Genomic DNA, 55,484 nt, shown 5'->3' with positions numbered 1-55,484 from the left:
ACCGCCGACCCCGTCGTCCGCGCCCGGCTCGGCCGGAACAGCGCCTCCCGCTCCCCGCCCTCCGCCGCGACCAGCCGGTCCCACCGCCCCCGCAACGTCCGCACGTCGGGCGCGACCACCCACCCCCGCCCGAACCGCGGCGGCCCCACCGACCACGGCATCAACTCGTCGAGCAGGGGGGTGTCGTCCGGTGGAAGGGCCTGCTGCCGGGGAGCCTCTGTCACGCCCCGCATGCTAATCCGTCACGCCCCGCACCCTTATGTGCGCCGTCCGTGCGGGACGGGCGCCGCCGCCTGCGAGGTCAGCTCCTCGAACAGGCGACGGTACGCCTCGGGGTCCCGCTCGAAGTCCGCCCCGGCCGCGAGGGCGGCCCGTTCCGCGTCCTGCCCGCGGAGCAGGTCCACGGAAGCCTGCGCGAACCGCTCCTGGAGGCCGTCCCGTTCGGCGTCGGCCAACAGTCGCCGCAGCTCCGCGACGGCCACCTCGGCCGCGTCCCGGGCGGAGGGCCCGGCCTGGAGCCTGTTCCGGAGTCCGGCCGCGGGAGCGGCTTCCTCCAGCAGCACCGTCAGCCGGGCCGACAGCTCCAGAGCGGCCTCCGCCGCCGGGTGCGCCTGCGGTCCGGCCTCCCGCAGCACCCACAGGGCTCGGACCAGTTCGGGGTCGGGTGCCGGGCCGAGCGCCCTCTGCTGTCCGGCTTCCCGTGCCGCCTCCATGGCGCGCCCGTAGTCCTCGGCCGCCCATCCGGCGGCCTCGGCCAACGCGGCCGCGCGGCGCACGAGTTGTCTCTCCACGCCGAGGACCCGGGGGAGGGCGCGGAGATTCCCGCCGATCAGCCCCACCACGACGGCCAGGATCCCCAGGGCCAGGACGACCCCGCCGGGATCGGAGTCGTTCTTGAACTTCAGGTCCGCCTGGGGGTCCTCGAGGTTCCCCTGGTCCGGTCCCTCGGTGTACATGAAGCCGGACTCCTGCCCGTAGCCACGGCTGTCACCGTAGTTCGGGGCCTTGAGCCAGCTGCTGCGGGTGGGGTCGCAGTGATACGCCCCCTCCCTCGTCCTCTTCGCGTACGGATCGCTCCACCGCACCCGACAGGTGCCGTCGGACTTCTCCTCGACCACCGCCAGGTCGATCTGGCGCGTCGCGACCAGCTCCGGCTCCGGCTGGACGGTGGAGATGCCCATGCCGCACGCGAAGAGCACGAAACCGAACGTCAGGACCCAGCGGAAGAAAGGCTTGTGTCTCATGTGATCCCCCCGGAGCCACTCTCCTCCGGAGCGGGCCTTGGGGGAAGGCGGATCCCGGGCAGCGTGCGGGCACCGACCCTGCCGGGCCCCGGCAGGTTCCGACGCCCGCCCGGCGTCAGTGCGCCTCGACCGTCACCGTGAAGGAGAAGCGGTCGCCGCGGTAGCGGATGCGGGCGACGTCGACGACGCGGCCGTCCTCGGCGTAGGTGACGCCGGTGTAGTGCAGGATCGGGGAGAGCAGCGGGACGCGGAGGAGTTCGGCGGTCTCCGGGTCGGCGAGGCGGGCCTCGACCGTGTCGGTGATCCGGCTGATCCGGACGCCGACGACGTCCCGCAGCACCTTCGTCATCGGCCACCGCTCCAGGTCCGCCGGGTCGATCGCGGCGGCGAACTCGGGCCGCACCGCGTTCTCCGCCCAGTTCGTCGGCTCGTCGCTCTCCCCGTCCGAGCGCAGCCGGCGGTAGGTCGCGACCTCGGCCACGTCCGTGAAGTACTCGGCGAGTTCGCCGGGCACCGGTTCCGGGCCGTGGCCGAGGACGGTGGTCCGCTCGCCGGACTGCTGGGCCACGATCGCGTCGATCGAGCCGAGCAGCCGGCGCGGGGTGGACCGCCGGGCGCCCGGCTCGATGAAGGTGCCGCGCCGCCGGTGCCGGCTGATCAGCCCCTCCTCCTCCAGCTCCTTCAGCGCCTGCCGCATGGTCAGCACGCTGACGCCGTAGTGCGCGGCGAGCTGCTCCTCGGTGGGCAGCCGCAGCGAGGCGTCGGGCGTGCGGCCCAGTATGGAGGCGCGCAGGGACTGCGAGACCTGGTACCACAGCGGGAGCTTGCGGTTCAGGACCAGCGAGTCGGGTGCGAAGGCGGTCACGGCGTTCTCCGTACGGCGGCGCGGTGGGACGGCTGAAGCGGCACTCTACGGCCGGAAATGACGCTCCAGACCCTGCCATACGTCGTCGTAACCCCGCTGCAGGTGGTCGGCGCCGGCGGCCTGCGCGGTCGCCGTCACCGGCCAGCGGGTCTCGAACATGAAGGCCAGGCCGTCGTCGATCTTGTGCGGCTTCAGCTCGGCGGCGCTCGCCCGGTCGAAGGTCTCCCGGTCGGGGCCGTGCGCGGACATCATGTTGTGCAGCGAGCCGCCGCCCGGCACGAAGCCCTCGGCCTTGGCGTCGTACGCGCCCTCGATCAGGCCCATGTACTCGCTCATCACGTTCCGGTGGAAGTACGGCGGCCGGAAGGTGTCCTCGCCGACCAGCCAGCGCGGGGCGAAGACCACGAAGTCGACGCCGGCCAGGCCGGGGGTGTCGGAGGGCGAGGTGAGCACGGTGAAGATGGACGGGTCGGGGTGGTCGTAGGAGATCGTCCCGATGACGTTGAAGCGGCGCAGGTCGTAGACGTACGGCGTGTGGTTGCCGTGCCAGGCGACGACGTCGAGCGGGGAGTGGCCGTACGTCGCCGTCCAGAGGTTGCCGCAGAACTTGTTGACCACCTCGACCGGCCCCTCGACGTCCTCGTACGCGGCGACGGGGGCGCGGAAGTCCCGGGCGTTGGCGAGGCCGTTGGCGCCGATCGGGCCGAGGTCGGGGAGCTGGAAGGGGGCGCCGTAGTTCTCGCAGACGTAGCCGCGCGCGGTCTCGTCGAGCAGCTCGACGCGGAAGCGCACGCCGCGCGGGATCAGCGCCACCTCGCCGGGGTGGGCGGCCAGCAGGCCCAGCTCGGTGCGGAGCAGCAGGCCGCCGCGCTCGGGGACGATCAGCAGCTCGCCGTCGGAGTCGCCGAAGACCCGCTCCATCGAGGCGTTGGCGTGGTAGAGGTGCACGGCCATGCCGGTGCGTTGGGTCGCGTCGCCGTTGCCGCCGAGGGTCCACAGGCCGGCCAGCCAGTCGGTGCCCGGCGCCGGGTCCGGCAGCGGGTTCCAGCGCAGCCGGTTGGGGTCGGCCACGGTCTCGGCGAAGGGCGCGGTGCGCACGGCGCCGTTGTCGGTCCGGACGAACGGCGGGTGGGCCGCCGAGGGGCGGATCCGGTAGAGCCACGAGCGGCGGTTGTGCGCCCGCGGCTCGGTGAAGGCACTGCCGCTGAGCTGCTCGGCGTAGAGCCCGAGCGGGGCGCGCTGCGGCGAGTTGCGGCCCTCCGGCAGGGCGCCGGGGAGCGCCTCCGAACCGTGCTCGTTGCCGAAGCCGGTGCTGTAGGTGAGCGCCTCGGCCGTCTTCCTGGCCTGCTCGGTCGTCATCGCCCGCTCCTGTCCTGCGCTGTCCTGAAAGGAATCCTATGCATGACCGTAGGATTCCGCGCGGCTCCCGTCAACGGGGCGGGGGGCGCGGTGTGCGATCCGTTCGCGCACGACGGGGTCAAAAAGATGAACAATGCTCTACTCTCGCGCCCATGTCGTGGACCCGAAGGTTCGTCTCCGTGCTCTCGGTCGTGCTCGCGGTGCTCGCCGCAGCCCTGCTCACCGCCCCCGTCGCCTCGGCGCACGAGGAGCGGCCCGTCACCCTTCCCGACGGCTCCGGCAGCGTGCCGGCGCACCGTACGGGCGAGCCCGACCTCCTCGTCTGCAAGACGGACCGGGCCGACTTCGAACGCCGGATCGCCGCCTTCCCCGCCGGCCTCAAGGCCCGCAACCAGGAGCTCTTCGCGCGCTGCGGCAGCAACGGCTACCGCCACCTCCAGCAGGCCGTCGACGCCGTCGACCGGCCCGGGATGAACATCGCGATCCTCCCCGGCCTGTACGAGGAGGAGCCCTCGCTCCCGGCCCCCACCGGCGCCTGCGCCTCCCTGAAGGCCCCCACCTCCTCCTTCGGCTACCAGATCCTCAGCTACGAGCAGCAGGCGCGCTGCCCGCACAACCAGAACCTCGTCGCGATCCTCGGCAAGAAGAACCTCCAGATCGAGGGCACCGGCGCCTCCCGCCTCGACGTCGTCATCGACGCCAAGTACGCCAAGCTCAACGCGATCCGCGCCGACAAGTCCGACGGCGTCTACTTCCGCAACTTCACCGCCCAGCGCACCACCTTCAACTCGCTGTACGTCCTCGCCGCCGACGGCTTCGTCATCGACGACGTCCTGACCCGCTGGAACGACGAGTACGGCTTCCTCACCTTCGCCTCCGACCACGGCCTCTACAAGAACTGCGAGTCCTACGGCAACGGCGACTCCGGCATCTACCCCGGCTCGGCCTCGAACATCAACGACGGCTACGGCTACGACGTCCCCCGCTACTCCATCGAGATCACCGGCTGCCGCAGCCACCACAACATGGTCGGCTACTCCGGCACGGCCGGGGACTCCGTCTGGGTCCACGACAACGAGTTCGACCACAACATGGGCGGCGCCTCCATGGACTCCGCCTTCCCCGGCCACCCCGGCCTCCCGCAGAACCACGCCAAGTTCGAGCGCAACCTGATCCACGACAACAACGAGGACTACTACCCGTACGTCGCCGACGGCACCTGCGCGAAGCCGCCCGCCGAGCGCGGCTACGAGAACGGCGTCGTCTGCCCGCAGATCTCCATGCCGCCCGGCTCCGGCATCATCACCGCCGGCGGCAACTGGAACCTCTACGAGGACAACTGGATCTACGGCCACGACCGGACCGGCTTCTACCTCAACGCCGTCCCCGCCTTCATCCGCGGCGAGTCCGCCTGGGCCAAGCAGACCGACACCTCCCACCACAACCGCTACGCGAACAACCGCCTGGGCACCGACAAGGACGGCAACTCCCGCCCCAACCGCACCGACGTCTGGTGGGACGGCCAGGGCCGCGAGAACTGCTGGCAGGACGACACCGGCGCCTCCAGCCCCCGCTCCCTGCCCGCCTGCGGCACCGCCCGCGGCGAGGTCTCCGGCGCCACCGCCCGGCTCGTCGGCGAACCCGTCAAGCTCGCCCAGCTCCTGGTCTGCGCCGACTACAGCGTGCAGGCCCGGCGCCTGCCCGCCGGCTGCGACTGGTACGGCGCCCGCGGCCTGGAGCGTGTCGAGGTCCAGATCGCCCTCGCCGCCTCCCTCCTCCTCGCCCTCGTCGGCACCGCCCTCTGGTGGCGCCGCCTGCGCGGCCGCCGCCTCGCCGCCGCGGCCCTCCTCACCGGCCTCGCCGGCCTCGCCCTCGACGTCGCCGGCTCCACCTTCACCCTCGCCCCGACCTACGTCCCCGCGCTCGCCCTCCTCCTCACCGGCGCCTGGTGGACCGCCACCGGCCTCCTCCTGCGCCCCACCCGCCCGGTCTTCGCCTGGACCACGGTCGCCCTCGGCCTCCTCACCCTCCTCGACGCCTTCGACAAGGCCGTCCTGATGATTCCCGGCATCCCCCTCAGCCCCGCCTGGCTCCGCCTGCTCCTCGGCGTCGTCTGGGTCCTCTGGGCCGTCATCGCCGCCGGCACCCGCCCCGCCCCCGACCCGTCCGGCCCCGCCGACCCCTCCGCCACCCCCGACCGCCCGTCGGAGGACCACCCCGAGGCGGCCGCCGCGTGAACCGCCCCGCACCCCGCCGCCGTACGGCCCCGCTCACCGCCGCCGCCCTCGCCGCCGTCCTGCTCCTGGCCGCCGGCTGCGGCGACAGGCCCACCACCCACCACAAGCCCGGCACCGGCCACGAGCAGGGCACCGGCTCCGGCGGCACCCTGCTCGCCGCCCGCGACGACTCCGGCCACCGCCTCCGCGACCTCCCGGCCGCCGACGCGCCCACCGTCCGCGCCGAGGCGCGGCCGGACACCGAGGGCGGCTGGAACGTCCACCTCGCCGTGGAGAGGTTCCGCTTCACCCCCGAGTCCACCGGCGGTGGCGCCCTCGCCGGCCGAGGACACGCCCGCCTCCTCGTCGACGGCCGGGAGACCGCCCGCGCGTACGGCCCCTGGTTCCACGTCCCGCCCGGCGCCCGCACCCTCACCGTCCGCCTCTACGCCGACGACCACACCGCCTGGTCCGTCGCCGGCGCCCCCGTCGAGACCACCGTCCCCCTCGCCTCCGCCTCCAGCGCCCCTTCGACCCCGGCCTCCGCCTCCCCGTCCGCGCCCCCGTCGCCTTCCTCCGCGCCCGCGCGGACGCCCGACCCCACCCCCACCGGCCGGACCCTCGACATCCGCGTCACCGGCTCGACCGTCACCCCCGCTCCCTCCCGCGTCGAGCTGAAGAAGGGCGAGCGGATCACCCTCCGCGTCACCTCCGACCGGCCCGACACCGTGCACGTCCACGGCTACGACCGCGAGGCGACCCTCACCCCGGGCACCCCGGCCGCCCTCACCCTGACCGCCGACCGCACCGGCCTCTTCGAGGTGGAGACCCACGAGTCCGGACTCGTGCTCACCCAACTGGTGGTCCGGTGACGGCCGGCCCGCCCCCGCCGCTCCCGCTCGCCCACGGCGTCGGCGCCCAGCACGACCTGCCGCTCTCTCCCTTCTACGCGTACGCCGGAGCCTTCACCGCCCTGCTCGTCTCCTTCCTGGGCCTCGCCCTCCTCTGGTCCTCCTCCCGCTTCCGCGGCGACCGCGCCGGCATCCCCCTGCCCGCCGGCCTCCAGCGCCTCACCGACGCCCGCGCCACCCGTACCGCCCTCCGCCTCCTCGGCGCGGCCCTCGCCCTGTTCTTCCTCGCCCACCTCCTCCTCGGCCCCGACGACCCCGACCGCAACCCCGCCCCCGGCGCCCTCTACGTCCTCCTCTGGGTCGGACTCGTCCCCGCATCCCTCCTCCTCGGCCCCGTCTGGCGCCTCCTCAACCCGCTGCGCGCCCTCCTCTCCGTCCGGCAGCCCCGCGCCCCCCGGCCCATCCACTCCGCCGTCGGCATCCGCCCCGCAGCCGCCGGACTCCTCCTCTTCGCCTGGCTCGAACTCGTCGCCCCCGACAACACCTCCCGTGCCGTCCTGCTCACCGCCCTCGCCGTCCACCTCGCCGTCCAGCTCCTCGGCGCCGCCCGCCACGGCGCCGACTGGTTCGCCCACGCCGACCCCTTCGAGGTCTACTCCTCCCTCCTCGCCCGGCTCTCCCCGCTCGGCCGCCGCGCCGACGGCAAGCTCGTCCTCCGCTCCCCCTTCGACGGCCTCGACTCCACCCCCGAGACCCCCGGCCTCGTCGCCACCGTCTGCGTCCTCCTCGGCACCACCGCCTACGACGGCCTCTCCGACAACCCCCGCTGGATCACCACCCTCCAGACCTCCTCCCTCGGCCCCACCGCGACCGCCACCCTCGGCCTCCTCGCCGCCGTCGCCCTCGCGGCCGCCTGCTACGGGCTCTGCGCCGGCACCCTCCGGCTGCTGAACCGCGACCTCGCCACGCCCCTCACCTCCTTCGCCCACTCGCTGCTGCCCATCGCGCTCGGCTATCTCACCGCCCACTACTTCTCACTCCTCGCGGTCGAAGGACCACGTACCGTCATGATGGCAGGGGGCACTGACAACGCCCCCTCGCCCGCTCCACCCCTGGGTCCCGCGGGCCTCGCCGTCCTCCAGGTCGCCGCGATCGTCACCGGTCACGTCCTCGGCGTCGTCGCCGCCCACGACCGGTCCGTCCGCCTCTTCCCGCCCGCCCGCGCCGTCGCCGGCCAACTCCCGCTCTTCGCGCTGATGATCGCGTACACCCTCGGCGGCATCGGACTGCTCATCGCCTGAACAGGATCGGAGCGGCATCATGGACCCCGTGCCCCAGACCAGCCCGCAGGACGCGCCCCCCGCACTCCGCCGCACCCCCGTCCAGCAGCGCAGCGCCGAGCGGCTCGCCCGCATCCTCGACGCCTGCGCGGGCCTCCTCGACGAGACCGGCTACGAACAGCTGAGCACCCGGGCCGTCGCCGTCCGCGCCGGCGTCCCGATCGGCTCGGTCTACCGCTTCTTCGGCAACAAGCGGGCCATGGTCGCGGCCCTCGCCCACCGGAACCTCGACCGGTACGCCGAGCGGATCGCCGCCCGTTTCGAGCGGACGCCCCTGCTCGACGCGCACTCCGCGATCGACGGCGTCCTCGACGAGTTCATCGCGATGAAGCGGAGCGTCCCCGGGTTCGCCCTCGTCGACTTCGGCGTGCCCGGACCCGAGGAGGGCGGGGGAGGGGCCGCCGAGGACCCCAACGGCCTGGTTGCCGAACGGATCTGCGGCCTCCTCGCCACCCATCTCGGCCGCACCGCCGACGAGACCCTGCGGCGCAAGGTGCTCGTCGGCGTCGAGACCGCCGACACCCTGGTCCGCCTCGCCTTCCGCACCGCCCCCGAGGGCGACCCGGCACTCATCGACGAGACCCGGCTGCTGCTCCACGCCTACCTCGCCCCGTCGCTGGCCGCCTGACGGGGGCGGGGCGGGGAGGGCCGAGCCGCGATTCCCGTCCCGCCCGAGCCCGGCACCCTTCCCGTCAAGGGCCCGCTCCCCTTCGCCACGGACTCCCTCACCGCCAGGGCCGCTCCCCGTCGCATCCGGACCCGCCGTTCCCCTCGCCGCGGAGCCGCATCCGTCCTGTCCGGACCCGCCGTTCTCCTCGGCGCGGAGCCGCATCCGTCCTGTCCGGACCCGCCGTTCTCCTCGCCGCGGAGCCGCTCCCCGTCCCATCCCGACCCGTCGTTCCCCTCCCCGCCGTGCCTACCGGTCGGTATGCTCGCCGCGAGTCGCCGCCCCGCCGTCGCCCACGGGAGTCGCCATGCCCACCGCCCCGCGCATCTGTCCGCTCTGCGAAGCGACCTGCGGACTCGTCCTGACCCTCGACGGCAGCCGGGTCACCGGCGCCCGCGGGGACCGTGACGACGTCTTCAGCCGAGGCTTCGTCTGCCCGAAGGGCGCCGCCTTCCCCCAGATCGACGGCGACCCGGACCGGCTGCGCACCCCACTCGTCCGCGAGAACGGCCGGCTGCGGGAAGCGAACTGGGACGAGGCCTTCGACACGATCGCCGCGAGACTCCGGCCGCTGATCGAGGGTTACGGCCCCGACGCCCTGGGTATCGTCCTCGGCAACCCCAATGTGCACACGATGGCCGGGGCGCTCTACCCGCCGCTCCTCCTCCGCGCCACGGGCACGAGCAGGCTCTTCACCGCCTCCACGCTCGACCAGATGCCCAAGCACGTCGCCGTCGGCCTCCTCTTCGGCGACCCCTTCGCGATCCCCGTGCCCGACCTGGACCGCACCGACCACCTCCTGGTCATCGGGGCCAACCCGCTGGATTCCAACGGAAGTCTGTGCACCGCCCCCGACTTCCCCGGACGCCTCGCCGCGCTGCGCCGACGCGGCGGCACCCTCACCGTCGTCGACCCCCGTCGCACCCGCACCGCCCGCCTCGCCGACCGCCACCTCGCCCCCCGGCCCGGCACCGACGCCCTCCTCCTCGCCGCCCTGGTGCACACCCTCTTCGCCGAGGACCTCGCCGATCCCGGCCCGCTGGCCGACCGCACCGAGGGCGTCGACCAGGTCCGGGACGCGGTGCGGGAGTTCACCCCCGAGGCCGTCGCCCCCGCCTGCGAGCTCGACCCCGGCGCCATCCGCGCCGTCGCCCGGGAGCTCGCCGCCGCGCCCACCGCCGCCGTCTACGGGCGGATGGGCAGCTCCACCGTGGCCCACGGCACCCTCGCCAACTGGCTCGTCGACGTCCTCAACGTCCTCACCGGCAACCTCGACCGGCCCGGCGGTGTCCTCTTCCCCCGCTCCGCCACCGCCCCCGCGCCCCGTCCCGCCGGACCCGGCCGCGGCTTCCTCCTCGGCCGCCGGCACAGCCGGGTCTCCGGACACCCCGAGGTCAAGGGGGAGTTCCCGCTCGCCGCCCTCGCCGAGGAGATCGACACGCCGGGGACGGACGCCCCGGGGGAGGGCCGCGTCAGAGCCCTCATCACCATCGCCGCCAACCCCGTCCTGTCCGCCCCCGACGGGCGCCGGCTCGACGCCGCCCTCGACACCCTCGACCTGATGGTCTGCGTCGACCCCTACCTCAACGAGACCACCCGTCACGCCGACGTCCTGCTGCCCCCGCCGCCGCCCTCCCAGAGCGCCCACTTCGACTTCGCCCTCAACGGCTTCGCCGTCCGCGACCAGGCCCGCTACACCCCGGCCGCCGTCCCCCTGGAACCCGGCCGGATGGACGAGTGCGAGATCCACGCCCGGCTGGTCCTCGCCGCCTCCGGCATGCACGGGGCGCCGCCCTCCGCCGTCGACGACCTCGCCATCGACGCCGCCCTCGCCAAGGCCGTCACCCAGCCGCACTCGCCCGCGTACGGCGCCGACCCCAAGGAGTTCGCCGCGGGGCTCACCGGGGAGAGCGGAGCCGAGCGACGGCTCGACCTGATGCTGCGCCTCGGTCCGTACAGGCTCACGCTCGACGAGCTGAAGGCCAGGCCGCACGGCATCGACCTCGGCCCGCTCAAGCCCCGCCTGGACGAGGTCCTGAAGACCCCCAGCGGCCGGATCGAGCTCCTCCCGGCGCCCCTCGCCGCCGACCTGCCCCGACTGCGGGCCGCCCTCACCGCCGTACCGGAGCCGGGCGCCCTCCAGCTGGTCGGCCGCCGCCACCTGCGGTCCAACAACAGCTGGCTGCACAACACCCCCGCGCTCAACGGAGGTTCGAACCGGTGCACCCTCCAGGTGCACCCGGACGACGCCGCCCGGCTGCGGCTCGCCGACGGCGCCCCCGCCAGGGTCAGGGGCGCGGGCGGTGAGCTGACGGCCGACGTCGAGGTCACCGACGCGGTGCGGGCCGGGGTCGTCAGCCTGCCGCACGGCTGGGGCCACGACCGCCCCGGAACCCGGCTGACCGTGGCCGCCGCCCGGCCCGGCGTCAACGTCAACCAGCTCCTCGACGGCTCCCTGCTCGACCCGCTCTCCGGCACCGCCGTCCTCAACGGCTTCCCGGTCGAGGTGGCCCCGCTGGACTGAGACACCGCTGTGACCTGGGGTTTTGCTCGTATTGCTCACGGGTCGACCCCTTGTTGAGGCCGGAAGGGGGCACCTACGGTCATCCGGACCGCCGCTCGGCGGCTGTTCAACGGTGAACGTGAGGTGCCTTCATGCTGACCGTCCTCGGCTTCGCCATGATCGCGACCTTCCTGGTCCTGATCATGATGAAGAGGATGTCGCCGATCGCGGCGCTCGTCCTGATCCCCGCCCTGTTCTGCGTCGCGGTCGGCCAGGGCGCGCAGCTCGGCGACTACGTCATCGACGGCGTGGGCAAGCTGGCGCCCACCGCGGCGATGCTGATGTTCGCGATCGTCTATTTCGGAGTCATGATCGACGTCGGACTCTTCGACCCGATCGTCCGGGGCATCCTGCGCTTCTGCAAGGCCGACCCGGTCCGGGTGGTCGTCGGCACGGCGGTGCTCGCGGCGATCGTCTCCCTCGACGGCGACGGCTCCACCACCTTCATGATCACCGTCTCGGCGATGTACCCGCTCTACAAGCGGCTCGGCATGAGCCTCGTCGTCCTCACCGGCGTGGCGGCCACGGCCAACGGCGTGATGAACACCCTGCCCTGGGGCGGCCCCACGGCCCGTGCCGCGACCGCGCTCAAGCTCGACGCCGGCGACATCTTCGTCCCGATGATCCCGGCCCTCGCCGTCGGCCTGCTCTTCGTGATCGCCCTCGCGTACGTCCTCGGCCGCCGGGAGCGGAAGCGGATCGGCTATCTGACCCTGGACCAGGCCCTCGCTCCCGAGGCGAGCGGCGAGACCGTCCTCGTGGGCACCGGTGCGGGGGGCGGGAAGGGCGAGGGTCGCGCGACGCGGCGGACGGGCGCGGGCGCCGGCGGCGACGCCCCGGTCGAGAGCGGCGCGGATGCGGCGGACGAAGACGCCGGAACCCCCGGCTTCCAGGGCCTCGACCCGAACCGGGCCACCCTCCGGCCCCGCCTGTACTGGTTCAACGCCGCCCTCACCGTCGGTCTGCTCACCGCGATGATCCTGGAACTGCTGCCGATCCCGGTCCTCTTCCTCATCGGAGCCGCGCTCGCCCTCACCGTGAACTACCCGCGCCCCGCCGAGCAGAAGGAGCGCCTGGCCGCCCACGCGGACAACGTCCTCAACGTCTCCGGCATGGTCTTCGCCGCCGCCGTCTTCACCGGGGTCCTCACCGGCACGGGCATGGTCAAGCACATGGCCGACTGGCTGGTCGGCGCCATCCCGGACGCGATGGGCCCGCACATGGCGCTGGTGACCGGACTGCTGAGCCTGCCGCTCACCTACTTCATGTCGAACGACGGCTTCTACTTCGGTGTCCTGCCCGTCCTCGCCGAGGCCGGTGCCGCCCACGGGGTCTCCCCGCTGGAGATCGCCCGCGCCTCGCTCGTCGGCCAGGCGCTGCACATGTCGAGTCCGCTCGTGCCGGCGGTGTACGTGCTGGTCGGCATGGCGAAGGTGGAGTTCGGCGACCACACCCGCTTCACGGTGAAGTGGGCCGCCCTCACCTCGCTGGTCGTCCTGGCGGCGGCGGTGCTCTTCGGCATCGTCTGACGGGAGCTGACGGGAGCTGACGGGAGAAGGGGCGTCGGCCCGGGCGATGTCTGGGCCGGACGGGGGACCGGCGGGTTCCTCGCCGCATGTCGCCACCATGCGTGTTCATGTCGTGACGGATAGTCCGATTATCGGTTCAAATGTCCGACGACATCCTCGTGGAGGAACCCGCATGCTCGCTCGCACCGCCCGACCCCTCGCCGCCGCCTCCGGTCTCGCCCTCGCCGGTCTCGGCGGCCTCGCCCTCCTCGGCGGCGCCCCGGCCGCGTTCGCCGCCCCCGGCGACAACGGCGACGTGAAGATCCACAATGTGGGCACTCCGTACGACGACCAGCGCAACGAACCAAAGGTCTGCGACTTCTACCTCGCCGCCTTCAACTTCGACGCGAACCAGAAGGTCTCGTGGGAGATCGTGCCCCAGCCAGACAAGGCGGACGACCCCAACTTGAGCGGGCAGCTCACGCTTCCCACCGGCACCGGACACACCGGCCCGCTCGCCCTGCCGGACGGCATGTACAAGCTCACCTGGACCTTCGAGGGCGAGAACGGCGCCGGCAAGCACAAGGTCTTCCAGGTCGACTGCCCGAACGGTGGCAACGGCGGCAACGGCAACGGTGGCAACGGCAACGGCGGCAACGGGAACGGCGGCAACGGCGGCAACGGCCACCACAAGCCCCCGCACGGCCCGGTCGGCGCCGGAGGCGGTGGCAGCGCCGAGATCGCGGCCGAGGAGGACGCCTCCGCCTTCGGCGTCGGCGCGGCCGTCGCCGCCGGCCTCGCGGGCACCGTCGGCCTGGTGCTGATCCGTCGCTCCCGCCGCCGCAACGATGGCGCTGCGTAAGGCCCGTCTCACGCGCCGGCGGCGCAGGCTCCTCCGGCTCACCAGGACCGTCGTGGTGGCCGCGGTCCTGGTGACCGGAGGCGTGTGGTGGAGCGGGGACGGGGACCCCGCCGACCGGCAGCAGGCCAAGGAGGCCGACGCCAAGGCCGACGCCGGGGCGTCGGCCGCGGAGCCGGGCCCCGCCGCGAGTGCCCGTGCCACGGACCGTGCGGACGCGCCCCCGGGGCGTAACGCCGCCGCGGGGCGGACCCGCGCGCGGGCTCCGAAGAAGCCTCCCGCGTCGCCCGCGTCGCCCGCCCCGCTCGCCCGCTCGCGCCCGACCCTCCTCGCCGTGCCCGCGATCACCATCGAGGCGACGGCCGTGGACATCGGGCTCGACCGGTCGGGGCGGCTCGGCGTGCCGCCGGTCGACGACCCGGGGAAGGTCGGCTGGTACGCGCGGGGCCCGGCGCCCGGTGAGCGCGGCACGGCCGTGGTGGTCGGCCACCGCGACACCAGGACCGGCCCGGCCGTCTTCCTCGACCTCGACTCGCTCGGCCCGGGGAACACCGTCCGGGTCGCCCGCGCCGACGGGCGGGTCGCCGTCTTCACCGTGGACAAGGTGCGCACGTACCCGAAGTCGGCCTTCCCCGACGAGGAGGTGTACGGCTCCACGGACCGGCCCGAACTCCGCCTGCTGACCTGCGGCGGAGCCTATGACCGGGGGTCCGGCTACGACGCGAACATCGTCGTCTTCGCCCACCTCACCGGTGTCGACCGGACGATCTGATCCGCGCGGCCGTCGTCGGCCCCGCGTCGGGTACCGTCGCCCCCAGCGGGCCGCGCGGGCCCCGGCGCGGGGCCGTTCGGCGTCCGCGCCGCCCCGGTCCCCCGCCCGGCGGGTCGCGCGCGATGAGATCCGCCCCACTCCGGCGGACTCTGGCGCCCTAAAACTAACAGCGCTAGTTTGGGGCGGCGGGGCCGACGCATCGGCCCCGCCGCAGGCGAGCGGTCGAGTGCAGAGGGAATGGGGAAGCGGATGAAGGCCCACGACGCGATGTACATCGGTGGGGAGTGGCGCCCCGCGTCCTCCTCCGACACGATTCCCGTCGTCGATCCCGCCACCGAGCAGGTCATCGCCCGGGCCGCCGACGGCACCGCCGAGGACGTCGAGGCCGCCGTCCGCGCCGCCCGCGCCGGGCTGCCCGGCTGGGCCGCCACCCCGCCCGCCGAGCGGGCCGCCCGGATCGCCGCCCTGCGCGACGCCCTCGCCGCCCGCGCCGAGGAGTTCGCCGCCACCGTCACCGCCGAGCTCGGCGCCCTGCCGAAGCTCGCCGCGGCGGTGCACGCCGGACTGCCGGTCGCCGTGGCCGGCTCGTACGCCGAACTGGCCGCCACCCACCCCTTCGTGGAGAAGGTCGGCAACTCCACCGTCTACGCGGAGCCGGTCGGCGTCGTCGCCGCCATCACGCCCTGGAACTACCCGCTCCACCAGATCGTCGCGAAGGTCGCGCCGGCCCTCGCCGCCGGCTGCACCACCGTCCTCAAGCCCGCCGAGGACACCCCGCTCACCGCCCAGCTCTTCGCCGAGGCCGTGCACGAGGCGGGCCTCCCGGCGGGCGTCTTCAACCTGGTCACCGGCCTCGGCACGGTCGCGGGACAGGCCCTCGCCGAGCACCCCGGCGTCGACCTCGTCTCCTTCACCGGCTCCACCGCCGTCGGCAGCCGCATCGGCGCCCTCGCCGGCGGCGCCGTCAAGCGGGTCGCCCTCGAACTCGGCGGCAAGTCCGCCAACGTGATCCTGCCGAGCGCCGACCTCGCCAAGGCCGTCGCCGTCGGCGTCGGCAACGTGATGTCCAACTCCGGCCAGACGTGCAGCGCCTGGACCCGGATGCTGGTCCCCGCCGAGCGGTACGAGGAGGCCGTCGCCCTCGCCGCCGAGGCCGCCGCGAAGTACGCGCCCGGCGAGCGCCTCGGCCCGCTGGTCAGCGCCCGCCAGCGCGACCGCGTCCGCGGCTACATCGCGAAGGGCGTCGAGGAGGGCGCCCGGCTCGTCACCGGCGGCCCCGAGGCCCCGCTGGAGACCGGCTACTACGTCTCCCCGACCGTCTTCGCCGACGTCACCCCGGAGATGACCATCGCCCAGGAGGAGATCTTCGGCCCGGTCCTCTCGATCCTCCGGTACGAGGACGAGGACGAGGCCCTGGCGATCGCCAACGGCACCGACTACGGCTTGGGCGGCGCCGTCTGGGGCGAGGAGGACGAGGCCGTCGCCTTCGCCCGCCGCATGGAGACCGGCCAGGTCGACATCAACGGCGGCCGGTTCAACCCGCGCGCCCCCTTCGGCGGCTGGAAGCGCTCCGGCGTCGGCCGCGAGCTCGGCGAGCACGGTCTCACCGAGTACCTCCAGACCAAGTCCCTCCAGTTCTGAGCCCCGGCCCGCGCACCGCCCCGACCCCGCAGAAAGGGAGTCCCGTGATCCGTGCCGCCGTCCTGCCCGCCGTCGGTGCCCCCCTGGAGATCACCGGCATCGAGCTGCCCGAACCCGGCCCCGGCCAGGTCCGGATCCGGCTCGCCGCGGCCGGCGTCTGCCACTCCGACCTGTCCCTGTCCAACGGCACCATGCGCGTCCCCGTCCCGGCCGTCCTCGGCCACGAGGGCGCCGGCACCGTCGTCTCCGTCGGCGAGGGCGTCACCCACGTCGCCCCCGGCGACGGCGTCGTCCTCAACTGGGCGCCGTCCTGCGGCGCCTGCCACCCCTGCTCCCTCGGTGAGGTCTGGCTCTGCGTCAACGCCCTGAACGGCGCGGCGAACGTGCACGCCCGCGCCGCCGACGGACGTGCACTGCACCCGGGCCTCAACGTGGCCGCCTTCGCCGAGGAGACGGTCGTCGCCGCGCCCTGCGTGCTGCCCGTCCCGGAGGGCGTACCGCTCACCGACGCCGCCCTGCTCGGCTGCGCCGTCCTCACCGGCTGGGGCGCCGTGCACCACGCGGCCCGGGTCCGGCAGGGCGAGACCGTCGCCGTCTTCGGCGTCGGCGGCGTCGGCCTGGCCACCCTCCAGGCCGCCCGGATCGCCGGGGCGTCCACGATCGTCGCCGTGGACGTCTCCCCGGAGAAGGAGGAACTGGCACGGGCCGCCGGGGCCACCGAGTACGTCGTGGCCTCGGAGACGACCGCCCGCGAGATCCGGAAGCTGACCGGCGGGCACGGCGTCGACGTGGCCGTCGAGTGCGTGGGCCGCGCCGTCACCATCCGGACCGCGTGGGAGTCCACCCGGCGCGGCGGCCGCACCACCGTCGTCGGCATCGGCGGCAAGGACCAGCAGGTCACCTTCAACGCGCTGGAGATCTTCCACTGGGGCCGCACCCTCACCGGCTGCGTCTACGGCAACTCCGACCCGGCCGTCGACCTGCCCGTCATCGCCGGGCACATCCGGGACGGCCGCTTCGACCTCGGCGCGCTCGTCACCGAGCGGATCACCCTGGACGGCATCCCCGGCGCCTTCGACGCCATGCTCGCGGGCAAGGGCGGCCGCGCGCTCGTCGTCTTCTAGCGCCGGGCCGGACCCGGGAGCCCGGGTCCGGTTCAGGCGGCGGCCCGCAGCAGGAGGGATTCGTACACCTGCGGGTCGTCGCCGTGCACCACCGGCCAACCGACTCCGTAAGCCCCCTCCCAGCCCACTTCCACGCCCGGGTTGGCCACGTCGGTGCCGTCCGGCAGGAACAGGTGCGGGCTGCACCGGATCGCGTCCGTCCGGGAGAGGGCCGTCTGTGCCGCGAGGGCGCGCCGCGCCCGGCCGTCGTCCAGGGCCTCCTCCAGGGCGGCGACGTCGACCGCGCCGGTCTCCTTCGCCACGTCGAGGATCACCCGCCGGTTGCTCACGCACCGCGACTCGGCCCAGAAGGCCCGGCGCAGCCCCAGGTCGAGGAGTTCCGAGGCGCGCAGGGACTGCTCCTTGGCGGCCTGCACCGCCTCCAGCGCGGGCAGGGTCGTGGAGGGGTAGAGCCAGTCCTTGGCCTGCCACAGCTGCCAGCCCGCGTCCGGCTCCAGCGACGCCATCCGGGCCACCTCGCTGTCCGTGCCGGGGCGCGGGCTCGGCGCGTCGTTCAGCAGTTCCAGCGGGAAGGCGCGCAGGTCGAAGGCGACCCGGTCCTCCAGCCCGAGCCGGGCCCGGGTGGTGTGCAGCCGGTGGACGGCGAGGTGCGCGAAGGAGCACCAGAGGTCGGAGTGGACGACGACGACACCGGGCGGCGGGGTGTCGACGACGGCGGTCACGGTCGTGTTGCCGGTCATGGAGGTGGCCCTTTCCGAGGGGTTGTCAGGTTCGGCGGAGCGCTCAGGGGCTGAGGTGGGTTCAGGAGCGGGGCTGCTCAGACACCGACGGCTGCCCGACATCGACGGCTTCCCGGGTGTCGACGGGCGGTCAGGTGTCGACGGCGCCCCAGGTGTCGACGGCGCCCCAGGTATCGGCGGATGGTCAGGTGCGCGGACGGACAGTCGGGGCGGCTGGACGGTCAGGACAGCTGGATGGCGAGCGAGCCGGCGAGCAGCAGGGCGAGACCGAGGGCGCGCGGCCGGGTGAGGGGGCGGCGGGGGAGCCGGAACAGCCCCCGGTGGTCGATGAGCGCCGAGGTCAGCTGCTGACCGGTCACCGTCAGCGCGATGGTCACGGCCGCGCCGATGGCGGGTATGAGCAGGAAGGTGCCGGTGACGTACGCGGCGGCGCAGGCCCCGCCCAGCCAGCCCCACCACGGCATCTTCCTCAGCGGGGCGACGCGCGGTGCCGGGGTGCGCCGGGTGGCCCGGAGCACCAGCAGGACGACGGCGATGGTGAAGGTCGCCACGGCGAAGCTGAGGACGGCGACGGTCAGCGGCGCGTCGAGCCGCTCCCGCAGCCGGGCGTTGACGGCACCCTGCACCGGCAGGACCGCGCCCGCGACGATCCCGAGGGCGAGCCAGCCCGTGCGGGCGGTCGGCGAGAGGCCGGGCGCGCCCGCCGGAGCCGCGCCGCGGCCGCCGCGGATGATCACGACGATGCCGGCGAGGACGGCGGCGGCGCCGAGCACGATCCCGGCGTCGAGTCCCTTCCGCTCCAGGCCGAACAGGCCGAAGAGGTCGAGCGCGAGCGAGGCGAACATCTGGCCGGTGACGAAGAGTCCGACGCCTGCCAGGGCGCCGAGCCGCGGGAACAGCAGGATGCCGCTGGTGATGTAGAGCGGACTGGCCAGTCCGCCGAGGAGTTGCCAGGGGGGTACGTCCGGCAGTCTCCCGAGCGCCCCGAGGGTCCCGGCCGCCAGCGCGAGGGCGGTCAGCAGGGCGGTCGCGACGCCGAGCTGGAGCGTCGAGGCGCCGTACGGGGTGCCGACGGCGGCGTTGAGCTGGAGGTTGGCCGACGCCTGGACGGCGAGGAGGCAGCCGACCAGCAGGGCGATGGCGAGCAGTGCGGTGTGCATGAGAGCGGTCTCCCTCGCGGAGTCTCGGACGGTCGGTCAGGCGGAGAGGCGGAAAGGGCGCAGGGGGCACAGAGGGCAGAGCAAGGCAGGGCAGCTCGACGCCCATCGCAAACGGACGTCATGTCCACTTAGGCTGCCATGGAGAAGCTCAAGTGGACAAGGTGTCCGTTTGAGTGAAAGAGAAGTAGGCTCGACCCATGAGCGATCACGAGCGGCACGGCCCCGGGACGGAGCCGGCGCAGCCGACGAACGAGGCGGCCCGCCCTCCGGCGAACCGCCCTCCCGCGCACCGCCCCCCGGCGGACGGGCCCGCCCGCGTCGCCCCCGCCGCGAGCGGCCTCCCCGCCGCACCGGCCTCCCCGGCCGAGCGGTTCCTGGCCCGGTCGCTCGGGCCGGACGGCGATCCCCTGGCCCGCGGCGACCTCCTGCTCGCGGACGCGCGCCCGGCCGCCACCCCCCGCCGCCGCGCCGACGCCGAGCGCAATCGCGCCCAGATCCTCGCCGCGGCCGAACGGCTCTTCGCCGAGGGGGATCCCCGCACGGTCACCATGGACCGCATCGCCAAGGCCGCCAGCGTCGGCCGCGCCACGCTCTACCGGAGCTTCCCGGACCCGTCCTCGGTCGCGGTGGCGCTCCTCGACGAGCACGAGCGCCTGCTCCAGGGGCAGCTCGTCTACGGCCCGCCGCCCCTGGGGCCGGGAGCGCCCGCGGGGGAGCGGCTCGCCGCGTTCTACCTCGCGATGCTCGACCTCCTGGAGAAGCACCTGCCGCTCGCGCTCGGGGCCGAGACCGGCCCCGAGCGCTTCCGCACCGGCGCGTACGGCTTCTGGCGGGTCCACGTCAGGACCTTGCTCGTGGCGCACGGCACCGAGGACCCCGACGCCCTCGTGGACACCGCGCTCGCCCCGCTCGCGCCCGAGCTCTTCGCCTTCCAGCGGCGCGACCTCGGGCTCCCCGTCGAGCGGATCGGCGCCTCACTGGCGGCGTTCGCCCGCGGCCTCCTCCAGTCCGGTGTCCGCTCCTGACACGGGCCGCACGGCCGTGCGCGGACGGGACCGGGACACCGCCACCCCCGCCAGGCACAGCGCGCCGCCCACGAGCGTCAGTGCCCCGGGCAGCTCGCCGAGCAGCGCCCAGGCCATCAGCACCACCAGGGCGGGCACGGCGTAGGTGGTCGCGCCCATCCGCCCCGCGGTCGTCCGCGCCAGCGCGTACGCCCAGGTGGTGAAGGCGAGCGCGGTCGGGAACACCCCGAGGTAGACCATGTTCGCGGTCGCCGACAGCGGCGCCCGCGCCGCCTCGGGGACCAGCTGTCCGGCGAAGGGCAGGCAGGCGACCGCGCCGATCGAGCAGCCGAAGGTCGTCACCTGGAGTGCGCTCGCGTGCGCCAGCGCGGGCTTCTGCGCCACCACCCCGCCCGCGTACGCCACCGCCGCCAGCAGGCAGAGGGCGACGCCCAGCACCGAGGCGTGGCCGTCCTCACCGGACATCGACAGGCCGACGGCCACGGCGCCCGCGAAGGACACCGCCATGCCGGCGAGCAGGCGCGGCGGCAGCTTCTCGCCCAGGAAGCGGGCGCCGAGCAGGGCGATCAGGATGGGGCCGATGTTGACGAGCATCGCGGCCGTACCGGCGTCGACCTCCTGCTCGCCCCAGTTCAGCACCACCATGTACACCCCGAACCAGAGCAGGCCGGAGACGAGGATCCCCGGCCAGGCGGCCCGGGGCGGCAGCCCCTCGCGCCGGACCAGGAGGACGGCCACGAGGACCAGCGCCCCGGCGAGCAGCCGCCCGAGGGCGAGCGCGCCGGGGGAGTACGCGGCCCCGGCGCTGCGGATGGAGACGAAGGCGGACGCCCACAGGACGACGGTGACCCCGGCGGCGGCGAGCGCGAGCCGGGCGGAGGAGACGGTTTTCGGCATGGCCCGACGGTAGGGCGCCCACCCTTCGGCCCACACCGCAATATCCCGCGCTCCCCTCCCGGCGACCCTCCCCCTGGCGCGCCGCGCGCGCCCCGCCCCTTTCGCCGCGCCGCTTCCTGCGCCGCGTTGCCCCCTCACCTCACCGCCCCCGCCTCGATCCCGAGTTCCCGCCACAGCGCCCGCTCTCCGGCCGGGGTGACCTTCACCGCCCGCCCGGAGCCGATCCGTACGCACCAGCCGCTGTCCAGCGCGTGCGCGCAGAGCGCCGCGCCCGCGGTCCCCGCGAGATGGGGGCGGCGCTCGGTCCAGTCCAGGCAGCCGCGCGCGAGCGGCCGCCGGCCCTTCCGTACGAGCGGGATGCCGAGGTCCGAGAACCAGGCCAGGCCCCGGTCCGTGAGCGCGAAGCCGGTGTCCTGGCGCAGCAGCCCGCGGGCGGTCAGCGCGTCCGTGACGGCGATCCCGAGGCGGCCGGCGAGGTGGTCGTAGCAGGTGCGGCCCCGGGCCATCGCCCGGCCGGCGTTCACGGCCGCCAGCGACCGGGGCGCCTCGTCCGCGCCCGGCCCGGCGCGGGCGGCCAGCTCCTCGACGAGGTGCGCGATCCCGGGCCCGGCCAGCCGTACGTACCGGTGCCGGCCCTGCCGTTCCTCGGTGAGCACCCCGCCCGCGACGAGCTTGCCGAGGTGTTCGGTGGCGGTGGACGGCGCCACGCGCGCGTGGCGGGCCAGTTCCCCGGCCGTCCAGGCCCGTCCGTCGAGCAGGGCGAGCAGCATGGCGGCCCGGCTCTCCTCCGCGAAGAGTGCCGCGAAGGCGGCGAGTTCACTGGCTCCCATGGACCCAGCATCCCCCGCTCACGCTTCGGCGCCGCCCGAAACGTGCGCGTGCCTCTCGTACTGCGTCCCCAGGCCGTCGAGCAGGGCCCGCAGGCCGGTGGCGAAGGCGCCCTCGTCTACCTTCTCGCGGTGCTCGGCGAGGCGGTGCGCCTGGCCGAGGTGGGGGTAGTCGGCGGGGTCGTAGGCCGTCTCGTCGTCGACGAAGCCGCGGGCGAAGGAGCCGAGGGCGGAGCCGGTGACGAAGTACCGCATCAGGGCGCCGATGTGGGTGGCCTGGGCGGGCGGCCAGCCGGCCCGGACCATCGCGCCGAAGACCGCGTCCGCGACCTTGAGGCCCGCCGGGCGGCGACCGGGGCCCTGGGCGAGGACGGGCACGATCTGCGGATGGTCGGCGAGGGCGGCCCGGTAGGACAGCGCCCAGTCGTGCAGGGCGGTGCGCCAGTCGCGGGGGTCGTCCTCCTCGAACATCGACAGGTCGATCTTGGCGCTGACCGCGTCGGCGACCGCGTCCAGGATCTCGTCCTTGGTGCGGAAGTGGTTGTAGAGGGAGGGGCCGCTCACCCCGAGTTCGGCCGCGAGCCGCCGGGTCGAGAGGGCGGCCAGGCCCTCCGCGTCCACGAGCGCGCCCGCCGTCTCGACGATGCGGTCTCGGCTGAGCAGGGGCTTGCGCGGTCGGGCCATGGCGCACATAGTAGGCCGCACCGCTAAAACTAGCAGTGGTAATTAAAGGACGGGCGAGGGAGAGGTGGCACGGTGGATCTGGCGCTGAGCGAGGAGCAGCGGGACGTACGGCGGCTCGCCGAGGACTTCGTCGCCCGCGAGGTCGCCCCGCACGTGGTGGCGTGGGACCGCGCCGAGGAGGTGGACCGGGGCATCGTGAAGAAGCTCGGCGCCGTCGGCTTCCTCGGGCTCACGATCCCCGAGGAGTACGGCGGCTCGGGCGGCGACCACCTCGCGTACTGCCTCGTCACCGAGGAGCTGGGGCGCGGCGACTCCTCCGTGCGCGGCATCGTCTCCGTCTCCCTCGGCCTGGTGGCCAAGACCATCGCCTCCTGGGGGCACCGAGGAGCAGAAGCGGGCCTGGCTGCCCCGGCTCGCCTCCGGCGACGCCCTCGGCTGCTTCGGCCTCACCGAGCCCGGCACCGGCTCCGATGCGGGGAACCTGAGCACCCGGGCGGTGCGCGACGGCGACGACTACGTCATCGACGGCTCCAAGATGTTCATCACCAACGGCACCTGGGCCGATGTCGTCCTGCTCTTCGCGCGGACCAACGACACCCCCGGCCACAAGGGCGTCTCCGCCTTCCTGGTCCCCGCCGACGCCCCCGGGCTCACCCGCCGCGCCGTCCACGGCAAGCTCGGACTGCGCGGTCAGGCCACCGCCGAACTCGCCCTGGAGGGGGTGCGCGTCCCGGCCTCCGCGATGCTCGGTCCCGAGGGGAAGGGCTTCGCGGTCGCCATGTCCGCCCTGGCCAAGGGCCGGATGTCGGTCGCCGCCGGCTGCGTCGGCATCGCCCGGGCGGCGCTCGACGCCGCGGTGCGCTACGCGGGGGAGCGCGAGCAGTTCGGCAAGCCCATCGCCTCGTACCAGCTGGTGCAGGAACTGCTCAGCGACATCGCCGTCGACGTGGACGCGGCCCGGCTGCTGACCTGGCGGGTCGCCGACCTCGTCGACCGGGGCGAGGACTTCGCCACCGCCGCCTCCCAGGCCAAGCTGTTCGCCTCCGAGGCCGCCGTCCGCTGCGCCAACAACGCCCTCCAGGTCTTCGGCGGCTACGGCTACATCGACGAGTACCCCGTCGGCAAGCTGCTGCGCGACGCCCGCGTGATGACGCTCTACGAGGGCACCAGCCAGATCCAGAAGCTCATCATCGGCCGGGCGCTCACCGGGGTCTCCGCCTTCTGAGTGCCGCACCCCAGCGGGGTCTGAGTATCCGGGCGGATGTGGCGGTCGCCACATCCGCCCGATGCTGTGCCCATGAGCGAGTCACAGGTCAAGCAGCAGAACACGAACGCGTACCACGCGCAGGCCGTCATCTCCTTCGCGGTCGCCATCGCCGCCGTCGGCATCGGGATCTACCAGCTGGAGGCGAGCGCCTGGGTCCGGGCCTTCCTCGCGGTATCCGTCCTCTACCTCACCACCTCCGCCTTCACCCTGGCCAAGGTGGTCCGGGACCGGCAGGAGTCGGACCGGATCGTCAGCCGGGTGGACCAGGCCCGTCTGGAGAAGCTCCTCGCCGAGCACGACCCCTTCCAGCAGAAGCTCTGAGCCGGGTCCGCCCGGGCCGCCGGGCGCCTTGGTCTCTAAGCGCTTGCTCATCGGCGTTGTAGGGTGTGCCTCCTGACCGGTCGAGGAGGAGTGTGGGATGAGCACGGCGGAGCAGGCGCCCGGCGGCGAGGACGTGACCTGGGGCGAGGTCGCGCCCGAGGCCGCCCGGAGGCTGCTGGTGGCGGCCGTCGAGGCGTTCGCCGAACGCGGCTACCACGCCACCACCACCCGGGACATCGCCGGCCGCGCCGGCATGAGCCCGGCCGCGCTGTACATCCACTACAAGACCAAGGAAGAGCTGCTCCACCGGATCAGCCGCATCGGTCACGACAAGGCCCTGGAGATCCTGCGGGGCGCCGAGCGGCGCGAGGGCCCGCCCTCCGACCGGCTCGCCGACGCCGTGCGCTCCTTCGTCGGCTGGCACGCCGAGCGGCACGCGACCGCCCGGGTCGTCCAGTACGAGCTGGACGCGCTCGGCCCCGAGCACCGCGCCGAGATCGTGGAGCTGCGCCGGGAGACCGAGGCCACCGTGGTCCGGATCCTGGAGGAGGGCGTGGCGGCCGGCGAGTTCGACGTGGCCGATCCGGCCGGCACGACCGTCGCCGTGCTCTCGCTCTGCATCGACGTGGCCCGCTGGTTCAACGTCCAGGGCCGCCGGACGCCCGACGAGGTCGGCGCGTTCTACGCCGACCTCGTGCTCCGCATGGTGGGCTACCGGGCTCAGAAGTAGTAGCGCGAGACCGACTCGGCGACGCACACCGGCTTGTCGCCGCCCTCGCGCTCCACGGTCACCTTCGCGGTGACCTGCACGCCGCCGCCGGCCTCCTCGACCTTCGTCAGCACGGCGGTGGCGCGCAGCCGCGAGCCGACCGGCACCGGCGCGGGGAAGCGCACCTTCTCCGTGCCGTAGTTGAGGCCCATCTTCATGCCCTCGACCCGCAGCACCTGCGGCACGAACAGCGGCAGCAGGGAGAGGGTCAGATAGCCGTGCGCGATCGTCGAGCCGAAGGGGCCGGAGGCGGCGCGCTCGGGGTCCACGTGGATCCACTGGTGGTCGCCGGTGGCCTCGGCGAAGAGGTCGATCCGCTTCTGGTCGACCTCCAGCCAGTCGCTGTGCCCCAGCTGCTCGCCGACCCCCGCGCGCAGCTCTTCGGCGGAGGTGAAGATCCTCGGCTCGGCCATGTGCCTGGTCCCTTCTCGTACGACATACCAAACGGTTTGTGTCTAAGCGCTTGCTCAGCATGTGGGGTGGGGGTCGCGGTGTCAACGGACCAGTAGGGTTCGAGGGGTGCCGCAGATTCCCGAGAAGATCCACGAACTCACCGTCGGTCAGCTCGCCGCCCGCAGCGGCGCCGCCGTCTCCGCCCTCCACTTCTACGAGGCCAAGGGGCTCATCGGCAGCCGACGCACCGCCGGCAACCAGCGCCGTTACGGGCGCGACGCGCTGCGCCGGGTCGCCTTCATCCGCGCCGCCCAGCGCGTCGGCATCCCCCTCGCCACCATCCGCGACGCCCTCTCCGAACTCCCCGAGGAACGCACCCCGAACCGCGAGGACTGGTCCCGGCTCTCCGCCACCTGGCGGGCAGAGCTCGACGACCGCATCAAGCAGCTCGGCCGGCTCCGCGACCACCTGACGGACTGCATCGGCTGCGGCTGCCTGTCCCTGGAGACCTGCGTGCTCTCCAACCCCGACGACGCCTTCGGCGAGCGGATGGCCGGCTCCCGCCTGCTGCCGCTGCGCCGCGAGCCCGCGGACGAGAGCTCCTAGGACGCCGACGCCGACGCCGACGCCGACGCCGACGCCCACGTCGACGGCGCGGCCCGCCCCCGCGCCGCCGCGAGCCCCGGGGGGCGAGGGTTCCTAGGGCCCGTCCGACAGCGCGGCCCGCACCTGCTCCGCCGTGGAGCGGGCGCGGGTGCCGTCCGGCAGCGACAGCGTGTCCTCCAGGCCGATCCGGCCGTCCATGCCGAGCCGCCGGGCCAGTCGCAGCACCGGCCAGGCCGCCGGGCCGGTGCCGTGCAGCAGGACGGGCACCGGGCCGTGCGCGGCGGCCAGGGCCCACGGTCCCGCCCCGTCGTCGGGAGCCTCCGCCACGATCCGCCGCACCCGGGGCGCCGCCGGGGAACGGGCGAAGAGGTCCGGGTCCGCCGTGCCCGCCCGCAGCCCGGCCTCCACGGCCACGCCGCGTGCCAGCAGCGCCGCCGCCGTCTCCTCGGCGCCCGGCTCGTGCCAGGCCACCCACGCCAGGTCCGGAAGCTCCTCCCAGGCCCGGATCCGCGCGACCCGCCGCGCCGGATCGGGCTCGGCCCACGCGTCCACCGCCACGGCCACCGGTACGCGCACCGCGCGCCGTACCGCCGCCAGCGCGGGCCCCACCACCCGGGGCGAGAGCGAAGCCCCGCCGCAGGGCGGCCGCGGCCGGCTCCGCACCCCGCGCGCCCCCGCCGCCACCGCGTCCGCCGCGGCCGCGGCGAGCCCCGCGGGATCCCGTGGCACCACCGCCGACTCCCCGGGCCCCCAGGCGCCGTTCAACACCGCCTGCAACACCCGCGCCACCCCCGTCACGTCACGCCGCGCGAGCGCCCCGGCCGCCGCCCTGAGTCCCGGACCCGGCCTCCGGCGCCCACCGTGCCCGTGCGCCGCGAAGTGTCACGCCGCCGGGAAGCGTCACGCCGCCGGGACCAAGGGACGGGCGCGCACCCCGCGGGCCCGGGCCAGGGCTCCCGGGGTGAGGGCGGCGCGGGGCACCTCGACGCCGCAGTCGGCGCACACGGGCCCGTACCAGTCCCCGTCCCCGGCGCCCCACGCGATCCGCGCGCCGGCGCACCCCGGGCACGCCTCGCCCGGGCCGTGCTCCAGGGCCGTCACCAGCCGCCGCACCACCTGGGGCAGCGGATCCGTCGGGTGGACGGCCGGATTCCCGCACCGCACCACGCCGTTGCCGCCCCACACGTCCCGGTGCCAGTCGTCCAGCGCCCCCAGCGCGCGCAGCCCGCCGTGCTTCTCGCGCCGGCGCCGGGCGGCGAAGTCCTCCTCGTACGCGAGCCAGACCGCCCGCGCCTCCTCCAGCTCCTCCAGGGCGGCCACCAGCCGCGCCGGATCGAGCTCCCGGTCGTCCGGGCCGAACCCGTGCCGGTGGCACAGGTGGTCCCAGGTCGCCCTGTGCCCGTACGGAGCGAACCGCTCCAGGCACTTGCGCAGCGCGTACCTGCGCAGCGCCGTGTCGCAGCGCTGATCGCGCACCTGTCTCGCGAGACTCCGGAAACCGGCCATCGCCCGCCACCTCCGTGCTGGTCGTTCGCGCATCCGCGGTACCAGAGGGACGAACGACGGCGCCGCCGCGTTCCTCGCGGACCGGGAACGGCCCCGTTCCTGGCGGGAACTCGCCACCCCGGAGGCGGGTCAGCGCCGCCCGATCCGGGCCGCCGAGACCACCACCCGGGCCAGCTCGGGCCGCCGTACGTCGCTGTGCGAGCGCACCGCCTCGGCCGCGTCGACGCTCACGCAGCCCGAGGCCGGAACCCCGTCCCGCAGCACCGTCGCCAGCGTCCGCCGCGCCGCCCCCGGCACGCCCTGCACGCCGTCCCAGCCGATCGCCCCCCACCGCGGGTCGCGCGCCACCAGCCGCCCCAGCGGCTCCGCCAGGGACGCCGAGTCGCCGGCCGTCCGGGAGGCCAGCGGGTACATGACCCCGAGCGCGGTGTCGTGCCGCGAGTGACAGGCCACCACCGGCCCCCGCACCCGCAGCTGCATGTCCCGCAGCGCCCCCGAGCGGTCCGGGTCGTGCGGCAGCCGGGCCGCGAACGCGTAGTGCGAGAAGGCCCCCTGGAGCAGCGTCATCGAGCGGACCGGCCGCAGCGCCCCCGGCAGCCCGCGCAGCGCGTACGCCACCAGCCGGGCGCCCATGCTGTGCCCCACCAGGTGCACCCGCAGCCCCGGCGCGGCCCGCGCCACCTCCGCGAGCAGCGGCGCCAGCCCCCGCTCGCCGACGTGCCCCGCCCGCCGCTTCATCACGTAGTACGCGGCCTGCCGCAGGGCCTCCCGCCCGCCCTTCCACAGCCGCCCGAGCCCGCCGCCGAACGCCGCCTCCGGGGTGGTCCCGTCGAGGGCGGCCGTGAACAGCGCGCAGGTCTCCAGGGGATCCGCCACCAGGAACTCCGGCAGCCCGCCGGCCGCGGCGGCGAACCCCTCGCCGCCGTCCGCCAGTTCCCGCAGCAGCGCCCCGAACTCCGCGAACGCCGCCTCCTCGGGCGGCGCGAGGGCCAGCAGCTCGGTGAGCCGGACGATCGTCCGCTCCTTCTCCGGCAGCGTCGTCACCAGAGCCCGGAAGTCCGGCACCGGTTCGTCCGCGAACATCATCGAGGGCCAGACCACCCCCGCGTACCCCGCCTCCACGCCCGGCGCCAGCAGCCCCGGGAACGGCGCGAAGAAGTCCGAGTACAGCAGGGTCGCGCCGGACGGCGAGTTGTTCCACCCGTGCGCGAAGACCACCAGATCCGTCACCCCCCGCCGCGCCAGCGCGACCAGCTCGGCCGCCTGTCCCGCCGGACCGTCCCCGTCCTTGTCGAGGACGATCTCCCGGTACGGATCCACACTCATCCCGCTCACGACCCGCCCGCCCTCCGCGTCGAGGAAGCGCCCAGGGGTCCGTGTCCCGCAACCCCCGGGCAGCATGCCCGAATCCGGCCATCCTCAGACCTCGGCGGACGATCCGGCGGTCCTCGGACCCCGGCGGACGATCCGGCCTTCCCCGTACCCTGGCGGACGATCCGGTCGTCCCCGGGCCACGAGGGACGATTCAGCCGTCCTCGCGACCCGGCGGACGATCCGGGCCCCCCGCCGGCCGCCGGGGCGGGGCCGGCGCGGGGCCCGGGCGTCAGCGGTACAGCAGGTGTTCGCGCCGCACCGCGCGGAACGCCGCCAGGTCCGTCTCCCAGGCGCCGACGACCTCGTCGGTGTCCGCCCCCGCGTCGACGAGGGTGCGGACGCGGGTGGAACCGGTCAGCTTGTCGATCCAGTTGTCCGGCCGCCAGGCGAAGCCGGACCAGGAGCTGCGGGCGGTCACCAGCAGGCCGATCCCGGTGCGCACCGGGTCGAAGGTCTCGCGGTCGTGGACGTGGAGCTGGACGCCGCCGACCGTGCGGCCCTGGAACTTGGAGAAGGTCGGGGCGAAGTACGCCTCGCGGAAGCGGACTCCGGGCAGACCGAGGGCGTTCGCCGCCTCCGACCACCGGCGGTCGACGCCCTCCGCGCCGAGGAGTTCGAAGGGGCGGGTGGTGCCCCGGCCCTCGGAGAGGTTGGTGCCCTCGAAGAGGCAGGTGCCGGAGTAGACCAGCGCGGTCTCCGGGGTCGGCATGTTCGGGCTCGGCGGCACCCACGGCAGCCCCGTGGAGTCGAAGAAGTCCGCGCGCCGCCAGCCCGTCATCCGCACCGTCTCCAGCTCCACCGGCCGGGCCAGGAACTCGGCGTTGAAGAGCAGCGCCAGCTCCGCCACCGTCATGCCGTGCGCCTGCGCGATCGGCTCGCGGCCGACGAAGGTGGCGAAGGCCCGGTCCAGGACGGGCCCGAGGGCCGCCCGGCCGCTCACCGGGTTCGGCCGGTCCAGGACCACGAAGCGCTTCCCGGCCAGCTCCGCCGCCACCATGCAGTCGTAGAGCGTCCAGATGTAGGTGTAGAAGCGGGCGCCGGCGTCCTGGATGTCGAAGACGACGGTGTCGACGCCGGAGGCGGTGAAGACGTCCGCCAGCGCCTGGCCGCTCTTCAGGTACGTGTCGTACACCGGCAGTCCGGTCGCCGGGTCGTCGTACCGGCCCTCCGAGCCGCCCGCCTGCGCGGTGCCCCGGAAGCCGTGCTCGGGACCGAAGACCGCCACCAGGCCGACCCGTTCGTCGGCGTGCATGACGTCCACCAGGTGGCGGGCGTCGGGGGTGATCCCGGTCGGATTGGTGACCACGCCGACCCGCTCGCCGGCCAGGAGGGCGTACCCGTCGGCCGCCAGCCGTTCGAAACCGGTCCGCACGCGCGCGTGCGCCCGCCCGGGGCTCGCCGCGGCCGGGGTGCCGGTCGCGGCGAGCGCCCCTCCGGCGGTCAGCGCCCCTCCGGCCGCCAGCAGGTTCCGACGCGACAGCTTCATCCGCCTCATGCGTGACATGGGCACGCAGGCTAGCGCTCCTGACGGCCCGGGGGAACGAGGCGTGCGGAAGCGGACGGCGGAACCCTCCACACCCTTCCCCCTCTCCATACCGACCGGTTAGTCTGCCCGAGTCGCCGGAACGTGAGCCGAACCACCTGGAGGGGTCCATGAACGCGGGCACGCACGAGGTCCGGGGCGCCGCCGTCGTCGTCACCGGAGCGGGCGGCGGCATCGGCGCCGCCCTCGCCCGGCGCTTCGCCGCCGAGGGCGCCCGCGTCGTCGTCAACGACCTCGACCCGGTCCGCACCGAGGCCGTCGCCGACGAGATCGGCGCCCTCGCCGTCCCCGGCGACGCCTCCGCGATCGTCGACGAGGCCCGCGAGGCCCTCGGCGGCACCGTCGACATCTGGTGCGCCAACGCCGGACTCGCCTCCGCCGGCGACGCCTTCGCCGACGAGGCCGTCTGGGCCGCCGCCTGGGACGTCAACGTCATGGCCCACGTCCGCGCGGCCCGCGCCCTGCTCCCCGACTGGCTGGAGCGCGGCACCGGCCGCTTCGTCTCCACCGTCTCCGCCGCCGGCCTGCTCACCATGATCGGCGCGGCGCCGTACAGCGTCTCCAAGCACGGCGCCCACGCCTTCGCCGAGTGGCTCTCCCTCACCTACCGCCACCGCGGCCTCAAGGTGCACTCGATCTGTCCGCAGGGCGTCCGCACCGACATGCTCGACGCCACCGGCTCGGCCGGCGACCTGGTGCTCGTCCCCACCGCGATCGAGCCCGACGCCGTCGCCGACGCCCTCCTCGACGCCATCGCCGAGGACCGCTTCCTGGTCCTCCCGCACCCCGAGGTCGCCGACTTCTACCGCAACCGCGCGGACGACCCCGAGCGCTGGATCGGCGGCATGAACAAGCTCCAGCGGCACTGGGAGGCGGGCGCGCGGTAGCGCACCCGGCGGCGGATGGGAAGATCTACCGACGACAGGCCCCGAACGCCAGGGACGGGGCAGCGGAGCGGAAGGCGGCGGAGCATGGCCAGGACGACGGACGGGGACGGGACACCCGTCCCCCAGAGGCTCCTCGCCGCCGCCACCCGGCTCTTCGCCGAACAGGGCTACGACCGGACCTCGGTCCAGGAGATCGTCGAGGCCGCGGGCGTGACCAAGGGCGCGCTCTACCACTACTTCGGCTCCAAGGAGGACCTCCTCCAGGAGGTGTACGCGCGCGTGCTCCGCCTCCAGCAGGAGCGGCTCGACGACTTCGCGGACTCCGACGCGCCGGTCGACGAGCGGCTGCGCTCCGCCGCCGCCGACGTCGTGGTCACCACCATCGAGAACCTCGACGACGCCTCGATCTTCTTCCGCTCCATGCACCACCTGAGCCCGGAGAAGAACAAGCAGGTCCGCTCCGAGCGCCGCCGCTACCACGAGCGCTTCCGCGCCCTCGTGGAGGAGGGCCAGCGGGCGGGCGTCTTCTCCTCCGCCACACCCGCCGACCTCGTCGTGGACTACCACTTCGGCTCCGTGCACCACCTGTCGACGTGGTACCGCCCGGACGGCCCGCTGACCCCGCAGCAGGTCGCCGACCACCTGGCCGACCTCCTGCTGCGGGCGCTGCGCCCGTAAGACCGATGCGGTACCAGCGATCCGGGTCGGAGATTCGCCGCCTACTGCCGACGAATCTCCGACCCGGATCACTGGGCCCTACAGGTACTTCTTCAGCTCGCGGCGGGCCAGTGACCGCTGGTGCACCTCGTCGGGGCCGTCCGCGAGCCGCAGGGTCCGCGCCGCCGCCCACAGCTCGGCGAGCGGGAAGTCCTGCGAGACGCCGCCGGCGCCGTGCGCCTGCACCGCCTTGTCGATGATGTCCACCACCGCGCGCGGGGTGGCGATCTTGATGGCCTGGATCTCGGTGTGGGCGCCCTTGTTGCCGACGGTGTCCATCAGCCAGGCCGTCTTGAGGACGAGCAGCCGCAGCTGCTCGATCGTCACCCGCGCGTCCGCGATCCAGTTCTGCACCACGCCCTGCTGGGCGAGGGACTTGCCGAAGGCGGTACGGGACACGGCCCGCCGGCACATCAGCTCCACCGCCCGCTCGGCCATGCCGATCAGCCGCATGCAGTGGTGGATCCGGCCGGGGCCGAGCCGGGCCTGGGCGATGGCGAAGCCGCCGCCCTCCTCGCCGATCAGGTTCGCCGCCGGGACCCGGACCCCGTCGAAGACCACCTCGGCGTGGCCTCCGTGGTAGTGGTCCTCGTAGCCGTACACCCGCATCGCGCGGCGCACCTCGACGCCCGGGGTGTCGCGGGGCACGAGGATCATCGACTGCTGGCGCCGCGGGTCGGCGCCGTCCGGATCGGTCTTGCCCATCACGATGAAGACCTGGCAGTCGGGGTTCATCGCCCCGGAGATGTACCACTTGCGCCCGTCGATCACGTACGCGTCCCCGTCCCGCCGGATCCGGGTCTCGATGTTGGTCGCGTCGGAGGAGGCCACCTCGGGCTCGGTCATCGCGAAGGCGGAGCGGATCTCGCCCGCGAGCAGCGGCTCCAGCCACCGCTTCTTCTGGTCCTCGTCGGCGAACTGGGCCAGCAGCTCCATGTTCCCGGTGTCGGGGGCCGCGCAGTTGAGGGCGGTGGGCGCGAGCTGCGGGCTGCGGCCGGTGATCTCGGCGAGCGGGGCGTACTGGAGGTTGGTCAGCCCGGCCCCGTACTCCTCGTCCGGGAGGAAGAGGTTCCACAGGCCCTGCCGCTTGGCCTCGGCCTTCAGCTCCGCCACCACCGGCGGCTCGTCCCACGGCGAGGCGAGCGCGGCGCGCTGCTCCTCGGCGACGGCCTCGGCCGGGTACACGTGCTCGTCCATGAAGGCGAGCAGCCGGGCGCGCAGCTCCTCGGTGCGGGTGTCGTAGGAGAAGTCCATGGCGGTTCAGCCCTCCTGAAGGGTGGTCAGGCCGTGCTCGATGAAGACGGGGACGAGCTCGCCGATCCGGTCGAAGCCGGCGCCGACGGTCTGCCCGAGGGTGTAGCGGTAGTGGATGCCCTCCAGGATCACGGCGAGCTTGAACCACGCGAAGGCCGTGTACCAGGAGAGGGCGGAGACGTCCCGGCCGGAGCGGGCGGCGTAGCGCTCGACCAGCTCGGCCGCGGAGGGGTGGCCCGCGGCGGTGGCGGTCGTCGAGATCGGCGAGCCGGGCAGGTCGAGCGGGGTGCTGTACATGACGAGAAGGCCCAGGTCGGTCAGCGGGTCGCCGAGCGTGGACATCTCCCAGTCGAGGACGGCGTTGATCCGGTCGTCCGCCCCGACGAGGGCGTTGTCGAGCCGGTAGTCGCCGTGCACCACGGTCGGCGCGGGGGAGTCGGGCAGCGCCCGGCCGAGGGCGGCGTGCAGCTCCTCGATGCCGGGCAGCTCGCGGCCCCGGGAGGCGGCGAGCTGCTTGCCCCAGCGGCGCAGCTGCCGGTCGAGGAAGCCCTCCGGCCGGCCGAAGTCGCCGAGTCCCACGGCCTCCGGCTCGACCGCGTGCAGCTCGACCAGGGTGTCGACGAGGCCGAGCACGGCGGCGTGGGTGCGCTCCGGGCCGAGCGCGGCGAGCTGGGAGGCGGAGCGGTACGGGGTCCCCTCGACGAACTCCATGACGTAGAAGGGCGCGCCGAGCACCTCCTCGTCCTCGCACAGCAGCACCGTCCCCGGCACCGGTACGGAGGTGGGGCCGAGGGCGCTGATCACCCGGTGCTCGCGCTTCATGTCGTGCGCGGTGGCCAGCACGTGCCCGAGCGGCGGGCGGCGCACCACCCAGCGGCCGGTGCCGTCGGTGACGACGTATGTGAGGTTGGAGCGGCCGCCCTCGATCAGCCGGGCTTCGAGGGGTCCGGCGACCAGCCCCGGCCGCTCGCGGTCCAGGTGGTGGCGCAGGCGCTCGGGGTCGAGGCCGGGCGGCGGGGCGGCGTGGCTCATCGGGCGTACCTCCGGTGGGTCGGTCGGTCGGCGTTCATGATGACCGACCAGTCGGTATGTCGTCCAGAGGGCTCCCCGAAACACCGGAGGGACCCGGGGGCCACCCCAGGTCCCTCGGGCCTCCGCGCGGTGCGCACACCACGGTTCCGCCGGTCGTGCCACGGGCCCGCCGTCACACAACGGGCCCGACGTCACACCACGGTTCCGCCGTTCGCACCACGGTCCCGCCGCTCACGCCAGGGCTCCGGCGGGCTCCGTCACGCGTGGCAGGCCACCGGCACGCCGCCGTTCATCGCCGCCATGTCGCCGAAGACCGCCATCGGGTCGAGCGGGTGGCCCTCCGGGAGGCCGTCCAGCTCGGCGTAGGCGCGGTGCAGGTTCGCCACCAGCCGCTCGCTCTCCCGCCACGTGCCGAACTCGCCCGGCTCCGCCCGGCGGGCGGTCTCCAGCGGCGACTCGCCCTTCGCGTGCCCCTCGGCGGCCAGCTCCGCCACCCACCGCAGATAGCGCTCGGTGGCGTCGAAGGCGCCCGGGTCCGTCACCGGCCCGTGCCCCGGCACCACCCGCTCCGCGTCCAGCGACCGCAGCAGGTCGAGCGCGCGCAGCGAGCCGGACAGCGAGCCCATCGGCAGGAACGGCGTCCCGCCCTGGAAGACCAGGTCCCCGGTGAAGACCACGCCGTGCTCCGGCAGGTGCACGATCGAGTCGCCGGTGGTGTGCGCGGGACCCGGATGCAGCAGCCGCACCTCGGTCCCGCCCGCGTACACCGTCATCCGGTCGCGGTAGGTGAGGTCGGGCGGCGTGATCTCGACCCGCCCGAAGTCGGTCTGCGGCCACAGCAGGTGCAGCTGGTGTCCGGCGTCGAGCTGTTCGGACCGGCAGTTCTCGTGCCCGACGATCCGCGCCTCCGGCCGGAACACCCCGTTGCCGTAGGTGTGGTCGCCGTGGTGATGGGTGTTCACGACGGTGCGCGGCAGCGGCAGCCCGGCGGCGAGCACCGCCTCCCGCAGCAGCAGGGCCCGCCGCTCGGTGGCGGTGGTGTCGACGAGCAGCGACTCGCTCGCGTCGCCGAGGAAACCGGCGTTGTTCAGACACCAGCCGCCGTCGGGCTGGACGTAGGCGTGGACGTGCGGCGCGAGCGTGACCACGTACGGGTCGGTGGCAGGCACAGGGCTCCCCCGGGAGGACGGATCGACAGAGGAATCGACCGAAGATCGGCGAATCAGGGGGAAGCCTGCCACCAGCGGACCCGCCCGCGGGCCCGTTCCCGAGGACCGGACGCCGTGGGCAGCCCCGCCCGCTCCCGCCGTGGGCAGCCCGCCCGCCCTCGCCGGGCGGGGAACCCGGCCATGTCCGCCCCCCGGCCGCCCCGTCCGGCTTGCGCGGGGCCCGGCCCCCGCCGAGGGTCGGAGCCATGAAGGCGATCAGCTACCGCCGCTACGGCGGCCCCGAGGTCCTGGAGTACGGCGAGCTGCCCGACCCGAAGGTGGGGCCCGACGAGGTCCTGGTCAGGGTGCGGGCCGCGGCGGTCAACCCGGTCGACTGGAAGGCCCAGGCCGGCTACCTGGACGGGATGATCGACGCCGTCTTCCCCGTCGTCCCCGGCTGGGACGTCTCCGGCGTCGTCGTCCGGCCCGGCGTCTCCGTCACCGAGTGGGCGGAGGGCGACGAGGTCATGGGGTACGTCCGGGAGGACTTCCTCGCCCACGGCACCTTCGCCGAGTACGTCGCCGCCCCCGTCCGCACCCTCGCCCGCAAGCCCCGGAACCTCTCCTTCGAGGAGGCCGCCGCGCTGCCCCTGGCCGGGCTCACCGCCTACCAGGCCCTGCGCACCGCGCTCTCGGTGCGGGAGGGGGAGACGGTCCTGGTGCTCGCCGCGGCCGGCGGGGTCGGCTCGATGGCCGTCCAGATCGCCCGGCACCTCGGCTGCCGGGTCCTGGGCGCCGTCCGCGAGTCCGGCCGGGAGCGGGTCACGGCGCTCGGCGCCGAACCGGTCCTCTTCGACGAGCAGACCTTCACCCGCGAGGTCCGGGAGCTCGCCCCGCAGGGCGTGGACGCGGTCCTGGACACCCTCGGCGGCCCCTTCCTCCCGCACGCGGCCAAACTGCTGGCACCGGGCGGCCGGCTCGCCTCCGTCGCCGACGGCGAGGTCCTGGCCCTCGGCGGCCGCTACTTCTGGGTCCGTCCGGACGCCGCCGACCTGGCCGCCCTCGCGGACCTCGCGGACGAGGGGATCCTGGACGTCCGGGTGGCGAAGACCTTCCCGCTGGAGCGTGCCGCGGACGCGCAGCGCGCCAACGCGGAGGGCGGCCTCCAGGGCAAGGTCGTCGTCACGGTCCCGTAGCCGCCGTAGCCGCCGTAGCGCCCGGGGCCGCCGGGCCGTTGAGGCCGCCGGGTCCGATGCGGGCCTCCGCGCCGGGGCCCACGACCAGGGGCACGGGCTTCGGGCCCGTGCCCCCCGAGGCCCGCACCCCTCGCCCCCCCCGGCCCCGCGCTCACCAGATCAGCGCCGCCCCGCACACCGCCAGGGCGACCGTGCACCCCGCGGCCAGCAGCGCGCCCCGCGTCGAGAGGACCCGCGGCCGGGCGGCGTCCAGGGCGCGGATCCGCCGGTGGGCGACGGCCAGGAAGCCGATCCACAGCAGCGCGGAGAGGGCGAGCCCGGCCAGCCCGGCGGCGGTCGTGTCGTCCACGAGGGCCAGCTTGATCCCGAGCACCGCCACGACCGTGCACGACAGCGTCGTCCGCCGCCACGCGAGCCGCGTCCGCTCCGGCTGGAGCCCGGGATCGCGGACCTCGTCCCCAGGGGCCGTACCGCCCACTACCCGGCCCGGCCGAAGAGCACGAGCACCACCATCGCGACCGCGACGACGGCCACGGTGAGGCTCAGCACGGCGGGGAAGCGGGAGACGGGGAGGTCCTCGCCGCGGCGCATGGCCCGTTCGCAGCGGATCCAGTGGTTCACCGCGCGCAGCGCGCACAGCACGCCCGCGGCGAGCAGCGCGAGCGCCAGTCCGACCCGGACCGCCCAGCGCAGGTCCGGCAGGAACTGGTCGACGGCGAAACCGCCGCCGATGAGCGCGAGCGCGGTCCGGATCCAGGCGAGGAAGGTCCGCTCGTTGGCGAGGGAGAAGCGGTAGTCGGGGGTCTCGCCCTCGTCCCGGATCCGCTGCGGCGCGAACCACAGCCGCAGGCTCTGTACGAATCGGCTCACTCCGGCACCCTAACGGCCCGCCCCCGCCACCCCCGACGGCCCACCCCGGGTCCGACCGCCCGCGGGTGTGTCCCGCCGGCGGCGCTACCGCCCCCGCTCCGCCTCCAGCCGTTCGTACGCCGCGAGTCCGTCCGGCACCCAGTCCCAGGCGCCGGGGGCGCCGGGCAGCCGCTCGCGCAGTTCGTCCTCGGTCAGGAAGGCGTGCCAGGCGACCTCCTCCGCCTGCGGCCGTACCGGCAGCTCGCAGCGGACCTCGTACACGGACGACCACCACTTCCCGGCCACGCCGCCGGAGTCGTACAGGAACTTGAAGAGGAACTCGGGGCGGGGCAGCCCGGAGACGCCCAGCTCCTCCTCGGCCTCGCGCAGCGCCGCGTCGTCGTAGGACTCGCCCGCGCCGACGACCCCGCCGACGAACAGGTCGTACATCGAGGGGAAGACCAGTTTGACCGGGGTCCTGCGGTGGACGAAGAGCCGTCCCCCGGCGTCCCGGACCCGGACGAAGGTGCAGCGATGGATCAGGCCCCGCGCGTACACCTCACCGCGCGGGGCCCGTCCGACCACCCGGTCCTGCTCGTCGACGACGTCCAGTACTTCCTCGGAGGCGCTCATGCGCCCATCCAACCAGCCGGACCGGGCGGGCTCACTGCCCCATGACGTACTTGACCGTCGGGCCCGTGGTCCAGCCGCCGTCCACGGCGAGCTCGGCGCCCGTCACGTACGAGGCGGCGTCCGAGAGCAGGAAGACGACCGCGCCGGCGATCTCGTCGGCCTCGCCGACCCGGCCCATCGGCGTGTTCGGGTACATGCCCTCGCCGCGCTGGATGCCGACCGAGGCGGTCATCGGGGTGTAGGTCATGCCCGGGTGGACCGAGTTGACGCGGATCCGCGAGGTGCCCAGCTCCACCGCGCCGATCTTGGTGAGGCCGCGCACGCCCCACTTCGAGGCGCCGTAGCCGGCGGTGAGGGCGAGGCCCATCAGGCCGGCGGCGGAGGAGATGTTGACGATGGAGCCGCCGCCGGCCTCGCGCATCGCGGGGATCGCGGCCTTCATGCCGATGAAGACGCCGGTGAGGTTGATGTCGAGGACCTTGCGGAAGTGCTCGACGCTCTCGGTCTCCAGGAGCGCGCCGGTGGAGATGCCGGCGTTGTTCACCAGGCCGTGCAGACCGCCGAACTCGGCGACGGCGTACGCGACGGCCGCCGCCCACTCCTCCTCCGAGGTGACGTCGTGGTGGAAGAAGCGGGCGCGCTCGCCGAGGCTCGCGGCGGTCGCCGCGCCCTCCTCGTCGAGGACGTCGGTGACGACCACGTTCGCCCCGGCGGCGACGGCCTGGCGGGCCGCCTCGGCGCCCAGGCCGCGGGCGCCGCCGGTGATGAGGACGGTCTTGCCGGTGAGGTCGTTCATGAGAGGTCCTTTCGGGGGTGGTGCGGGGTGGTTCGGGGGTGGACCTCCGGGTCTGTGCGGCTCGGAGGTACGGGGTGGTCCGGGGCGCCCCGCGGGGCCGTGGGCCGGGAGGAGCGCCTGGGTTCGGGGCCGTGCGGCCCGGAGGTGCCCGTGGCTCAGGGCCGTGGGGCCCGGGGGCGCGTGGTGTTCAGGGCCGTGGGGACGGCGGGGCGGGTGGGTTCAGGGGCGTCGTCCGGGGCGGTGCGGCCCGGAGGAGCGCGGTGGTGGTCTCGACGAGGTCGGCGAGGAAGAGCGGCTCGTCGGTGAGCGGTTCCGTCCCGTCGAGGTACTGCCGGGCCCGGTCGGCGAGGGCCGCGCCGACGACCGTGAGGGCGAGGTCGAGGCGCTCCAGGAGCAGCGGCTCGGGCAGCCCGTCGTCGGCCAGGCGGTCGGCGAGGCGCTCGATCAGCGTCCAGTAGGCGGTGCCGGCGAGCGTGGGGTGCGGGGTGCGGGAGCGGACGCCGCTCTCGTGGCTGAGCTGCGCGGAGATCCGCAGACAGCGCCGGCCCCGGTCGGTGCCCAGCTCGCCGGCCTCGGCCGTGACGAGCGCCGTGAGCAGCTCGCGTACGCCCGCGTCGGCCGGGTGCGCCAGGGCGACGAGCACGCGCTCGGTCCGGTCCAGGCGGCCGGCCATGACCGCGTCGAGGAGTCCGGCGCGGGAGCCGAAGTGGTACTGCACGGCCGAGGGGTTGGCCTGCCCGGCGAGCCGGGTGATGTCCCGGAGCTGTGCGCCGTCGACCCCCTGGGCGGCGAAGAGCTCCTCGGCCGCGCGGATCAGTTTGTCCCGGGTCTCGGGCCCTGACGTCCTTGCCATACGGCCATATTAATGCGCGGCATTAGAAAACGGGAGGGGGTCCGCGGAGCGCGAACGGTTGACTCGATACATTCGTGTATCCAAGATGCGGTCCATGTCCTACGACGCCGATGTGATCGTGATCGGGGCCGGCCTCGCCGGTCTCGTCGCCACCGCCGAGCTGGTCGACGCCGGCCGCTCCGTGATCCTCCTCGACCAGGAGCCCGAACAGTCCCTGGGCGGCCAGGCCCACTGGTCCTTCGGCGGGCTCTTCCTCGTCGACTCGCCCGAGCAGCGCCGGCTGCGCGTCAAGGACAGTCACGCCCTCGCCCTCCAGGACTGGATGGGCACCGCCGGCTTCGACCGCCCCGAGGACGACTGGGCCCGCCGCTGGGCGGAGGCGTACGTCGACTTCGCCGCCGGCGAGAAGCGCTCCTGGCTCCACGCCCGCGGGGTCCGCTTCTTCCCCGTCGTCGGCTGGGCCGAGCGCGGCGGCTACGACGCCACCGGACACGGCAACTCCGTCCCGCGCTTCCACATCACCTGGGGTACGGGCCCCGGCCTCGTCGCCCCCTTCGAGCGCAAGGTCCGCGAGGGCGTCGCCCGCGGCCTCGTGACCTTCCGCTTCCGCCACCGCGTCACCGCGCTCGGCCGCACCGCGGGTGCCCTCGACACCGTCACCGGCGAGGTCCTGGAGCCCTCCGACGCCGAGCGCGGCACCGCCAGCGGCAGGACCGCGACGGGCTCCTTCGAGCTGCGGGCGCAGGCGGTGATCGTCACCACCGGCGGCATCGGCGGCAACCACGACCTGGTCCGCGCCCAGTGGCCCGCCCGCCTCGGCACCCCGCCCGGGAAGCTGCTCTCCGGCGTCCCCGCCCACGTCGACGGCCTGATGCTCGGCATCGCGGAGAAGGCCGGCGCCCGGCACGTCAACCGCGACCGGATGTGGCACTACACCGAGGGCATCGAGAACTGGAACCCGATCTGGGCGAAGCACGGCATCCGCATCCTGCCCGGCCCCTCGTCCCTCTGGCTCGACGCCACCGGCAAGCGGCTCCCGGTCCCGCTCTTCCCCGGCTTCGACACCCTCGGGACGCTCGAACACATCATGCGGACCGGCCACGACCACACCTGGTTCGTGCTCGACAAGCGGATCATCGGCAAGGAGTTCGCCCTCTCCGGCTCCGAGCAGAACCCCGACCTCACCGGCAAGTCCGTCCGCGACGTCCTGGGCCGCGCCCGCGCCGACGTCCCCGGACCCGTCCAGGCGTTCATGGACAAGGGCGCCGACTTCGTCGTCGAGGACGACCTGTCCGCCCTGGTCCGCGGCATGAACCGGATCACCGGCCAGGACCTCGTCGACGAGGCCGCGCTCCGCCGCGAGATCACCGCCCGCGACCGCGAGATCGCCAACCCCTTCACCAAGGACCTCCAGATCACCGCGATCCGCGGCGCCCGCGGTTACCTCGGCGACCGCCTCATCCGCACCGCCGCCCCGCACCGCATCCTGGACCCCAAGGCCAGCCCGCTGATCGCCGTCCGCCTCAACATCCTCACCCGCAAGTCCCTCGGCGGCCTCCAGACCGACCTCTCCTCCCGGGTCCTCACCGACACCGGCGAACCCCTCCCCGGCCTGTACGCGGCCGGCGAGGCGGCCGGCTTCGGCGGCGGCGGCATCCACGGCTACCGCTCCCTCGAAGGCACCTTCCTCGGCGGCTGCGTCTTCTCCGGCCGCGCCGCGGGCCGGGCGGCGGCCGCGGCGACGGCGTAGCGGCCCTCCCGCCGTGTGTCACGGCTCACAGGCCGGCCCCTTCGTGTCGCGGGCCGGCCCGGTGGCCAGGATGACGCCATGGAGATAGGCATCGCACTGCCCCAGTACGGCACCCACGCCCGCGCCGACCGCATCGCGGGCTTCGCCCGGGAAGCCGAGGAGGCCGGCTTCGACTCGTTCTGGGTCGGCGACCGCGTCCTGACCCCGGTCGCCCCGAGCGACCTCTATCCCGGGCACACGCCGGAGAACCCCTACCCCCACCAGTACAAGACCTTCCTCGACCCGCTGACGGTGCTCACCGTCGCCGCCGGCGCGACCTCCCGCGCCCGGCTCGGCATGAGCACCCTCAACGGCCCCTGGTACCCGCCGGCGCTCCTCGCCCGCTCCCTCACCTCCCTCGACCAGGTCAGCGGCGGACGCCTCGACGTCGGTCTCGGCATCGGCTGGCTGCGCGACGAGTACACGGCCGTCGGAGCCGACTTCCGCAAGCGCGGCGCCCTCCTCGACGAACTGCTCGACGTCCTCCACGGCATCTGGACCCAGGAGGAGTTCGGCCACCGGGGGCCCCACTGGACCATCCCCGTCGCCCACGTGGGCCTGCGCCCCGTCCAGCCCGCCGGACCCCCCGTCTACCTGGGCGGCTTCAGTCCGGCCGCCCTGCGCCGGGTCGGCCGCCGCGCCACCGGCTGGGTCGGCGCCGTCCTGCCGCCCGGCGCGGCCGAGGGCCTGTGGGACGTCGCCCGCCGCGCCGCCGAGGGGGCGGGCCGCGACCCGGAGGCGCTGCGCCGCCGGATCCGCTGCAACCCCGGCCCCGGCGCCACGGCGGACGCGATCGCCGCGCTCCTCGAAGGGGTGCGCGCCACCGGCGCCGACGGCTGCTTCGTCGACCTCCAGCAGTCGGTCGACTCGCCGGACGAGGCGCTGGAGCTCGGGGTCAAGGTGCTGGGCCTGCTGCGGGGCTGAGCACGACGAGGGCCCCGGACCTCCTCGTGGAGGTCCGGGGCCCTTCGCGGCACCGGCCGCGCTACACCAACAGCGACAGCAGCAGCACGAACACCAGGGCCACCACCGAGATGATGGTCTCCATCACCGACCAGGTCTTGACCGTCTGGCCGACGTTCATACCGAAGTACTCCTTCACCAGCCAGAAACCGGCGTCGTTGACGTGGCTGAAGAAGAGCGAGCCGGCGCCGATCGCCAGCACCAGGAGCGCCGTCTCGCCGGTGGACATGCCCTCGGCCAGCGGGGCCACCAGACCGGCGGCCGAGATCGTCGCCACCGTGGCGGAGCCCGTCGCGAGCCGGATGGCGACCGCGATCAGCCAGGCCAGGAGCAGGGCCGGGATCGACCAGTTCTCGGAGAACTCCAGGATCATCTGGCCGACGCCGATGTCGATCAGGGTCTGCTTGAAGCCGCCGCCCGCGCCGACGATCAGCAGCACGCCGGCGATCGGGGCGAGGGACTTCTCGACCGTCGAGGACAGCCGCTCCTTGGTGAAGCCGGCCGCGCGGCCCAGCGTGAACAGGGCCACTATGACGGCGGCGAGCAGCGCGATCAGCGGCGAGCCGATGACGTCGGTGACCTTCTGCACCGCGTTCTCCGGGTCGTCGACGACGATGTCGACGAGCGCCTTCACCAGCATCAGGACGACCGGCAGCATCACCGTGGCGACGGTCACGCCGAAGCCGGGGCGCTTCTCCAGGTCCTCGGAGGGACGCGTCGGGATCATGTGCTCGGGGGCCTGGATGTCCACCCAGCGGGCGGCGTACCGGGAGAAGACCGGACCGGCGATGATCACGGTCGGGATCGCGACGACCAGGCCGAGGGCGAGGGTGACGCCCAGGTTGGCGCCGACGGCGTCGATCGCGACGAGCGGGCCGGGGTGCGGCGGGATGAGCCCGTGCATCACGGACAGGCCGGCCAGGGCGGGGATGCCGATCCGCATCAGGGAGTAGTTGCCGCGCTTGGCGACCATCAGGACCACCGGGATCAGCAGCACGATGCCGACCTCGAAGAAGAGCGGCAGACCGATCACCGAGGCGATCAGGACCATCGCCCACGGCATGGAGCGCCGGCTCGCCTTCGCCAGGATCGTGTCGACGATCTGGTCGGCGCCGCCCGAGTCGGCGAGCAGCTTGCCGAGGATCGCGCCGAGCGCGATCAGCACGCCCACGCCGGCCACCGTGTTGCCGAGGCCGGTGCTGAACGACTTGATGGTGTCCGCGAGCGGCGCCCCGGCGAACGCGCCGAGCGCGAGCGAGCCGATGGTCAGCGCCAGGAACGCGTGCAGCTTGAACTTGGTGATGAGCAGGACGATGACGGCGATGCCGGCGAGCACGGCGATGCCCAGCTGTGCGTTGCCCGCCGAGGTGATCGGTTCGGCGGCGTCCGCTGCCAGCATCTCGACGCTGAGACTGGTCACGGTGGGTCCCTTGGGGGTGAGAGGGGAGAGAGGCAGGAAGAGCGGGGGAGCGGGGAAAGGGGGGAGCGGGGTGACGGGTCAGAAGAGGGGGACGGGCCGGTCGAAGGCGCGCAGGGCCGCCACCGCCCGGGCGGCGATCTCCTCCGGGGTGCCCGTCACGTCGACGGCGACGCCCGCCTCGTCCTCCTCCAGCGGCTGGAGGGTGGCGAACTGCGAGTCGAGCAGCGCGGTGGGCATGAAGTGCCCCTTGCGCGCGGCCATCCGGCCCTCGATCAGCTCCCGGTCGCCGGTCAGATGCAGGAAGACGACGCCGGGGGCGGCCGCGCGCAGCCGGTCCCGGTAGATCCGCTTCAGCGCGGAGCTGCTGACCACCCCGCCGTGCCCGGCCCGGTCGTGCGCCCAGGCGCCGATGGCGTCGAGCCACGGCTCCCGGTCCGCGTCGTCCAGCGGCACGCCGGCCGACATCTTGGCCACGTTGGCGGCCGGGTGGAAGTCGTCGCCCTCCGCGTAGGGGAGGCCGAGGGCGTCGGCGACCAGCGGGCCGATCGTGGTCTTGCCGGTCCCGGCGACGCCCATGACGACGACGACCGGGGGAGCGGCGGGGTGGGGGGTGGAGCTCATGGGGGGTGCCTCGCTGTCTTCTTCGACATCGGTGCTGTCTTGGCGACATCGATCCGTCGCGCTCATGAAACCCATTGAGTACGACGTATTCAAGAGCCTGTGACATAAAAGTAGTACTTTTAATTCCCGCCGGAAGATCACCGCGCCTCCGCGGCCCCCCCCGTCGGCCCCCGGCGACCCGCCCCTCCCCCCGCGCTCCGGTGTGATCACCGGCCCGGCCCCGCATAGGCTGGGCACCATGACGACATCGGCCCAGGGGCTCCACTCGCACGTGCTCGCCACCCTGGGCCTCGCGATCACCGCGGGGGAGTACCCGCCCGGCACGGTCCTGCGCACCGACGAGCTCGCGCAGGGCTTCGACGTCTCCCGCACCGTCGTCCGCGAGGTCGTCCGGGTCCTGGAGTCGATGCACCTGGTGGAGTCCCGCCGCCGGGTCGGCGTCACGGTCCTGCCCACCGAGAGCTGGAACGTGTACGACCCCCAGGTCATCCGCTGGCGACTGGCCGGCGCCGACCGCCCCCGCCAGCTCCGCTCCCTCACCGTGCTGCGCTCGGCCGTCGAACCCGTCGCCGCCGGCCTCGCCGCCCTGCACGCCACCCCGGCCCAGTGCCGCGAACTCACCGAGCAGGCCCTCGGCATGGTCGCCACCTCGCGCGGCCGGCAGCTGGAGGCGTACCTCGTCCACGACATCGCCTTCCACCGGGTGGTCCTCAACGCCTCCGGGAACGAGATGTTCGCCCGCCTCGGGGACGTCGTCGCCGAGGTCCTCACCGGCCGCACCCACCACCACGTGATGTTCGAGGACCCCGACCCGGCGGCCGTCACGCTGCACGTCCAGGTCGCCGAGGCCGTCCGCGAGCGGGACGCCGTCCGCGCCGAGGCGCTGACCCGCGAGATCGCCGTCGGCGCGCTCAAGGAGCTGGACGTGCTGGCCCCGTGACGACGCCTGTCCGTCGTACAGCGCTGCGTAACCTCTGAACTAGCTCAAATAAGGGCGTTCAGTGAATTCGCTCACAGTCAGTGAGCGCGCCTTGCCGTGAGGATGTGCGCTGGCCGTGCCGGGGCGACCCCCACGAAGGGACCCCGGGCACGGCGGGACCGCACAGCCCCCACACCCTCACGAAGGCGACAACTCCATGACTGACCGCGTCATCGCGGCCGAGCCGCTGTCCGCCGCCCCGGCGGACCCGGCCGCCTCCCCCCACGTCGACGCCGGCGACGCCGGATACCGCAAGGACCTCAAGTCCCGGCACATCAACATGATCGCCATCGGCGGCGCGATCGGCACCGGGCTCTTCCTCGGCGCCGGCGGCCGGATGGCCAGCGCCGGCCCCTCGCTCTTCATCGCCTACGCGGTCTGCGGCGTCTTCGCCTTCTTCGTGGTCCGGGCCCTCGGCGAGCTGGTGCTCTACCGCCCGTCCTCCGGCGCCTTCGTCTCCTACGCCCGTGAGTTCATGGGCGAGAAGGGCGCCTACACGGCCGGCTGGCTCTACTTCCTCAACTGGTCGACCACCGCCGTCGCCGACATCACCGCCGCGGCCACCTACGCCCACTTCTGGTCGATGTTCAGCGACGTCCCGCAGTGGATCCTCGCCCTGATCGCCCTCGCGGTCGTCCTCGCCGCCAACCTCATCTCGGTCAAGTACTTCGGCGAGATGGAGTTCTGGTTCGCGATCGTCAAGGTCGCCGCCCTCGTCGCCTTCATGCTCGTCGGCATCTTCCTCATCGTGACCTCGCACGACGTCGGCGGCTCCACCCCGGGCCTCGCCAACATCACCGACCACGGCGGCATCTTCCCCAACGGCGTGATGCCGATGCTCCTGCTCGTCCAGGGCGTCGTCTTCGCCTACGCCTCCGTCGAGCTGTGCGGCGTCGCCGCCGGCGAGACCGAGAACCCCGAGAAGATCATGCCGAAGGCGATCAACTCGATCATGTGGCGCGTCGGCCTCTTCTACGTCGGCTCCGTCGTCCTGCTCGCGCTGATCCTCCCGTACACCGCCTACTCCGGCGACCAGAGCCCCTTCGTCACCGTCTTCGACAAGCTGGGCGTCCCCGGCGCCGCCGGCGTGATGAACCTCGTGGTCCTCACCGCCGCCCTCTCCAGCCTCAACTCCGGCCTGTACTCCACCGGCCGCATCCTGCGCTCCATGTCGCTGGCCGGCTCCGCGCCCAAGTTCACCGGCGTCATGAACAAGGGCGGCGTGCCCTACGGCGGCATCCTCCTCACCGCGGGCTTCGGCGTCGCGGGGGTCCTCCTCAACTTCGTGATGCCGGAGGACGCCTTCGAGCTGGTGCTGAACTTCGCCTCCATCGGCATCATCGGCACCTGGGCCATGATCATGGTCTGCTCGCTGCTCTTCGTCCGCCGCGCCGAGCAGGGCAAGCTGGTCCGCCCCGCCTACCGACTGCCCTGGGCCCCCTACACCCAGATCGTGACCCTGGTCTTCCTGGCCTCGGTCGTCGTCCTCATGTGGATGGACGGCGGCATCGGCCGCACCACGGTGAACTGCCTGCCGCTGATCGCCGCGGCGCTCGTCGGCGGCTGGTTCCTGGTCCGCGGCCGGGTCCGCCGGACCGCCGCGAAGCTGGACTGAACCACCCTTTCCCCCCGACTCCCCCCACGGGAGCGGCGGACCCCCGCGGGCACGACCTGCGGGGGTCTCGCCTTTTATCAGGAGATAGTGGTACGCAGGAGGTTCACAAGATCCTCCGGTTCGAAGGGAAGTCAGCGATGCCACAGCACGTGCGGGGGGTCATCGCCCCCGGGCGGGACGAGCCGGTGCGGATCGAGACGATCGTCGTCCCCGATCCCGGCCCCGGCGAGGCCGTCGTACGGATCCAGGCGTGCGGCGTCTGCCACACCGACCTGCACTACAAGCAGGGCGGGATCAACGACGACTTCCCCTTCCTGCTGGGCCACGAGGCCGCCGGCATCGTCGAGTCGGTCGGCGAGGGCGTCACCGACGTCGCCCCCGGCGACTACGTGATCCTCAACTGGCGGGCCGTCTGCGGCCAGTGCCGCGCCTGCCGCCGCGGCCGCCCCTGGTACTGCTTCGCCACCCACAACGCCGAGCAGCGGATGACCCTGCTCGACGGCACGGAGCTCTCCCCGGCCCTCGGCATCGGCGCCTTCGCCGAGAAGACCCTGGTCGCCGCCGGCCAGTGCACCAAGGTCGATCCGGCCGTCGCCCCCGAGATCGCCGGCCTCCTCGGCTGCGGCGTGATGGCCGGCATCGGCGCCGCGATCAACACCGGGAACGTCTCCCGGGGCGACACCGTCGCCGTCATCGGCTGCGGAGGCGTCGGCGACGCCGCGATCGTCGGCTCCCGCCTCGCCGGAGCCTCGAAGATCATCGCCGTCGACGTCGACGAGCGGAAGCTGGCCAAGGCGAAGGAGATGGGAGCCACCGACACCGTCGACTCCCGCGCCACCGACCCCGTCGAGGCGATCCGGGAACTGACCGGCGGCTTCGGAGCCGACGTCGTCATCGAGGCCGTCGGCCGCCCGGAGACCTACCAGCAGGCCTTCTACGCCCGCGACCTCGCCGGCACCGTCGTCCTCGTCGGCGTCCCCACCCCCGAGATGCGGCTCGAACTCCCCCTGCTCGACGTCTTCGGCCGCGGCGGCTCCCTCAAGTCGTCCTGGTACGGCGACTGCCTGCCGTCCCGCGACTTCCCGATGCTCATCGACCTGCACCGGCAGGGCCGCATCGACCTCGGCGCCTTCGTCACCGAGACCATCGCCCTCGACGAGGTCGAGAAGGCCTTCGCCCGCATGCACGAGGGCGACGTGCTGCGCTCGGTGGTGGTGCTGTGATGACCGCCCGCATCGACCACCTGGTCACCTCCGGCACCTTCAGCCTCGACGGCGGCACCTGGGAGGTCGACAACAACGTCTGGATCGTCGGCGACGACACCGAGGCCATCGTCATCGACGCCGCCCATGACGCCGACGCCGTCCTCGAAGCCCTCGACGGCCGCGCCCTGCGCGCCATCGTCTGCACCCACGCCCACGACGACCACGTCGGCGCTGCACCCGCGCTCGCCGCCGCCACCGGCGCGCGCGTCCTGCTGCACCCCGCCGACCAGCCGCTGTGGAAGCTCACCCACCCCGACCACAGCCCCGACGGCGAACTCGCCGACGGCCAGGTCCTCACCATCGCCGGGACGGACCTGAAGGTCCTCCACACCCCCGGCCACGCCCCCGGGGCGGTCTGCCTGTACGCCCCCGACCTGGGCACCGTCTTCACCGGAGACACCCTCTTCCAGGGCGGCCCCGGCGCCACCGGCCGGTCCTTCTCGGACTTCCCCACGATCGTCGACTCGATCCGCGGGAAGCTCCTGACCCTCCCGCCGGAGACGGTGGTCCGCACCGGGCACGGCGACTCCACCACCATCGGCGCGGAGGCCCCGCACCTGGAGGAGTGGATCAGCCGGGGCCACTGAGCGGACCGAGCGAGAGGCGGCTGACGAACCGCCTCTCCTCACCCGTGAACGGGTCGGTGAACTCCAGCGCCCGCGCCAGCAGCCGCAGCGGTCGCCGGTAGTCCTCCGGCCCGTCCTCCCGCACCACCGGATAGAGCGGATCGTCCAGGATCGGCAGCCCCAGCGCGTTCATGTGCACCCGCAGCTGATGCGTCTTCCCGGTCTCCGGCAGCAGCCGGTACCGCCCGAGACCGCCCCGCCGCTCCACCAGCTCGATCCGGCTCACCGCGTTCGGCTCGCCCGGCACCTCCCGGGCGGCCAGCACCCCCCGCTCCTTCTCGATCCGGCTGCGCACCGTCACCGGCAGCTCCACCCCGGGGTCGTACGCCGCCACCGCCTCGTACTCCTTGCGCACCCGCCGCTCCTTGAACAGCAGCTGGTACGCCCCCCGGTCCTCCGGCCGCAGCACGAAGAGCACCAGGCCCGCCGTCAGCCGGTCCAGCCGGTGCGCCGGCTGGAGCGCCGGCAGCTCCAGCTCCGCCCGCAGCCGCGCCACCGCCGTCTGCGCCACATGCCGGCCGCGCGGGGTCGTCGCCAGGAAGTGCGGCTTGTCCGCCACCAGGATCCGCTCGTCGCGGTGGACCACGCCGATCTCGAACGGCACCCGCTCCTCGGCCGGCAGGTCCCGGTGGAACCACAGCCACCGCCCCGGCTCGTACGGCTCCGCTCCCGCCGCCGCCCGCCCGTCGGCGCCGACGAACCGCCCCGCCTCCAGCATCGCGCCGATCCGCTCCGCGCCGACCGCCGTCCCGTACCGGCCGAGCAGATACGCCCCCACCGTCGGCCAGACCCCCTCCGGGTCCTCCGGCAGCCGCAGCCGCACGGCGTCGACCCCGTCCCGCTGCGGCAGCGGCGCGGCCGGCACCCTCTTCCTTCGCACGGCTCCGCCTCACCTCGTCCGCGAACGCCGAAGTCCCGGCCGAGAGAATCTCGACCGGGACTTCCACTGGTGTCCGAGGGGGGACTTGAACCCCCACGCCCGATAAAGGGCACTAGCACCTCAAGCTAGCGCGTCTGCCATTCCGCCACCCGGACAGGGTGTGTGTCTCGCGGCCCTGGGCCGTTCCGACGAGGAAAACCATAGCAAACATTCGGGGTGGTCGATCACCACCCCCTCGCCCGCCCCACCCGCCCCCTCCGCCCCGCCGGGCACCCCGTCTCGGCATGTGTCGGCGGTGTGTCGGCCGGTGGACGCCCTTGCGCCGCCGGGGCGGGGGCGCGGGAGGATGGGGGAGACCACCAGCAAGCACGTGGGGCACGTCGTGGGAGGAAGCAGCGTGAGCGAGTCGAACACCGGCCGGACCGTCTCGGGCGAGGACGAGGTCGTGGACCTCTGCCGGGACCTCATCCGCATAGACACCAGCAACTACGGCGACCACTCCGGTCCCGGGGAGCGCGCCGCGGCCGAGTACGTCGCCGAGAAGCTCGCCGAGGTCGGCCTCGAACCGAAGATCATCGAGTCCCACCAGGGCCGGGCCTCCACCGTGGCCCGCATCGAGGGCGAGGACCCCTCCCGCCCGGCGCTCCTCATCCACGGTCACACCGACGTGGTCCCGGCCGACGCCGCCGACTGGACCCACCACCCCTTCTCCGGCGAGGTCGCCGACGGCTGCGTCTGGGGCCGCGGCGCCGTCGACATGAAGGACATGGACGCGATGACCCTCGCGGTCGTCCGCGACCGGCTGCGCAGCGGCCGCAAGCCCCCGCGCGACATCGTCCTCGCCTTCCTGGCCGACGAGGAGGCCGGCGGCACCTACGGCGCCCGCCACCTGGTCGACAAGCACCGGGACGTCTTCGACGGCGTCACCGAGGCCATCGGCGAGGTCGGCGGCTTCTCCTTCACCGTCAACGAGAACCTGCGCCTCTACCTGGTCGAGACCGCCCAGAAGGGCATGCACTGGATGCGGCTCACCGTCGAGGGCACGGCGGGCCACGGCTCGATGACCAACTCCGACAACGCCATCACCGAGCTGTGCGAGGCGGTCGGCCGGCTCGGCCGCCACCAGTGGCCGGTCCGCGTCACCAAGACCGTCCGCAGCTTCCTCGACGAGCTGTCCGACGCGCTGGGCACCCCGCTCGACCCCGAGGACATGGACGGCACCCTGGCCAAGCTGGGCGGCATCGCCAAGATGGTCGGCGCCACCCTGCGCAACTCCGCCGCCCCGACCATGCTCGGCGCCGGCTACAAGGTGAACGTGATCCCCGGCCAGGCCACCGCCCACGTCGACGGCCGCTTCCTGCCCGGCTACGAGCAGGAGTTCCTGGCCGACCTCGACCGGATCCTCGGCCCCAAGGTGAAGCGCGAGGACGTCCACGGCGACAAGGCCCTGGAGACCAGCTTCGACGGCGCCCTGGTGGACGCCATGCAGGTCGCCCTGCGCGCCGAGGACCCGATCGCCCGCGCCGTCCCGTACATGCTCTCCGGCGGCACCGACGCCAAGTCCTTCGACGACCTCGGCATCCGCTGCTTCGGCTTCGCCCCGCTCCAGCTGCCGCCGGAGCTGGACTTCGCCGGAATGTTCCACGGCGTCGACGAGCGCGTCCCGGTCGACGGCCTGAAGTTCGGCGTGCGCGTCCTGGACCGCTTCCTGGACGCCTGCTGACCGAGGGGCCGGCCCGGCCCGGAATTCGGCAGCGCGTTTGGCCGTGACCGGAAAGAGTGAATGACCCCGAGGGCTCGTAGCCCTCTCCCTTCCCCCTCGTTACAGGTGTTGCGGTCCGCGGCTGGGGCCGCACTTGTCAACTAGGAGGAATAATGATCAAGAAGGTCGTCGCTGCTGCGGCTGCCACCGGCGGTCTCGTTCTCGCGGGCGCGGGCATGGCCGTCGCCGACGCGGGTGCCCAGGGTGCGGCCATCGGTTCCCCCGGTGTCCTCTCGGGCAACGTCGTGCAGGTCCCGGTTCACGTTCCCGTGAACGTCTGCGGCAACACGGTCTCCGTGATCGGTCTGCTGAACCCCGCCTTCGGCAACACCTGCGTCAACGCCTGACGTTGTGCCCCGCCCCTTGAGGGCGTGAGCCGTCCGGCCCCGGAGTGCGTGCCATGCACTCCGGGGCCGGTGGCGATTCCGCCCCGGGCACGGGCCCGGTGGCCCTCATCCCACGCCGATCAGGCGAATTGCCGAAAAGGCAGGTAAGCAAGCTATGCGACAGGTCACGCGCAAGAGCATCATCACCGTCGCGGCGGCCGGAGGCGTCCTCGCGCTCGGCGGCGGCATCGCGCAGGCGGATTCCGCCGCGAGCGGCTCGGCCTCGAACTCACCCGGAGTGGCGTCCGGGAACACCGTGCAGGTCCCCGTCCACGCCCCGGTCAACGCCTGCGGCAACACGGTCGACGTCGTCGGGGTCCTCAACCCGGCGATGGGCAACTCCTGTGCCAACATCCCCGCGCAGGCCCGCCCCGGCGCGTCCGGCGGCGCGCACGCGAGCGACTCCCCGGGCGTCGCCTCCGGCAACACCGTGGTGGTGCCGGTCGACGTGCCCGTGAACGTCTGCGGGAACAGCGTCACGGGCATCGGCCTCGGCAACCCCGCCATGGGCAACGACTGCGCCGACGGAGAGCCCTCCGACGGCGGCTACGGCGAGGAGGAGCCCGGCGGCTACGGCGAGGAGCCGGGCGGCTACGGCGAGGAGACCCCGCCGGGCACCCCCGGTACGCCGGGCACTCCGGGTACGCCCGGCACTCCCGGAACGCCGGGCACTCCCGGCACCCCGGGAACCCCCGGTACGCCCGGGACCCCCGGCACTCCGGGGACACCGGGCACTCCGGGTACCCCCGGCACTCCGGGAACGCCCGGTACGCCGGGGACTCCCGGGACCCCCGGCACTCCCGGTACGCCCGGTGTGCCGCCCAGCTCGGACGGTGGCTCGAACCACCCCGGCCCGCAGCTCACGCCGCCGCCGGCCTCGCCGGACGAGCTGGCCGAGACCGGTTCGTCCGCGCCGCTCGGCGTGATCGTGCCGGCCGCCGCCGGGATGCTCCTCGCGGGCTCGCTGGTCTACCGCCGCACCCGCCGCGGCGCCTGAGCCGCACCGGCCGGAACGCGAAGGGGCCCCGCGCCGTGCGGGGCCCCTTCCGCGTCCGTCACCAGGTCGCGCGGATCTGACGGATGATCCGCCGCTTCAGGCGCACCCTGCGGCTCCCGTCCAGGCGCAGGGTGAGGCGGTCCAACTCCCAGTGTCCGTACTCGGCATGGTCGGTCAGAAGCCGCGCGGTCTCCTTGCGGGAGAGTCCACGCGGCACGTACACGTCGACAAATTCGTATTCCGGCATCGCATCTATTGTGCGGGCACCGGCCTGGTACGGATAGCGTCTGTCCCATGTCTGATGCTGCGCAGCCGACCGCTGCCGAGGTACGTGCCGCCGCGGAGGCGGTCAAGACCGCACTGGACCGTCACCTCGCGGCGGTCGAACACCGCACGGGGGACGACGACACGGCGGTGTACGAGGCCTTCAACGCCCTCGCGGCCGCCGCCGAGACCTATGACGAACTCCTCTACGACCGCTACGACGAGGTGACCCCCTTCGAGATCCCCGGGGCCGAGGACGGACTGCCCCCCTACGCCGGACCTGACGAACCGCACGCCCTCAGCGTGCTGATCCGCCGCGACTACGCCGTGGCCGAGCCGCGCCGGCTGGCGGCCCAGGCCCGGCGCGTCGCCGACCTGGACCACGACGAGGACGGTCCACGCTCCACCGCCGCCGCGCTCGGCGTCCTCTTCGGGGAGTACGAACCCGACGAGATCGCCTCCCGGCACAAGGAGTTCGGCCTGGAGGAGGGCGACTCCACCCTCTGGGTCACCGCCGCGGAAGAGCTCCCGGAGCCGGGGGAGTGGCTGGCCACCCCCTTCGAGCAGGCCGACCCGGAGCGGATCCTCTGCCGCTTCGACATCAGTTCCGTCTTCGACGACGAGGAGGCCGGTGAGGTGGCCGCCGACCGCTGACGCGCCCCGGGGAGGACGCCGGAGGGCCGGGACATCCAGGTGGTGTCCCGGCCCTCCGGCGTGCCGGACGCCGCCGTCACTCCTCGTCGGGCGTGGCGAGGAGACCGATCAGGAGCGGCCGGAGGCGGGTCGTGCGCGCCGGCGCGAGGACCTCGGCGACCGACCGGGGCAGCGCCTGGTCCACCCCGTGCACCACCGACAGGTGGCGCTCGGCCCGGCCGAAGGCCGTGTAGACCCAGGGCCGGCTCAGGCCCGGCGCCGCGTCGCCCGGCAGCACCACCACCACCGCGGGCCACCGGCCGCCGGCCGCCTGGTGCGCGGTCAGCGCCCAGCCGTGCCGCAGCGCCGACTCCACCCGCTCCTTCGGTACGACGACCTCGCCCTCGCCCGTGCTCAGCCGCAGGCCCTCGGGGTCGGCCCCGAGGACCGTGCCCGTCACCGTGCGGCCGGGCGCCGGCGCGTACGCCACCCGGTCGCCCGGGTCGTAGCCGCCGAAGCGGCCCGGGCCGGGGTTCAGCCGCTGCTTGAGGGCCGTGTTGAGCGCGCGCGTCCCGGCCGAGCCGCCGTGGCCGACCGTGATCACCCGGGTCTGCTCGGGGGAGAGCCCGAAGGCGCGCGGCACCGAGTCCGCGACCAGCTGGACCGTGCGGTGCACGGCCTCGCCGGCGTCCCGCACGGGGACGATCACGACCTCCTTGCCGGGGGCCTCGACCTGGTTCAGCTCGCCGACGCCGATGCCGGAGACCAGCTCGCCCAGCGGGCCCGGGTCCGGGCGGCGGGAGGCCACCCGGGGGCAGACGCGGGCCGCGAGCGCGTCGGCGAACACCGCGCCGGGACCGGCCGACCCGAGGACCTCCGGATCGCCGCCGAGGACCAGCCGGCAGCCGTCCGGCAGCGCCTCGACGAGCATCGCGCCCGTCTCCACGTCCAGCTGCGGCGCGTCGAGCACCACCAGCAGGTCCAGGGCGAGCGCGCCCTCCTCGTCCCGGCCCGGACCGGCCGTCCCGGAGAGCAGCGCGGCCAGTGGCACCGTCGTCCCGGCGGCCCGCTCCCCGTCGCCCGGGCGCTCGGCGTCGTGCACGGTGACCAGGACCCGCAGCCCGCGCTCCCGCGCGGCGGCGGCCAGCGCCAGGGGCTCGGCCCGCGCGGCCTCGCCGCCGGTGTGCAGCACCAGGCCGTGGCCGCCCACGGCCCGCTCCAGCTCGCCGCCGTCCCACTCCTCGGCGGTGACGGTGCGCACCAGCCGGGCCAGTCCGTCCGCGAGGCTCTCCTCGGCCAGCGCGTACCGGTCGAGTCCGAGCAGCGGGGGCTCCACCGGGCCTTCGTCGCTCGCGACGGCCGCCTCGGACGGCTCGCCCTCCTCGGCGTCCTCCGGCTCGGCCCCCTCGGGCTCCTCCTCCTGGAAGACCAGGACGGCGCCCTCGGAGACGGCCGTCTCGACGGCCTTCTCCGGGTCGGGGACCTCGTGCCGGGCGAGTCCGGCCGCCACCTCGTCGAGGGTGAGCGCGGTGTGGCCCCGGAGGGCGGCCCGGTCCAGCAGCCACACGGTCAGGGCGACGGCCCGGCGCGGATCGTCCGGCCCGCAGGCGCCGCCCAGCAGCGCCCGCGCGAAGCCGTCGGCCTGCTCCGGCCGCACCCCGGTGACGGCCAGCAGCCGCCACGGGTCCTCGGTCAGGGCCTCGGCGGCCTGCCCGCCGCGCGCGGCGGGGACCTGTCCGGCCAGCGTCTCGGGCGCGCCGCCCCGGGCCAGCACCTCGCGGACCCCGGCCAGCGCGCC

At 74.1% G+C, this 55,484-nt stretch carries 54 protein-coding genes, 1 tRNA gene and 1 pseudogene (1 of these 56 running past the window's edge); 28 read left to right on the top strand and 28 right to left on the bottom strand.

Translation table 11 applies throughout. The features are described 5' to 3' along the window. From IE321_RS10255 to hmgA, 4 genes are all read right to left on the bottom strand, one after another. A protein-coding gene (locus IE321_RS10255) for a type ISP restriction/modification enzyme (protein WP_190222569.1) crosses the window boundary here: on the bottom strand, window positions 1–233 show its 5' end (the start). It extends 991 nt beyond the left edge of the window; only the first 233 of its 1,224 coding nucleotides appear in the window; the start codon lies at window positions 231–233; its stop codon lies off the left edge, out of view. 24 nt (window positions 234–257) lie between these two features. Further along, complete coding sequence (locus IE321_RS10250) at window positions 258–1,244, bottom strand: hypothetical protein (RefSeq protein WP_226651719.1); 987 nt, start codon at window positions 1,242–1,244, stop codon at window positions 258–260. Window positions 1,245–1,359: 115 nt separating this feature from the next. Next, entirely contained in the window at window positions 1,360–2,109 is a 750-nt protein-coding gene (locus tag IE321_RS10245) for a GntR family transcriptional regulator (protein ID WP_190222568.1), read from the bottom strand. 45 nt (window positions 2,110–2,154) lie between these two features. Beyond that, window positions 2,155–3,468: a homogentisate 1,2-dioxygenase gene (gene hmgA, locus IE321_RS10240; protein ID WP_043223858.1), complete on the bottom strand. Its 1,314-nt coding sequence runs from the start codon at window positions 3,466–3,468 to the stop codon at window positions 2,155–2,157. Between the two features lie 152 nt (window positions 3,469–3,620). Here hmgA and IE321_RS10235 point away from each other — a divergent pair, with 152 nt between their 5' ends. The 10 genes from IE321_RS10235 (at window position 3,621) to IE321_RS10190 (ending at window position 17,009) form a co-directional block, all read left to right on the top strand. Then, complete coding sequence (locus IE321_RS10235) at window positions 3,621–5,705, top strand: right-handed parallel beta-helix repeat-containing protein (RefSeq protein WP_190222567.1); 2,085 nt, start codon at window positions 3,621–3,623, stop codon at window positions 5,703–5,705. Further along, window positions 5,702–6,556, top strand: coding sequence for a cupredoxin domain-containing protein (locus tag IE321_RS10230; RefSeq protein WP_190222566.1), 855 nt, complete (start codon window positions 5,702–5,704; stop codon window positions 6,554–6,556). Before IE321_RS10235 ends, IE321_RS10230 begins: the two co-directional genes overlap by 4 nt. Then, entirely contained in the window at window positions 6,553–7,836 is a 1,284-nt protein-coding gene (locus IE321_RS10225) for a hypothetical protein (protein ID WP_190222565.1), read from the top strand. The genes IE321_RS10230 and IE321_RS10225 overlap by 4 nt, the downstream gene beginning before the upstream one ends. 19 nt (window positions 7,837–7,855) lie before the next feature. Next, the gene (locus tag IE321_RS10220; RefSeq protein ID WP_043223861.1) at window positions 7,856–8,503 is read left to right on the top strand and encodes a TetR/AcrR family transcriptional regulator; all 648 of its coding nucleotides are present in this window, start codon (window positions 7,856–7,858) and stop codon (window positions 8,501–8,503) included. Window positions 8,504–8,849: 346 nt separating this feature from the next. Next, entirely contained in the window at window positions 8,850–11,066 is a 2,217-nt protein-coding gene (locus tag IE321_RS10215) for a molybdopterin oxidoreductase family protein (RefSeq protein ID WP_190222564.1), read from the top strand. A 131-nt stretch (window positions 11,067–11,197) separates the two neighbouring features. Further along, window positions 11,198–12,634 (top strand): CitMHS family transporter, encoded by a 1,437-nt coding sequence (locus IE321_RS10210; protein ID WP_043223863.1) that lies wholly within the window; start codon window positions 11,198–11,200, stop codon window positions 12,632–12,634. A gap of 172 nt (window positions 12,635–12,806) precedes the next feature. Next, a complete protein-coding gene (locus IE321_RS10205) occupies window positions 12,807–13,475 on the top strand; it encodes a hypothetical protein (RefSeq protein ID WP_190222563.1) in 669 nt (222 codons plus the stop codon). Next, window positions 13,462–14,244: a class F sortase gene (locus IE321_RS10200; RefSeq protein ID WP_190222562.1), complete on the top strand. Its 783-nt coding sequence runs from the start codon at window positions 13,462–13,464 to the stop codon at window positions 14,242–14,244. Before IE321_RS10205 ends, IE321_RS10200 begins: the two co-directional genes overlap by 14 nt. A 249-nt stretch (window positions 14,245–14,493) precedes the next feature. Beyond that, window positions 14,494–15,885, top strand: coding sequence for an aldehyde dehydrogenase family protein (locus tag IE321_RS10195; protein ID WP_190222561.1), 1,392 nt, complete (start codon window positions 14,494–14,496; stop codon window positions 15,883–15,885). A 44-nt stretch (window positions 15,886–15,929) separates the two neighbouring features. After that, window positions 15,930–17,009, top strand: coding sequence for a Zn-dependent alcohol dehydrogenase (locus IE321_RS10190; RefSeq protein WP_043223867.1), 1,080 nt, complete (start codon window positions 15,930–15,932; stop codon window positions 17,007–17,009). 32 nt (window positions 17,010–17,041) lie between these two features. Here IE321_RS10190 and IE321_RS10185 read toward each other — a convergent pair whose 3' ends face one another. Together IE321_RS10185 and IE321_RS10180 are read right to left on the bottom strand one after the other, a co-directional pair. Then, window positions 17,042–17,749: a DsbA family oxidoreductase gene (locus tag IE321_RS10185; protein WP_051841979.1), complete on the bottom strand. Its 708-nt coding sequence runs from the start codon at window positions 17,747–17,749 to the stop codon at window positions 17,042–17,044. A 221-nt stretch (window positions 17,750–17,970) separates the two neighbouring features. Beyond that, on the bottom strand, window positions 17,971–18,909 hold the full coding sequence (locus tag IE321_RS10180; RefSeq protein ID WP_043223869.1) for a DMT family transporter: 939 nt from the start codon (window positions 18,907–18,909) through the stop codon (window positions 17,971–17,973). Window positions 18,910–19,316: 407 nt separating this feature from the next. On the opposite strand from IE321_RS10180, the gene IE321_RS10175 reads away from it, so the two are divergent. Next, entirely contained in the window at window positions 19,317–19,934 is a 618-nt protein-coding gene (locus tag IE321_RS10175; protein ID WP_190222592.1) for a TetR/AcrR family transcriptional regulator, read from the top strand. Here the strand turns inward: IE321_RS10175 and IE321_RS10170 are convergent. The 3 genes from IE321_RS10170 to IE321_RS10160 form a co-directional block, all read right to left on the bottom strand. Further along, on the bottom strand, window positions 19,884–20,831 hold the full coding sequence (locus IE321_RS10170; RefSeq protein WP_190222560.1) for a DMT family transporter: 948 nt from the start codon (window positions 20,829–20,831) through the stop codon (window positions 19,884–19,886). The genes IE321_RS10175 and IE321_RS10170 overlap by 51 nt on opposite strands. A gap of 134 nt (window positions 20,832–20,965) precedes the next feature. Continuing rightward, window positions 20,966–21,661: an ArsR/SmtB family transcription factor gene (locus tag IE321_RS10165; RefSeq protein ID WP_190222559.1), complete on the bottom strand. Its 696-nt coding sequence runs from the start codon at window positions 21,659–21,661 to the stop codon at window positions 20,966–20,968. A gap of 18 nt (window positions 21,662–21,679) precedes the next feature. Next, a complete protein-coding gene (locus tag IE321_RS10160) occupies window positions 21,680–22,342 on the bottom strand; it encodes a TetR/AcrR family transcriptional regulator (protein WP_190222558.1) in 663 nt (220 codons plus the stop codon). 72 nt (window positions 22,343–22,414) lie between these two features. Here IE321_RS10160 and IE321_RS10155 point away from each other — a divergent pair. From IE321_RS10155 to IE321_RS10145, 3 genes and pseudogenes are all read left to right on the top strand, one after another. Continuing rightward, window positions 22,415–23,567 (top strand): annotated as a pseudogene (locus tag IE321_RS10155) (acyl-CoA dehydrogenase family protein). 72 nt (window positions 23,568–23,639) lie between these two features. Further along, the gene (locus IE321_RS10150; RefSeq protein WP_043223876.1) at window positions 23,640–23,930 is read left to right on the top strand and encodes a YiaA/YiaB family inner membrane protein; all 291 of its coding nucleotides are present in this window, start codon (window positions 23,640–23,642) and stop codon (window positions 23,928–23,930) included. 97 nt (window positions 23,931–24,027) lie between these two features. After that, on the top strand, window positions 24,028–24,660 hold the full coding sequence (locus tag IE321_RS10145; protein WP_043223877.1) for a TetR/AcrR family transcriptional regulator: 633 nt from the start codon (window positions 24,028–24,030) through the stop codon (window positions 24,658–24,660). Here IE321_RS10145 and IE321_RS10140 read toward each other — a convergent pair. Continuing rightward, window positions 24,651–25,112, bottom strand: a complete 462-nt coding sequence (locus tag IE321_RS10140) for a MaoC family dehydratase (protein ID WP_030494453.1) — start codon at window positions 25,110–25,112, stop codon at window positions 24,651–24,653. The two genes, IE321_RS10145 and IE321_RS10140, sit on opposite strands and share 10 nt — an antisense overlap. 106 nt (window positions 25,113–25,218) lie before the next feature. On the opposite strand from IE321_RS10140, the gene soxR reads away from it, so the two are divergent. Next, window positions 25,219–25,698 (top strand): redox-sensitive transcriptional activator SoxR, encoded by a 480-nt coding sequence (gene soxR, locus IE321_RS10135; protein ID WP_190222557.1) that lies wholly within the window; start codon window positions 25,219–25,221, stop codon window positions 25,696–25,698. Between the two features lie 93 nt (window positions 25,699–25,791). On the opposite strand, the gene IE321_RS10130 is transcribed toward soxR, so the two are convergent. From IE321_RS10130 to IE321_RS10115, 4 genes are all read right to left on the bottom strand, one after another. Then, window positions 25,792–26,478, bottom strand: coding sequence for a 3-keto-5-aminohexanoate cleavage protein (locus IE321_RS10130; RefSeq protein WP_190222556.1), 687 nt, complete (start codon window positions 26,476–26,478; stop codon window positions 25,792–25,794). Window positions 26,479–26,598: 120 nt separating this feature from the next. Further along, window positions 26,599–27,204 (bottom strand): hypothetical protein, encoded by a 606-nt coding sequence (locus tag IE321_RS10125; RefSeq protein ID WP_043223880.1) that lies wholly within the window; start codon window positions 27,202–27,204, stop codon window positions 26,599–26,601. 129 nt (window positions 27,205–27,333) lie between these two features. Next, window positions 27,334–28,530: an alpha/beta hydrolase family protein gene (locus IE321_RS10120; RefSeq protein WP_190222591.1), complete on the bottom strand. Its 1,197-nt coding sequence runs from the start codon at window positions 28,528–28,530 to the stop codon at window positions 27,334–27,336. Between the two features lie 277 nt (window positions 28,531–28,807). Beyond that, the gene (locus tag IE321_RS10115; protein WP_190222590.1) at window positions 28,808–30,064 is read right to left on the bottom strand and encodes an exo-beta-N-acetylmuramidase NamZ family protein; all 1,257 of its coding nucleotides are present in this window, start codon (window positions 30,062–30,064) and stop codon (window positions 28,808–28,810) included. Window positions 30,065–30,231: 167 nt separating this feature from the next. Here IE321_RS10115 and IE321_RS10110 point away from each other — a divergent pair, with 167 nt between their 5' ends. Beyond that, the gene (locus tag IE321_RS10110; protein WP_043223883.1) at window positions 30,232–31,008 is read left to right on the top strand and encodes an SDR family oxidoreductase; all 777 of its coding nucleotides are present in this window, start codon (window positions 30,232–30,234) and stop codon (window positions 31,006–31,008) included. 84 nt (window positions 31,009–31,092) lie between these two features. Then, complete coding sequence (locus tag IE321_RS10105; protein ID WP_043223884.1) at window positions 31,093–31,686, top strand: TetR/AcrR family transcriptional regulator; 594 nt, start codon at window positions 31,093–31,095, stop codon at window positions 31,684–31,686. Between the two features lie 78 nt (window positions 31,687–31,764). Here the strand turns inward: IE321_RS10105 and IE321_RS10100 are convergent, their stop codons facing one another. The 3 genes from IE321_RS10100 to IE321_RS10090 form a co-directional block, all read right to left on the bottom strand. After that, the gene (locus IE321_RS10100) at window positions 31,765–32,979 is read right to left on the bottom strand and encodes an acyl-CoA dehydrogenase family protein (protein ID WP_043223885.1); all 1,215 of its coding nucleotides are present in this window, start codon (window positions 32,977–32,979) and stop codon (window positions 31,765–31,767) included. 6 nt (window positions 32,980–32,985) lie between these two features. Further along, on the bottom strand, window positions 32,986–34,011 hold the full coding sequence (locus tag IE321_RS10095; RefSeq protein WP_043223886.1) for a phosphotransferase family protein: 1,026 nt from the start codon (window positions 34,009–34,011) through the stop codon (window positions 32,986–32,988). A 257-nt stretch (window positions 34,012–34,268) separates the two neighbouring features. Continuing rightward, entirely contained in the window at window positions 34,269–35,180 is a 912-nt protein-coding gene (locus IE321_RS10090) for an MBL fold metallo-hydrolase (protein ID WP_190222555.1), read from the bottom strand. Between the two features lie 245 nt (window positions 35,181–35,425). Here IE321_RS10090 and IE321_RS10085 point away from each other — a divergent pair, with 245 nt between their 5' ends. Further along, window positions 35,426–36,355, top strand: coding sequence for an NADP-dependent oxidoreductase (locus IE321_RS10085; RefSeq protein ID WP_190222554.1), 930 nt, complete (start codon window positions 35,426–35,428; stop codon window positions 36,353–36,355). 151 nt (window positions 36,356–36,506) lie between these two features. On the opposite strand, the gene IE321_RS10080 is transcribed toward IE321_RS10085, so the two are convergent. The 5 genes from IE321_RS10080 to IE321_RS10060 form a co-directional block, all read right to left on the bottom strand. Beyond that, a complete protein-coding gene (locus IE321_RS10080) occupies window positions 36,507–36,833 on the bottom strand; it encodes a DUF202 domain-containing protein (protein ID WP_043223889.1) in 327 nt (108 codons plus the stop codon). Continuing rightward, window positions 36,833–37,225: a YidH family protein gene (locus IE321_RS10075; protein ID WP_043223890.1), complete on the bottom strand. Its 393-nt coding sequence runs from the start codon at window positions 37,223–37,225 to the stop codon at window positions 36,833–36,835. The genes IE321_RS10080 and IE321_RS10075 overlap by 1 nt, the downstream gene beginning before the upstream one ends. Before the next feature lie 84 nt (window positions 37,226–37,309). Then, the gene (locus IE321_RS10070; protein WP_190222553.1) at window positions 37,310–37,837 is read right to left on the bottom strand and encodes an NUDIX hydrolase; all 528 of its coding nucleotides are present in this window, start codon (window positions 37,835–37,837) and stop codon (window positions 37,310–37,312) included. Between the two features lie 31 nt (window positions 37,838–37,868). Continuing rightward, window positions 37,869–38,633 carry a glucose 1-dehydrogenase gene (locus IE321_RS10065; RefSeq protein ID WP_190222552.1) on the bottom strand — a complete coding sequence of 255 codons (765 nt, stop codon included), beginning with the start codon at window positions 38,631–38,633 and terminating at the stop codon, window positions 37,869–37,871. A gap of 187 nt (window positions 38,634–38,820) precedes the next feature. After that, window positions 38,821–39,486, bottom strand: coding sequence for a TetR/AcrR family transcriptional regulator (locus IE321_RS10060; RefSeq protein WP_190222551.1), 666 nt, complete (start codon window positions 39,484–39,486; stop codon window positions 38,821–38,823). A gap of 94 nt (window positions 39,487–39,580) precedes the next feature. Here IE321_RS10060 and IE321_RS10055 point away from each other — a divergent pair, with 94 nt between their 5' ends. Together IE321_RS10055 and IE321_RS10050 are read left to right on the top strand one after the other, a co-directional pair. Continuing rightward, window positions 39,581–41,236: an FAD-binding dehydrogenase gene (locus IE321_RS10055; protein ID WP_190222550.1), complete on the top strand. Its 1,656-nt coding sequence runs from the start codon at window positions 39,581–39,583 to the stop codon at window positions 41,234–41,236. A 78-nt stretch (window positions 41,237–41,314) separates the two neighbouring features. After that, complete coding sequence (locus tag IE321_RS10050) at window positions 41,315–42,199, top strand: TIGR03619 family F420-dependent LLM class oxidoreductase (protein ID WP_190222549.1); 885 nt, start codon at window positions 41,315–41,317, stop codon at window positions 42,197–42,199. Window positions 42,200–42,260: 61 nt separating this feature from the next. On the opposite strand, the gene IE321_RS10045 is transcribed toward IE321_RS10050, so the two are convergent. Both IE321_RS10045 and IE321_RS10040 read right to left on the bottom strand, forming a co-directional pair. Next, on the bottom strand, window positions 42,261–43,658 hold the full coding sequence (locus IE321_RS10045; RefSeq protein ID WP_043223898.1) for a GntT/GntP/DsdX family permease: 1,398 nt from the start codon (window positions 43,656–43,658) through the stop codon (window positions 42,261–42,263). 78 nt (window positions 43,659–43,736) lie between these two features. After that, window positions 43,737–44,279 carry a gluconokinase gene (locus IE321_RS10040; protein WP_043223899.1) on the bottom strand — a complete coding sequence of 181 codons (543 nt, stop codon included), beginning with the start codon at window positions 44,277–44,279 and terminating at the stop codon, window positions 43,737–43,739. 238 nt (window positions 44,280–44,517) lie between these two features. On the opposite strand from IE321_RS10040, the gene IE321_RS10035 reads away from it, so the two are divergent. From IE321_RS10035 to IE321_RS10020, 4 genes are all read left to right on the top strand, one after another. Then, a complete protein-coding gene (locus tag IE321_RS10035; RefSeq protein WP_043223900.1) occupies window positions 44,518–45,219 on the top strand; it encodes a FadR/GntR family transcriptional regulator in 702 nt (233 codons plus the stop codon). Window positions 45,220–45,415: 196 nt separating this feature from the next. Continuing rightward, window positions 45,416–46,873, top strand: coding sequence for an amino acid permease (locus tag IE321_RS10030; protein ID WP_190222548.1), 1,458 nt, complete (start codon window positions 45,416–45,418; stop codon window positions 46,871–46,873). 137 nt (window positions 46,874–47,010) lie between these two features. Continuing rightward, on the top strand, window positions 47,011–48,096 hold the full coding sequence (locus IE321_RS10025) for an S-(hydroxymethyl)mycothiol dehydrogenase (protein WP_190222547.1): 1,086 nt from the start codon (window positions 47,011–47,013) through the stop codon (window positions 48,094–48,096). Beyond that, window positions 48,096–48,725 (top strand): MBL fold metallo-hydrolase, encoded by a 630-nt coding sequence (locus tag IE321_RS10020; protein ID WP_190222546.1) that lies wholly within the window; start codon window positions 48,096–48,098, stop codon window positions 48,723–48,725. Before IE321_RS10025 ends, IE321_RS10020 begins: the two co-directional genes overlap by 1 nt. Here IE321_RS10020 and IE321_RS10015 read toward each other — a convergent pair. Both IE321_RS10015 and IE321_RS10010 read right to left on the bottom strand, forming a co-directional pair. Continuing rightward, window positions 48,709–49,644: a pseudouridine synthase gene (locus IE321_RS10015; protein WP_190222545.1), complete on the bottom strand. Its 936-nt coding sequence runs from the start codon at window positions 49,642–49,644 to the stop codon at window positions 48,709–48,711. The genes IE321_RS10020 and IE321_RS10015 overlap by 17 nt on opposite strands. A 67-nt stretch (window positions 49,645–49,711) precedes the next feature. Continuing rightward, window positions 49,712–49,799: transfer RNA gene (locus IE321_RS10010), tRNA-Leu, on the bottom strand. A 242-nt stretch (window positions 49,800–50,041) separates the two neighbouring features. Between IE321_RS10010 and IE321_RS10005 the strand changes: the two genes are divergently transcribed. The 3 genes from IE321_RS10005 (at window position 50,042) to IE321_RS43020 (ending at window position 52,789) form a co-directional block, all read left to right on the top strand. Next, window positions 50,042–51,367, top strand: a complete 1,326-nt coding sequence (locus IE321_RS10005) for a M20/M25/M40 family metallo-hydrolase (protein ID WP_043223905.1) — start codon at window positions 50,042–50,044, stop codon at window positions 51,365–51,367. A gap of 152 nt (window positions 51,368–51,519) precedes the next feature. Further along, the gene (gene chpH, locus IE321_RS10000; protein ID WP_015032475.1) at window positions 51,520–51,753 is read left to right on the top strand and encodes a chaplin ChpH; all 234 of its coding nucleotides are present in this window, start codon (window positions 51,520–51,522) and stop codon (window positions 51,751–51,753) included. A 154-nt stretch (window positions 51,754–51,907) separates the two neighbouring features. Next, window positions 51,908–52,789, top strand: coding sequence for a chaplin (locus IE321_RS43020; protein ID WP_190222544.1), 882 nt, complete (start codon window positions 51,908–51,910; stop codon window positions 52,787–52,789). 58 nt (window positions 52,790–52,847) lie between these two features. Here IE321_RS43020 and IE321_RS09990 read toward each other — a convergent pair whose 3' ends face one another. Further along, window positions 52,848–53,036, bottom strand: a complete 189-nt coding sequence (locus IE321_RS09990; RefSeq protein ID WP_043223908.1) for a DUF5703 family protein — start codon at window positions 53,034–53,036, stop codon at window positions 52,848–52,850. 47 nt (window positions 53,037–53,083) lie between these two features. Between IE321_RS09990 and IE321_RS09985 the strand changes: the two genes are divergently transcribed. Then, on the top strand, window positions 53,084–53,707 hold the full coding sequence (locus IE321_RS09985) for a hypothetical protein (protein ID WP_190222543.1): 624 nt from the start codon (window positions 53,084–53,086) through the stop codon (window positions 53,705–53,707). A 76-nt stretch (window positions 53,708–53,783) separates the two neighbouring features. On the opposite strand, the gene IE321_RS09980 is transcribed toward IE321_RS09985, so the two are convergent. Then, a partial coding sequence (locus IE321_RS09980; protein WP_190222542.1) for a helix-hairpin-helix domain-containing protein occupies window positions 53,784–55,484 on the bottom strand: 1,701 nt, incomplete at its 5' end.

It is taken from the genome of Streptomyces hydrogenans, from assembly GCF_014656075.1.
In the GTDB taxonomy this organism is placed as follows: Bacteria; Actinomycetota; Actinomycetes; order Streptomycetales; family Streptomycetaceae; genus Streptomyces; species Streptomyces hydrogenans.
Note: the sequence above shows the minus strand (reverse complement) of the source record. Positions and strands in the feature narration are given on the sequence as shown.

Excerpts from the sequence above, each read along its gene's own strand:
- IE321_RS10250 (WP_226651719.1), bottom strand. The coding sequence starts at position 1,244 with ATGAGACACAAGCCTTTCTTCCGCTGGGTCCTGACGTTCGGTTTCGTG.
- hmgA (WP_043223858.1), bottom strand. The coding sequence starts at position 3,468 with ATGACGACCGAGCAGGCCAGGAAGACGGCCGAGGCGCTCACCTACAGC.
- IE321_RS10235 (WP_190222567.1), top strand. The coding sequence starts at position 3,621 with ATGTCGTGGACCCGAAGGTTCGTCTCCGTGCTCTCGGTCGTGCTCGCG.
- IE321_RS10220 (WP_043223861.1), top strand. The coding sequence starts at position 7,856 with ATGGACCCCGTGCCCCAGACCAGCCCGCAGGACGCGCCCCCCGCACTC.
- IE321_RS10215 (WP_190222564.1), top strand. The coding sequence starts at position 8,850 with ATGCCCACCGCCCCGCGCATCTGTCCGCTCTGCGAAGCGACCTGCGGA.
- IE321_RS10210 (WP_043223863.1), top strand. The coding sequence starts at position 11,198 with ATGCTGACCGTCCTCGGCTTCGCCATGATCGCGACCTTCCTGGTCCTG.
- IE321_RS10205 (WP_190222563.1), top strand. The coding sequence starts at position 12,807 with ATGCTCGCTCGCACCGCCCGACCCCTCGCCGCCGCCTCCGGTCTCGCC.
- IE321_RS10200 (WP_190222562.1), top strand. The coding sequence starts at position 13,462 with ATGGCGCTGCGTAAGGCCCGTCTCACGCGCCGGCGGCGCAGGCTCCTC.
- IE321_RS10195 (WP_190222561.1), top strand. The coding sequence starts at position 14,494 with ATGAAGGCCCACGACGCGATGTACATCGGTGGGGAGTGGCGCCCCGCG.
- IE321_RS10185 (WP_051841979.1), bottom strand. The coding sequence starts at position 17,749 with ATGACCGGCAACACGACCGTGACCGCCGTCGTCGACACCCCGCCGCCC.
- IE321_RS10180 (WP_043223869.1), bottom strand. The coding sequence starts at position 18,909 with ATGCACACCGCACTGCTCGCCATCGCCCTGCTGGTCGGCTGCCTCCTC.
- IE321_RS10170 (WP_190222560.1), bottom strand. The coding sequence starts at position 20,831 with ATGCCGAAAACCGTCTCCTCCGCCCGGCTCGCGCTCGCCGCCGCCGGG.
- IE321_RS10165 (WP_190222559.1), bottom strand. The coding sequence starts at position 21,661 with ATGGGAGCCAGTGAACTCGCCGCCTTCGCGGCACTCTTCGCGGAGGAG.
- IE321_RS10160 (WP_190222558.1), bottom strand. The coding sequence starts at position 22,342 with ATGGCCCGACCGCGCAAGCCCCTGCTCAGCCGAGACCGCATCGTCGAG.
- IE321_RS10150 (WP_043223876.1), top strand. The coding sequence starts at position 23,640 with ATGAGCGAGTCACAGGTCAAGCAGCAGAACACGAACGCGTACCACGCG.
- IE321_RS10145 (WP_043223877.1), top strand. The coding sequence starts at position 24,028 with ATGAGCACGGCGGAGCAGGCGCCCGGCGGCGAGGACGTGACCTGGGGC.
- IE321_RS10140 (WP_030494453.1), bottom strand. The coding sequence starts at position 25,112 with ATGGCCGAGCCGAGGATCTTCACCTCCGCCGAAGAGCTGCGCGCGGGG.
- IE321_RS10125 (WP_043223880.1), bottom strand. The coding sequence starts at position 27,204 with ATGGCCGGTTTCCGGAGTCTCGCGAGACAGGTGCGCGATCAGCGCTGC.
- IE321_RS10120 (WP_190222591.1), bottom strand. The coding sequence starts at position 28,530 with ATGAGTGTGGATCCGTACCGGGAGATCGTCCTCGACAAGGACGGGGAC.
- IE321_RS10115 (WP_190222590.1), bottom strand. The coding sequence starts at position 30,064 with ATGAAGCTGTCGCGTCGGAACCTGCTGGCGGCCGGAGGGGCGCTGACC.
- IE321_RS10110 (WP_043223883.1), top strand. The coding sequence starts at position 30,232 with ATGAACGCGGGCACGCACGAGGTCCGGGGCGCCGCCGTCGTCGTCACC.
- IE321_RS10105 (WP_043223884.1), top strand. The coding sequence starts at position 31,093 with ATGGCCAGGACGACGGACGGGGACGGGACACCCGTCCCCCAGAGGCTC.
- IE321_RS10100 (WP_043223885.1), bottom strand. The coding sequence starts at position 32,979 with ATGGACTTCTCCTACGACACCCGCACCGAGGAGCTGCGCGCCCGGCTG.
- IE321_RS10095 (WP_043223886.1), bottom strand. The coding sequence starts at position 34,011 with ATGAGCCACGCCGCCCCGCCGCCCGGCCTCGACCCCGAGCGCCTGCGC.
- IE321_RS10085 (WP_190222554.1), top strand. The coding sequence starts at position 35,426 with ATGAAGGCGATCAGCTACCGCCGCTACGGCGGCCCCGAGGTCCTGGAG.
- IE321_RS10070 (WP_190222553.1), bottom strand. The coding sequence starts at position 37,837 with ATGAGCGCCTCCGAGGAAGTACTGGACGTCGTCGACGAGCAGGACCGG.
- IE321_RS10065 (WP_190222552.1), bottom strand. The coding sequence starts at position 38,633 with ATGAACGACCTCACCGGCAAGACCGTCCTCATCACCGGCGGCGCCCGC.
- IE321_RS10060 (WP_190222551.1), bottom strand. The coding sequence starts at position 39,486 with ATGGCAAGGACGTCAGGGCCCGAGACCCGGGACAAACTGATCCGCGCG.
- IE321_RS10055 (WP_190222550.1), top strand. The coding sequence starts at position 39,581 with ATGTCCTACGACGCCGATGTGATCGTGATCGGGGCCGGCCTCGCCGGT.
- IE321_RS10050 (WP_190222549.1), top strand. The coding sequence starts at position 41,315 with ATGGAGATAGGCATCGCACTGCCCCAGTACGGCACCCACGCCCGCGCC.
- IE321_RS10040 (WP_043223899.1), bottom strand. The coding sequence starts at position 44,279 with ATGAGCTCCACCCCCCACCCCGCCGCTCCCCCGGTCGTCGTCGTCATG.
- IE321_RS10035 (WP_043223900.1), top strand. The coding sequence starts at position 44,518 with ATGACGACATCGGCCCAGGGGCTCCACTCGCACGTGCTCGCCACCCTG.
- IE321_RS10030 (WP_190222548.1), top strand. The coding sequence starts at position 45,416 with ATGACTGACCGCGTCATCGCGGCCGAGCCGCTGTCCGCCGCCCCGGCG.
- IE321_RS10025 (WP_190222547.1), top strand. The coding sequence starts at position 47,011 with ATGCCACAGCACGTGCGGGGGGTCATCGCCCCCGGGCGGGACGAGCCG.
- IE321_RS10020 (WP_190222546.1), top strand. The coding sequence starts at position 48,096 with ATGACCGCCCGCATCGACCACCTGGTCACCTCCGGCACCTTCAGCCTC.
- chpH (WP_015032475.1), top strand. The coding sequence starts at position 51,520 with ATGATCAAGAAGGTCGTCGCTGCTGCGGCTGCCACCGGCGGTCTCGTT.
- IE321_RS43020 (WP_190222544.1), top strand. The coding sequence starts at position 51,908 with ATGCGACAGGTCACGCGCAAGAGCATCATCACCGTCGCGGCGGCCGGA.
- IE321_RS09990 (WP_043223908.1), bottom strand. The coding sequence starts at position 53,036 with ATGCCGGAATACGAATTTGTCGACGTGTACGTGCCGCGTGGACTCTCC.
- IE321_RS09985 (WP_190222543.1), top strand. The coding sequence starts at position 53,084 with ATGTCTGATGCTGCGCAGCCGACCGCTGCCGAGGTACGTGCCGCCGCG.